39 protein-coding genes and 4 pseudogenes are annotated in these 44018 nt (G+C 55.8%); 23 read left to right on the top strand and 20 right to left on the bottom strand.

What is annotated here, in order from left to right; translation table 11 throughout:
• The 4 genes and pseudogenes from ENTHG_RS25675 to ENTHG_RS06140 form a co-directional block, all read left to right on the top strand.
• On the top strand, positions 1-411 hold a 411-nt coding region (locus ENTHG_RS25675), incomplete at its 5' end, for a hypothetical protein (RefSeq protein ID WP_044176191.1).
• 582 nt (positions 412-993) lie between these two features.
• Entirely contained in the window at positions 994-1296 is a 303-nt protein-coding gene (locus ENTHG_RS06150) for a hypothetical protein (protein ID WP_044176180.1), read from the top strand.
• Between the two features lie 244 nt (positions 1297-1540).
• Positions 1541-1792: pseudogene (locus tag ENTHG_RS06145) on the top strand (M3 family metallopeptidase); the annotation flags it as partial.
• Between the two features lie 96 nt (positions 1793-1888).
• On the top strand, positions 1889-2179 hold the full coding sequence (locus ENTHG_RS06140; RefSeq protein WP_044176160.1) for a hypothetical protein: 291 nt from the start codon (positions 1889-1891) through the stop codon (positions 2177-2179).
• A gap of 207 nt (positions 2180-2386) precedes the next feature.
• Here ENTHG_RS06140 and ENTHG_RS06135 read toward each other — a convergent pair whose 3' ends face one another.
• Positions 2387-2626, bottom strand: coding sequence for a DinI family protein (locus tag ENTHG_RS06135; RefSeq protein ID WP_044176151.1), 240 nt, complete (start codon positions 2624-2626; stop codon positions 2387-2389).
• Between the two features lie 268 nt (positions 2627-2894).
• Here ENTHG_RS06135 and ENTHG_RS06130 point away from each other — a divergent pair, with 268 nt between their 5' ends.
• Entirely contained in the window at positions 2895-3362 is a 468-nt protein-coding gene (locus ENTHG_RS06130) for an Hsp20 family protein (protein ID WP_044176143.1), read from the top strand.
• Positions 3363-3647: 285 nt separating this feature from the next.
• Here ENTHG_RS06130 and ftrA read toward each other — a convergent pair whose 3' ends face one another.
• The gene (ftrA, locus tag ENTHG_RS06125) at positions 3648-4652 is read right to left on the bottom strand and encodes a transcriptional regulator FtrA (protein WP_044176135.1); all 1005 of its coding nucleotides are present in this window, start codon (positions 4650-4652) and stop codon (positions 3648-3650) included.
• A gap of 67 nt (positions 4653-4719) precedes the next feature.
• On the opposite strand from ftrA, the gene ENTHG_RS06120 reads away from it, so the two are divergent.
• The 3 genes from ENTHG_RS06120 (at position 4720) to ENTHG_RS06110 (ending at position 7756) form a co-directional block, all read left to right on the top strand.
• Positions 4720-5115 carry a rhodanese-like domain-containing protein gene (locus ENTHG_RS06120; protein ID WP_044176128.1) on the top strand — a complete coding sequence of 132 codons (396 nt, stop codon included), beginning with the start codon at positions 4720-4722 and terminating at the stop codon, positions 5113-5115.
• A 151-nt stretch (positions 5116-5266) separates the two neighbouring features.
• Complete coding sequence (locus tag ENTHG_RS06115; RefSeq protein WP_044176120.1) at positions 5267-6370, top strand: cobalamin-independent methionine synthase II family protein; 1104 nt, start codon at positions 5267-5269, stop codon at positions 6368-6370.
• A 141-nt stretch (positions 6371-6511) separates the two neighbouring features.
• Positions 6512-7756: an MFS transporter gene (locus ENTHG_RS06110; protein ID WP_044176114.1), complete on the top strand. Its 1245-nt coding sequence runs from the start codon at positions 6512-6514 to the stop codon at positions 7754-7756.
• A gap of 6 nt (positions 7757-7762) precedes the next feature.
• On the opposite strand, the gene ydeE is transcribed toward ENTHG_RS06110, so the two are convergent.
• Positions 7763-8950 carry an efflux MFS transporter YdeE gene (gene ydeE / locus ENTHG_RS06105; protein ID WP_044179056.1) on the bottom strand — a complete coding sequence of 396 codons (1188 nt, stop codon included), beginning with the start codon at positions 8948-8950 and terminating at the stop codon, positions 7763-7765.
• A 186-nt stretch (positions 8951-9136) separates the two neighbouring features.
• Here ydeE and eamA point away from each other — a divergent pair, with 186 nt between their 5' ends.
• Complete coding sequence (gene eamA, locus ENTHG_RS06100; protein ID WP_044176108.1) at positions 9137-10033, top strand: O-acetylserine/cysteine exporter; 897 nt, start codon at positions 9137-9139, stop codon at positions 10031-10033.
• 30 nt (positions 10034-10063) lie between these two features.
• Here the strand turns inward: eamA and marB are convergent, their stop codons facing one another.
• From marB to marR, 3 genes and pseudogenes are all read right to left on the bottom strand, one after another.
• On the bottom strand, positions 10064-10276 hold the full coding sequence (marB, locus tag ENTHG_RS06095) for a multiple antibiotic resistance protein MarB (RefSeq protein WP_044176101.1): 213 nt from the start codon (positions 10274-10276) through the stop codon (positions 10064-10066).
• A gap of 31 nt (positions 10277-10307) precedes the next feature.
• A complete protein-coding gene (gene marA, locus ENTHG_RS06090; RefSeq protein WP_044176096.1) occupies positions 10308-10691 on the bottom strand; it encodes an MDR efflux pump AcrAB transcriptional activator MarA in 384 nt (127 codons plus the stop codon).
• Positions 10692-10708: 17 nt separating this feature from the next.
• Positions 10709-11142 (bottom strand): annotated as a pseudogene (marR, locus tag ENTHG_RS06085) (multiple antibiotic resistance transcriptional regulator MarR).
• A gap of 212 nt (positions 11143-11354) precedes the next feature.
• Here marR and ENTHG_RS06080 point away from each other — a divergent pair.
• The gene (locus ENTHG_RS06080) at positions 11355-12029 is read left to right on the top strand and encodes a MarC family NAAT transporter (RefSeq protein WP_044176086.1); all 675 of its coding nucleotides are present in this window, start codon (positions 11355-11357) and stop codon (positions 12027-12029) included.
• Positions 12030-12063: 34 nt separating this feature from the next.
• Here the strand turns inward: ENTHG_RS06080 and ENTHG_RS06075 are convergent, their stop codons facing one another.
• Positions 12064-13260, bottom strand: coding sequence for a sugar transporter (locus ENTHG_RS06075; protein ID WP_044176078.1), 1197 nt, complete (start codon positions 13258-13260; stop codon positions 12064-12066).
• A 180-nt stretch (positions 13261-13440) separates the two neighbouring features.
• On the opposite strand from ENTHG_RS06075, the gene ENTHG_RS06070 reads away from it, so the two are divergent.
• Complete coding sequence (locus tag ENTHG_RS06070) at positions 13441-14232, top strand: PhzF family phenazine biosynthesis protein (protein ID WP_044176068.1); 792 nt, start codon at positions 13441-13443, stop codon at positions 14230-14232.
• Positions 14233-14591: 359 nt separating this feature from the next.
• Positions 14592-15944, top strand: a complete 1353-nt coding sequence (locus ENTHG_RS25405) for a fimbrial protein (protein ID WP_145973638.1) — start codon at positions 14592-14594, stop codon at positions 15942-15944.
• Between the two features lie 59 nt (positions 15945-16003).
• Here ENTHG_RS25405 and ENTHG_RS06060 read toward each other — a convergent pair whose 3' ends face one another.
• The 4 genes from ENTHG_RS06060 to ENTHG_RS06045 form a co-directional block, all read right to left on the bottom strand.
• The gene (locus tag ENTHG_RS06060; protein WP_044179053.1) at positions 16004-17320 is read right to left on the bottom strand and encodes an MFS transporter; all 1317 of its coding nucleotides are present in this window, start codon (positions 17318-17320) and stop codon (positions 16004-16006) included.
• Positions 17321-17381: 61 nt separating this feature from the next.
• Complete coding sequence (locus ENTHG_RS06055) at positions 17382-18332, bottom strand: phosphoglycerate dehydrogenase (RefSeq protein WP_044176053.1); 951 nt, start codon at positions 18330-18332, stop codon at positions 17382-17384.
• A gap of 44 nt (positions 18333-18376) precedes the next feature.
• Entirely contained in the window at positions 18377-19261 is an 885-nt protein-coding gene (locus tag ENTHG_RS06050; RefSeq protein WP_044176045.1) for a dihydrodipicolinate synthase family protein, read from the bottom strand.
• A 12-nt stretch (positions 19262-19273) separates the two neighbouring features.
• Complete coding sequence (locus ENTHG_RS06045; RefSeq protein WP_044176038.1) at positions 19274-20419, bottom strand: iron-containing alcohol dehydrogenase; 1146 nt, start codon at positions 20417-20419, stop codon at positions 19274-19276.
• 171 nt (positions 20420-20590) lie between these two features.
• Between ENTHG_RS06045 and dtnK the strand changes: the two genes are divergently transcribed.
• From dtnK to ENTHG_RS06030, 3 genes are read left to right on the top strand one after another with little or no spacing between them, the layout of a single operon-like run.
• Entirely contained in the window at positions 20591-21826 is a 1236-nt protein-coding gene (dtnK, locus tag ENTHG_RS06040; protein ID WP_044176032.1) for a D-threonate kinase, read from the top strand.
• The gene (locus ENTHG_RS06035) at positions 21819-22805 is read left to right on the top strand and encodes a D-threonate 4-phosphate dehydrogenase (protein WP_044176026.1); all 987 of its coding nucleotides are present in this window, start codon (positions 21819-21821) and stop codon (positions 22803-22805) included. The genes dtnK and ENTHG_RS06035 overlap by 8 nt, the downstream gene beginning before the upstream one ends.
• Position 22806: 1 nt before the next feature.
• Positions 22807-23568 carry a DeoR/GlpR family DNA-binding transcription regulator gene (locus tag ENTHG_RS06030; protein ID WP_044176016.1) on the top strand — a complete coding sequence of 254 codons (762 nt, stop codon included), beginning with the start codon at positions 22807-22809 and terminating at the stop codon, positions 23566-23568.
• A gap of 11 nt (positions 23569-23579) precedes the next feature.
• Here ENTHG_RS06030 and ENTHG_RS06025 read toward each other — a convergent pair whose 3' ends face one another.
• On the bottom strand, positions 23580-24524 hold the full coding sequence (locus ENTHG_RS06025) for an L-lactate dehydrogenase (RefSeq protein WP_044176007.1): 945 nt from the start codon (positions 24522-24524) through the stop codon (positions 23580-23582).
• A 120-nt stretch (positions 24525-24644) separates the two neighbouring features.
• Positions 24645-25502 carry a putrescine utilization regulator PtrR gene (ptrR, locus tag ENTHG_RS06020; protein WP_044175997.1) on the bottom strand — a complete coding sequence of 286 codons (858 nt, stop codon included), beginning with the start codon at positions 25500-25502 and terminating at the stop codon, positions 24645-24647.
• A gap of 98 nt (positions 25503-25600) precedes the next feature.
• Here ptrR and sad point away from each other — a divergent pair, with 98 nt between their 5' ends.
• From sad to ENTHG_RS05980, 8 genes are all read left to right on the top strand, one after another.
• Positions 25601-26989, top strand: coding sequence for a succinate-semialdehyde dehydrogenase (gene sad / locus ENTHG_RS06015; RefSeq protein ID WP_044175988.1), 1389 nt, complete (start codon positions 25601-25603; stop codon positions 26987-26989).
• A gap of 115 nt (positions 26990-27104) precedes the next feature.
• Positions 27105-28694, top strand: a complete 1590-nt coding sequence (locus ENTHG_RS06010) for a methyl-accepting chemotaxis protein (protein WP_044175983.1) — start codon at positions 27105-27107, stop codon at positions 28692-28694.
• 42 nt (positions 28695-28736) lie between these two features.
• Entirely contained in the window at positions 28737-29129 is a 393-nt protein-coding gene (locus ENTHG_RS06005) for a DUF4186 domain-containing protein (protein WP_044175975.1), read from the top strand.
• Between the two features lie 76 nt (positions 29130-29205).
• Positions 29206-30639, top strand: a complete 1434-nt coding sequence (locus ENTHG_RS06000; RefSeq protein WP_044175969.1) for a GGDEF domain-containing protein — start codon at positions 29206-29208, stop codon at positions 30637-30639.
• 180 nt (positions 30640-30819) lie between these two features.
• Positions 30820-31812 carry a sensor domain-containing diguanylate cyclase gene (locus ENTHG_RS05995; protein WP_044179050.1) on the top strand — a complete coding sequence of 331 codons (993 nt, stop codon included), beginning with the start codon at positions 30820-30822 and terminating at the stop codon, positions 31810-31812.
• A gap of 92 nt (positions 31813-31904) precedes the next feature.
• Complete coding sequence (locus tag ENTHG_RS05990; protein ID WP_044175963.1) at positions 31905-32870, top strand: GGDEF domain-containing protein; 966 nt, start codon at positions 31905-31907, stop codon at positions 32868-32870.
• A 79-nt stretch (positions 32871-32949) separates the two neighbouring features.
• Positions 32950-33480, top strand: coding sequence for a GNAT family N-acetyltransferase (locus ENTHG_RS05985; protein ID WP_071825813.1), 531 nt, complete (start codon positions 32950-32952; stop codon positions 33478-33480).
• Positions 33481-33602: 122 nt separating this feature from the next.
• Positions 33603-35054 carry a tagaturonate reductase gene (locus ENTHG_RS05980; RefSeq protein WP_044175958.1) on the top strand — a complete coding sequence of 484 codons (1452 nt, stop codon included), beginning with the start codon at positions 33603-33605 and terminating at the stop codon, positions 35052-35054.
• 429 nt (positions 35055-35483) lie between these two features.
• Here the strand turns inward: ENTHG_RS05980 and ENTHG_RS05975 are convergent, their stop codons facing one another.
• The 7 genes and pseudogenes from ENTHG_RS05975 to ENTHG_RS05945 form a co-directional block, all read right to left on the bottom strand.
• Positions 35484-37061: a methyl-accepting chemotaxis protein gene (locus tag ENTHG_RS05975; protein ID WP_044179045.1), complete on the bottom strand. Its 1578-nt coding sequence runs from the start codon at positions 37059-37061 to the stop codon at positions 35484-35486.
• Positions 37062-37309: 248 nt separating this feature from the next.
• Positions 37310-38467, bottom strand: coding sequence for an EAL and HDOD domain-containing protein (locus tag ENTHG_RS05970; RefSeq protein ID WP_237567452.1), 1158 nt, complete (start codon positions 38465-38467; stop codon positions 37310-37312).
• A gap of 271 nt (positions 38468-38738) precedes the next feature.
• Complete coding sequence (locus ENTHG_RS05965; protein WP_044175955.1) at positions 38739-39299, bottom strand: hypothetical protein; 561 nt, start codon at positions 39297-39299, stop codon at positions 38739-38741.
• A gap of 15 nt (positions 39300-39314) precedes the next feature.
• Entirely contained in the window at positions 39315-40274 is a 960-nt protein-coding gene (gene ssp4 / locus ENTHG_RS05960; RefSeq protein ID WP_044175953.1) for an Ssp4 family T6SS effector, read from the bottom strand.
• Positions 40275-40469: 195 nt separating this feature from the next.
• Positions 40470-41438, bottom strand: coding sequence for a dicarboxylate transporter/tellurite-resistance protein TehA (gene tehA / locus ENTHG_RS05955; RefSeq protein ID WP_106403194.1), 969 nt, complete (start codon positions 41436-41438; stop codon positions 40470-40472).
• A 105-nt stretch (positions 41439-41543) separates the two neighbouring features.
• Positions 41544-43618 (bottom strand): annotated as a pseudogene (gene glgX / locus ENTHG_RS05950) (glycogen debranching protein GlgX).
• A gap of 40 nt (positions 43619-43658) precedes the next feature.
• Positions 43659-44018 (bottom strand): annotated as a pseudogene (locus tag ENTHG_RS05945) (malto-oligosyltrehalose synthase); the annotation flags it as partial.

The following is a 44018-nucleotide window of genomic DNA, read 5'->3' as shown; positions in this document are numbered from 1 at the left end:
CTGGACGGCAGGCAGTGGCTCCCGACGCACTGTACCGCTGCGAAACGCCACAGGCGGGTCGTTACCCTGACGTTTTATACCCCCGCAGCGCCGCTTGTCCTGGATACCGGTGCAGTGAGCGACCCGGGTCAGTATGGCCTGCGCTGGATCGACGACAACGCCAGCGCCACCATCATCAGCGCGGTCGTCAACAGCGATAATACCGTGACGGTAACGCTGGATACTGAGCCCACTGGCAACAACCCGATGATAGGTATCGCAGATACCGGCGTCAGCGGTGCGCACGGCGGCCCGTTTACAGGCGCGCGCTCAAACCTTCGCGACAGTGCATCCGGCACTGATATTACCGGCCAGCCGCTTTATAACTGGGCATGCCACCAACGCATTACAGTCACAGAGGAAGAACAATAATGGCAGGACAAATGATCGTTTTATCAGGCCTCAATGCAGGAGCAGCAGCGGGCGGCCCGGCTGTTCGTATGACCGCGGCAGACCAGATTGCAGCCAGGATCCCATCTCTGGCTTATGCCATCACCCCGTCAACCCTGAAAACAGGCGCAGACGGATTACTCACGGGGCGGGACCGTTCGCGGGGCGCTATGCTGAAAACAGCGGGCTCGTCAGCAAATTTGCTGCGTGTCTCTCCCATGGCGAACCGTCCGGCGCTTAATACAGGCAATATGCAGGTTGCCGCATCGCTTGATCTCCCGGCAGGCAGCGTCTCCCCGTCTTATTCTGTGGTCATGGCCGTTTACCTGACGCGACCAGCTACTGGTCTGTAGGCTATTCAAAATCGGCAGCAGGTCTGCAGGATTCCGGTATCGGCGATACTTACATCTTCAATGAATCTCTGCTGGTTACCGGTTACGGGCAGGACCGGCTGGCTGCACTTGTCAGCGCGCTTAAAACCCAATACGGCGTGGTGTAAAAAGCTTGATCGGCTCTTCGTTTCAAAACTGCTGTTTGTATATACAGTAAAACGGAGGGCCAACTATGCAAGCGCAAACATCACATGTAACACCAGATATCTTCTCTCTTTGTGGGCTGCCGCCTGCGGCTGAGTTTATAGAAACCAGTTGTTGTATCGCTGTTATGGACCGCAACGCGGTACCGGATGAACAATCTGTATTGCTCATCAGCTTTTGTGGTCTCACATTTTATGTCCGGCTGTGCGGCGAGGCCGGAATTACAGAAGATGGCGAAGCGATCGAAGGTGAGGCTGCGGAAGAAGTTGAGGTGCTGGGGCGTGTGTCGTTTTTCATCAACGGCACTGATGCTGATGATATTCCGTCGTAAAAGGCGGGCGCACTTTAAATCGTACAGGGGATCGATATCTGCCGTTTAAATAGAATTTTGATTGAAATGTGAGCTAAAGTGACCAAAGATAAACCGCTTTTCAGCAAAACTCTTCTCCAAAACGATATGCAACATACTGAATAACATGGAGTTGTATTGGTAGCTGAAATGGTGCAAATTAACACTCCGAATGCAACTTAACCCTTTGTTTATAATAAGTAAAGATGCCATTTGAATAGTATGCTTCGCCCATATTTTCGGTGGCGGTTACGCCGCGGGCTATTACGCTTATCTGTGGACCCAGATGCTGGCCGACGACGGCTATCAGTGGTTTGTGGAGCAGGGCGGATTAAGCCGGGAGAACGGGCAGAGATTCCGCGAGGCGATTTTGTCACGCGGTAATAGTACTGATTTAGCTGAACTTTATCGTCAGTGGCGCGGCCACGATCCGCAGATCGAGCCGATGCTGAAAAACCGGGGACTGAGCGAGGCGTAGCCCGGATGAGCCCACCCGGTAACCCCGGGTGGGGCGTAAACGGGTTATCCTGGCTATCATCATTTTGGCTGTATTAACAGGCGTAAGGAGCTGCTGATGAAATTTTTGAGCGCGCTGCGAGAGAGGTTATTCTTCCGGGGGAGAGGGAGCCACGGGAAAAAGGGGGCGGATGCGTCACATCAGCAGACCGTTTCCCGCACCTTTACCGGAAATGAGGCGACAGAGATAGTGCAGACGCTGAGCGCCGCCAGCCCGCTCATCGCCGCGACGCTGGCGCACCATCTCAATGAAAACGACTGCAGCACATCGCATCACACCAGCCACGACCACGGCAGTTTTGATAGTGGTTCCTGCGATAGCGGCGGCGATTCCGGAAGCAATGACTAGTCCGACGCGCGGCTAGTAATCACTGTTCGCATCATCAAGGCGCGAGTGAATCACTACGGCGGCGAAGACCAGCGTGGCGATAACAAGGGAGATAACCCACCAGAGCATATTCGGGCCTCGAAAAGACCTGCTGTGACTCTGTTGTACCGTGGGTAAAGGCAACGCGATATCGCGCGAAAAGGTGAGTTTCGCGCGTTTGACAGAAAGTTATTCCGCCGTCAGCCACATATCTGCTTCGTCGAACATCTCTTCGAGCATTCGGTTAAGCTTCTCGCGATCGCTTTTGCTGGCGTCGCTATTAAGACCGTTGGCCTGCATGGGTTTGACCCGCACATCCGCGTCGGGAAAGATGCGGTGCACGCGCTTAGTCAGTTCAGTCAGGATTATCTCCTTCGCGCCGGGTAAGCCCGCAACATTGCGCTTATCGTAAACAAGCTCCACAAACATAGTCACCTCGAGACAGAATTTTTGGCGCTATCATTACTGTAAAAGTATACAGTGTCAAGAGGGCGGGGCTTATGGCGATGGCGTGGCGTTTATCGAAGACGGGCTGCCGCTTATTTATCTGATTTCGAGTTCAATGCTGCCATAAAAAACAGGCGAAATTTTTTTATTTTCCCCTTGAAAAGGATTTGAACGTACCTATTTTTAGTAACGGACAAGCAATGCTTGCCTTAAAGATAAACTTTTGGATTAACTATTCAGGAGGTTAATTATGGCACTCAGAACCTTGTCAGCATTTCCGGGTATTGCTGATTCCGTTTTCTCCGATCGTTTTAATCGTATAGACCGTCTCTTTAGCCAGCTTACGGGCGACGCGCCGGTTTCTTCTCTGCCAGCTTATGATATTCAAAAAACAGACGAGCATAATTTCCTGCTTACGCTGAGCGTGCCCGGCTGGAAAGAAGATGAACTGGAAATCGAAACCGTGGGCGGCAGCCTGCACGTATCGGGCAAACAGGTAGAAAACAGCGAGCAGAAAGAGGAAAACTGGCTGTATCGCGGCATCCGGCGGGCGGATTTCCGCTTGAGCTTCTCGCTACCGGAGCACGCGCGGGTAAGTAATGCAAAACTGGAAAGCGGGCTGTTACATATTACGGTGTATCAGGAGATCCCGGAAAGTGAAAAACCCCGCAAAATTGCCATAGAAAACAAACAGCAGGCGATTGAGCATAAAGCTTAACGGGTAAGCGCGGTACAAATAACCTGAATGAGAATATTTGAAGGGCATCACAGTCGTAAACACCGCTTTGCTAAAAGGGCGATAACGCGCCCGTCGTTTAACCTTTATTGAAGTTGAGATGGGTAGATTAAAGGCGATCCGTTATCTTCCACCTGAGGTGGGGTATTGTGGATACCAAAACAAATCTATCCATGCAAGCATTTACCGCCAGCGAGTACCTGGCGGTTTTTTTTGGCCATTAATACTATTACAGGCGAAGGCATGATCCTTTTTACGGCGCAAATATTATTTTACCGCGCCGGAAAACTTTTTCCGGTACGCCGCTGGCGTCAGCGCAAACTGGCGCTGGAAATGGTAGCGCATGAGCGCGCTGGTGCTAAAACCTACTTCAGCGGCAATGACATCTATCGTCAGGCGCGACTGGGCTAACAGTGTCTGCGCCCGCTGTAGCCGCGCCTGCAAAATCCACTTAGCGGGCGTGGTGCCCGTCGACTCGGCAAAACGGCGTAAAAAGGTACGCGGACTCATGCCGACGCGCCGCGCCAGCGTCTCGACCGTATGGCTTTGCGTAAGCTGCTGGCGGATAAAGTCGAAAAGCTGACCAAGGGACTCGCTCTCCCTGGCGCGGGCTACCGGTTCGGCAACATTCTGCGTTTGCGAACCGGCGCGATGGGGCTGAACCACCAGCCGTTGCGCCACATTGTTAGCCACCTCGCGGTCGAAGTCCTTACGCACCACGTGCAAACAAAGGTCGATGCCCGCCGCGCTTCCCGCCGAAGACATCACATTACCCTCATCACAGTAAAGGGCATCTTCCACCACGTCGATGGCAGGATAAGCCTGGCGCAGCGTCGAAACGTAGCGCCAGTGGGTGGTCGCTTTGCGCCCGTTTAGCAGGCCTGCCGCCGCCAGCACAAACACCCCTGAACAGATGGATATCACCCGCGCGCCGCGCAGCGATGCCGCCCGCAACGCCTGGCATAGCGTAGCGGGAACCGGCGCGTTTGCGCCGCGCCAGCCCGGCACGACGATGGTGTCGGCCTGCGCCAGCAGTTCCAGACCTCCCTGCGCCACAACGCGAATACCGCCGGTGGCGTGCAGGTCGCCTTCCTCCACGGCAGCCACCGCGAAGCGATACCAGCGTTCGCCCATTTCCGGACGCGGCAGGCCGAAAATTTCCACCGCGACGCCAAATTCAAACGTACAAAGCCCGTCATAGGCCAGCGCCACGACGAAATGTTTACGCTCCGGGGAAGGTGAGATTGTCATCTTTTTGCTGTTATCTGGCATAAAGCTATGCAGCCGCTGCGTTCTGTTTTCGTTAGATTAGTGTTAACACAAACCCGGAGAAAGCACTATGAGCTACGTAACTGAATTTCCTGCCGCCTCGCCAGAAGAAGCTGTCAGCCACTTTACCCATCGGCTGAGCGTCGAGACCGACTGTGCCGATGTGCACCATGCGCTTAACCATAATGAACAGGATTTTGTGCTGCTACATGTGGTAGGCAGCCCGGAGACGTTCGCCCGTCGCCATATTCCGGGCGCGATCCATTTGCCCCACGCCATGATGACCCGTGAGCGGATGGCCGAGTGGCCGCAGGATACGCTCTTTGTGGTCTACTGCGCCGGGCCGCACTGTAACGGCGCGGATCGCGCAGCGCTGAAACTCGCCCGCCTGGGGCTGCCGGTGAAAATCATGCTCGGCGGAATTACCGGCTGGCAGGATGAAGGCTATACCTTTGCGACAAGTTGAAGAAAATTCATGTAGCGTGAAAATTTCTCGTTTGCCATCAAGCAGGGGCCTGTGTCATTTTGCCTGGGCATTTAGCCATCCAGAAGGCTAAAAAGTTCAAACAATACATTATCACGCCGGGCAACTATCGACCCGGCGGCAAGGAGACACCATGCAACGACATCAGGCCCCGTTCCGCGCAGACGTAGTCGGCAGTTTTTTACGTCCGGATGCCATTAAACAGGCCCGCCAGCAGTTCGCGCAGGGCGATATCACCGCGGAACAACTCCGCCTGGTGGAAAATGAGGCGATTCGTCAGGTGGTGCAGCAGCAGTGCGACTGCGGCCTGCATGTGGTGACCGACGGCGAATTCCGCCGCGCCTGGTGGCATTTCGACTTCTTTGACGGGCTGGAAGGGGTAGAGCGCTATGACGCCCAGGCCGGTATCCAGTTCAACGGCGTTCAGACCCGCGCGCATGGCGTGCGCGTTACCGGCAAACTTGGCTTTGGCGACCATCCGATGCTGGACGATTTCCGCTACCTGAAAAGCATCAGCGGCGATGCCCAGCCCAAAATGACCATTCCCAGCCCGAGCGTGCTGCACTTCCGCGGCGGGCGCAAAGATATTGACGCCACCGTCTACCCGGAGCTGGACGCCTACTTCGACGATCTGGCCACGACCTGGCGCGATGCTATCCACGCTTTTTATGCCGCTGGCTGCCGCTATCTGCAGCTGGATGATACCGTCTGGGCCTATCTGTGCTCTGATGAGCAGCGCCGCCAGATCCGCGAGCGTGGCGACGACCCGGATGAGCTGGCGCGCATTTACGCTCGCGTGCTGAACAAAGCGCTGGAAGGCAAGCCCGCCGATCTGACTGTCGGGCTGCATGTCTGCCGCGGCAATTTCCGCTCCACCTGGATCTCTGAAGGGGGATACGAGCCGGTGGCAGAGGTGCTGTTCGGCAGCGTCAATGTTGACGCCTTTTTCCTGGAGTACGACAACGATCGCTCCGGTGATTTCGCGCCGCTGCGTTTCGTACGCCCCGGTAGCCAGCAGGTGGTGTTAGGGTTGATTACCACCAAAAACGGCGAGCTTGAAAATCCTGATGGGGTAAAAGCGCGCCTGCAGGAAGCGGCAAAATATGTCGACCTCAGCCAGATCTGCCTGAGCCCGCAGTGTGGTTTCGCCTCTACCGAAGAGGGCAACACGCTGACAGAGGCGCAGCAATGGGATAAAGTGCGACTCGTCACCCGTATCGCGCAGCAGGTGTGGTAAGCCGCAGATAGCATCACCCCGATCAGACGGACATGCGGCCCTTTCCGCATGCCTGAAGGACCTTGCTGGCGGTCGGCCATCCACAACGGAGCCAGCAATGAGCAACCATCAAGGCGCCTTTTTTCTGAATGGAGAAAGAGCGTGAGTGCGCATACCTCTTATGCCCGCAGGCCGCGGGCATTTCATTTTTCCTCTTTTCGTTATCTCTTTTTTGGCCGCCTGCTCACCGTGCTGGGTAACGGTATTGCGCCGATAGCGCTGGCCTTCGCGGTGCTGGATATCGGCGGCTCGGCAACGGAGCTGGGGCTGGTGGTGGCCGCCCGCTCTGTTTTTAACGTCGCCTTTTTGTTGATTGGCGGCGTACTGGCGGATCGCTATTCCCGCAGCCGGGTGCTGGTCTGTTCATCGCTGGTGGCCGCGCTGGCGCAGGGTATTGTGGCCTGGCTGGTGCTTGACGGCAGCGCGACGGTGGCCCTGCTGGCCGTGCTCGGCGCGTTTAACGGGGCGGCGGCCGGAGTGGCGCTGCCGGCTTCGTCATCCATGGTGCCGCAAACGGTGCCGGTGAAATGCCTGCGGGAGGCGAACGCCTTTATTCAACTCGGCGTCTATGGCGGAACGGTGATTGGCGCATCCCTCGGCGGCGTGCTTACCAGCGCCATCGGGCCGGGCTGGGGGCTGGCGATTGATGCGCTGGGCTTTGCCGCCTCCGCGCCGCTCTATCTGCTGATCCGCATGGCCCCGGCAGCGACGAAAGAGCAGCAGTCGAACCTGCTACAGGACTTGCGCGACGGCTGGCGGGAGTTTATTTCCCGCAGCTGGGTGTGGGTGGTTGTCGCGCAGTTTACCCTGGTCAATGCTGCGCTAAGCGGCGTCATGATGGTGCTTGGGCCGGTCGTGGCCGATGCCTCTTTTGGCCGTACCGGATGGGGGCTGTCGGTTGCGTCGCAAAGCATCGGGCTGATACTGGGATCGTTGCTGGCGCTGCGCTGGCGTCCCCGGCGAGACTTTTTTATCGGCGTGTCGCTGGTGGCGCTCTGCGCGCTGCCGATGTTGTTTATGAGCCTGATACCCTACACCCCGGTATTGATGGCCGCCTTTTTGCTGGCGGGGCTCAGCGTCGGGCTGTTCGGCGTTGTCTGGGCGCAGGCGCTGCAGACCCATATCCCGCCGGAAAAACTGGCGCGGGTCTATGCCTACGACGCGATGGGCTCGTTCGTGGCGATCCCGGTAGGGGAAATCGCCGCCGGGCCGCTGGCACACCATTACGGCAGCGCTGGCGTCCTGCTGGCCTGCGCGGCGGTAGTGGTACTGGCCACCCTGGCCGCCAGCATGACGCCAGCGGTGCGCCATTTCAGCAACGGCCCGCAGCTTCGCTCGCGGGCGTAGATAACGCTACTGCGGCTGAAGCTGTACCAGCGGTCTGGCCTGCATGCCGCGCAGCAGCATCAGCCAGGCCAGCACAATGGCGAGCATCAGGATTGCAAACAGCGACCAGGGCGGCAGGGTGGTAAGAATGATCCCGGTCGCCATGGGGTTCATTGCCGCGCCCAGCCAGCCCAGCGCCTGGGCTGAAAAATAGCTCGCTTTCATTCCCGGCGGCGCGATGTTATCAATCAGCATATATTCCCCCGGCGCGTAAATCACTTCGCCCAGGGTAAAGACCGCCGCCGCCGCGCCCCAGAACCAGAGGTTGCTACCGGCAAAGATAAAGCCCCCAAGCCCAAGTAAAAAGCAGAGGGTGCCAAACGACATATACCCACGCAGGTTGCTGGCGGTGAGCCGGCGGCCAACGGCGTACTGTAGCGTAACCACCAGCGCCGCGTTGACCGGCAGCACCACGGCAACCACCTTTTCGGCAAAGGCGCTATCGGCAACCGACATCACGTACTGTGCGATGCAGGAGGCGAACGACCCGCCAGCAAATGACGCCAGTAAGCCTGAGAGCGTAAACCAGCGTAGGGCGCGGTCACGCAGCAGCACCGAAGGGGACCAGGCCACCGTCTCCGCGGTAGTCTGCGCCACGCTGACCCGGCGGACGTAGAGCTTAATCAACATCAGCGGTACCGCAGAGCAACCCACCGCCAGCCAGAACGGAAGATTAATGCTGTGCATGATAAGCAGCGTGCTGAGCGGCGGGCCGATAGTCCAGCCGATATTAAGCATGGTGTAGTTAAGCGAAAAGATTTTCGCTTTCGTCGCAGGCGCAAGGGTATCGGAAAAATAGGCTTTCAGTACCGTGGAAAAAACCGAGTAGGCGCAGTTAATCAGCGAAAACAATATCACGACCAGACCCGCGTGGTTAACCAGCGGAATAGCGGCAAAGCCTAACAGAAATATCCCTATTGCCAGCAGCATATAGCGTTTTTTATCGAACTTATCGGCGAGAATGCCAAAGCCGAGGCTAAAAATGACGCCGATAGTCATCGCCACCGTCAGGGCATAACCGATTTGATCCACCGCCATCGCGTACTGGCGATTGAGGTAAATCGTCATAAACGGCAGCGTTGCGCCCCGGCCAATAGTGAGCAGTAGAGAAGACGCCAGCAGCGCGACAATAGAACGGTTACGTTTGGTGAACATGTTTTTGCTCGAGCAGTGATATTTTTTTGTGATGTCTAAAGCAATATCATGCAAAAAGCGTGAAGTACACCCGTTGATTTATCGCCAGATGCGAAAACTGACCTGCCAAAAATAATGATCTGTCGCTGGACACTTTTTTAAGTTAACGTAAATTTTTTACAAATTTTTAAAAAACAGGGGAAGGGTATGACGCGTAAAGATGGGCTGCTGGCGCTGCTGGTAGTGGTAGCCTGGGGGCTGAATTTTGTGGTGATCAAAGTTGGCCTGCACAACATGCCGCCGCTGTTGCTGGCGGGTTTGCGCTTTGTGCTGGTGGCCTTTCCCGCGCTGCTGTTTGTCTCCCGCCCGAAGGTACCGGTGCGTTTGCTGCTGGGCTACGGCTTGACCATCAGCTTTGGTCAGTTCGCGTTTCTGTTTTGCGCGATCAAATTGGGCATGCCCGCCGGGCTGGCCTCGCTGGTTCTGCAGGCTCAGGCCTTTTTCACCATTATCCTCGGGGCGGGGGTTTTCGGCGAACGCCTGCAGGCTAAACAGCTGGTGGGGATTACGCTTGCGGTGCTGGGGATTCTGGTGCTGGTCGAAACCAGTCTCACCGGGCAACACATTCCGCTTATCGGCTTTCTGCTCACCCTGGCGGGCGCATTCTGCTGGGCCTGCGGCAACATCTTCAATAAAAAAATCATGTCGCACGCCTCCCGCCCGCCGGTAATGTCGCTGGTGGTCTGGAGTGCCTTAATCCCCATCATCCCGTTTATGGTCGCCTCAATAATTTTTGAAGGGCCGGCGCTGATGGCGCAGAGCCTGGTCAGCATCGATCTGATCACGATACTGTCGCTGGTGTATCTGGCTTTTGTCGCCACGATTATTGGCTACGGGATCTGGGGAACGCTGCTGGGGCGCTATGAAACCTGGCGTGTCGCGCCGCTGTCGCTGTTAGTGCCGGTAGTGGGGATGGCAAGCGCCGCACTGCTGCTGGATGAGTCGCTGAGCCTGCTGCAGCTGGTTGGCGCGGTGATGGTCATGGCCGGTCTGTATATCAACGTCTTTGGTTTTCGCATCCGGCGGGCCGTACAGGCAGGGTAAAAAAAGCCCCGCGTTGAGCGGGGCAAGCGATTAGCCGCGTTGGTTATAGTAAGCCACGCCTAATTCGTCGGATTTATCACTCCCCGCCGCCATGTGGTTAAAGTCAAAGGGTGACTGTTCATGGACGGTAGAGACAACAATGGCACTGTTTTGTTGATTCGCGTTATGGGCGAGCTGTTCCGCATAACTCTGGCCGGTAAAGAGCACCATCACGGTGAGGGCGGCGCAGGCGATACGTTTCATGATTTCCTCGATACGTCTTTAAAGCAGGCGATTAATAGTTACAGTTATTAATGGGATAGAGATAACGAGATTCTCCCGGTATATCCGTGACGCGGTACTTGTGCGGCGGCACGTCAAAATAGTTTTTGAAAGTGCGCGTCAGGGTCTGCTGCGATTCAAAGCCGTAACGCTCCGCCAGGTAAAGGATAGGCTCGTTACTCTCTTTCAGCTTCTGTGCGATCTCAGTCAGCTTGCGGCTGCGAATGTATTGACCCAGTGAATGGCCGGTTTCTTTTTTAAACATCCGTTGCAGGTGCCATTTGGAATAACCGGAGCGCTCTGACACTTTCTCCAGTGACAAAGGGGACTCCAGGTTATCTTCGATCCAGTCCAAAATGCTATGAATAGTGATGGCGTCAGTATTGCGTCTGGACATCGTCATACCTCTTTTGGTTACGGCAGAACTTTCTTGAGCAAGTGCTCAAGGGTTGCCACTTCTTCCGCCGTTAAGTTTTTTGTTAGTTCCTGATGCAGGTCTTGTCCTACTAATTGATGACATTGCTCACACAGCGCCGCGCCGTCTGCCGTTAACTGCACCAGCACGCCGCGCTTATCATGAGGATTGGGGTTTCGTTCGATCCAGCCTTTACAGACCAGCCTGTCCAGCATGCGCGTCAGTGCGCCGAGATCGACAGAAAGCACCTTTTTCAATTCGACCGGGGTGATACAGCCCTGACAACGGATAGAGCACAACACCTTAAACTGTGCTGCGGTGATATCCATTGGCGAGAGATAGTCGTTGAGTAAACGATCTTTTTTTGGTTCACCATATGGATCAAGCGGCCAAGCGGAATGATTTCGTTAAACAGATCGCTGGTACTTTTCACAATGGTTGCCCCGGCAAGTAGTTAGTCACGGCAGATATTATTGCTCAGGCAAGTATAAGTCAACTGAATGAATTGGCTGATGCCACATTTTGCTAAAAGGCACTTTTGGCACCAGGGGTGAAGGAAAAACCGCTGACAACGCGGCATGGGAAGAGGCGTCGCAAGCAGTTATACTGGCGGGCAGTCAAAAACGGCACGGAGTGTTTTGTAAAATGATGGATCTGTTTAAAGCGATTGGTCTGGGGTTGGTGGTGATATTGCCGCTGGCAAACCCGTTGACCACCGTGGCGCTCTTTTTAGGGCTGGCGGGGAATATGAACAGCGCCCAGCGCAACCAGCAGGCCCTGATGGCCTCGGTATATGTGTTCGCCATTATGATGGTGGCCTGGTATGCCGGGCAGGTGGTGATGAACACCTTTGGCATTTCTATTCCCGGGTTGCGCATTGCCGGGGGGCTGATTGTCGCCTTTATCGGCTTTCGGATGCTCTTTCCGCCGCAAAAAGCCCATGAGGCTCCGGAGGTCAAAAGCAAATCGGAGGAGCTGGAAGAGGAGCCCTCTGCCAATATCGCCTTCGTACCGCTGGCGATGCCCAGCACGGCGGGCCCCGGCACCATTGCGATGATCATCAGCTCTGCCTCTACCGTGCGCGACAGTTCGACCTTCGCGCAATGGGTGGTGTGGGCCGCGCCGCCGCTGGTGTTTGCCGCCGTGGCAATTATTCTTTGGGGCTGCCTGCGCAGTTCAGGGGCGATTATGCGGCTGGTGGGCAAAGGGGGGATTGAGGCTATCTCCCGCCTGATGGGCTTTTTACTGGTCTGTATGGGCGTGCAGTTTATCATCAACGGCGTGCTGGAGATTGTGACCACATTCCACGCCGGAGCCTGAGTTACCGGGGCGGCGCAGTGCCGCCCCGCCATTATCAGGAATGGTGCGGCTGCTCTTCAAGCGCCACCGGCCAGCGGCGGAAAATCACTACCGACCAGATGAGCGCCGCCACCGCCGGGATTGCCCCCGCATAGCCGATAGCCGACATGGACCACTGCAGGCTCACCTGATTTCCCACCAGCGCGCCCGCGCCGATACCAATATTAAAAATACCGGAGAACAGCGCCATTGCCACGTCGGTGGCGTCCGGTGCCAGCGCCAGCACCTTCACCTGCATGCCAAGGCCGATAATCATGATCGCCACGCCCCAGAAGATGCTCAGCACCGCAAGGTGCGTTTCGCTGCCGGAAGCAGGCAGCAACAGCAGCAAAGCGATAACCAGCATCGCGATGGCAATGCTAATCAGCCCGGAGGCGTGCCGGTTACCAAGCTTGCCAAACAGAATACTGCCGACGATGCCCGCACCGCCCAGCAGCAACAGCAGCAGCGTCGCAAAGTTGCCGCTCAGGCCTGCCACATTCTGCACAAAGGGTTCAATGTAGCTGTAGGCGGTGTAGTGGGCGGTGACCACCACGACGGTCAGAATATAGATTGAGAGTAGAGCCGGGCGACGAAACAGTTCGGGCAGGCTTTTCAGCGAGCCGGAGTGTTCGCTCGGCAGCGCGGGCAGCAGCTTGATCAGGCACACCAGGGTAATGAGCGCCCCAAAACCAATGGCGAAGAAGGTGGTGCGCCAGCCGAAATATTGCCCCACCACACGGCCGATAGGGATACCTAATACCATCGCCAGCGCCGTACCGGTGGCAATCAGGCTCAGCGCCTGCGCCCGCTTGCCCGCCGGGGCCAGTCGAATGGCCAGCGAGGCGGTAATCGACCAGAAAACCGCATGGGCGAAGGCGATGCCGATACGGCTTATCACCAGTACCTGGAAGTTCCACGCCAGAAACGACAGCACGTGGCTGGCGATAAACAGCACAAACAGCGCGATGAGCAGCTTGCGCCGTTCAATCTGGCTGGTGAGCAGCATAAACGGCAGGGACATCAGCGCCACCACCCATGCGTAGATGGTCAGCATGATGCCTACCTGCGGCGTCTCCATGTCGAAGCTGCGGGCGATATCGGACAATAGCCCCACCGGCACAAATTCAGTGGTATTAAAAATAAACGCGGCGACGGCCAGCGTCACCACGCGAAGCCATGCGACCCTGCGCGAAACAGTATTGGTTGTCATAACGTTTTCTGGCATTAATGGCAGGAAAATGATGGGGCGATCTTAAATCCGTTGCTGGCGAAAAGACAACCATTTTGTGATGTGGATCTCATTTTTTAGCGGGTGGTAAAAAAGCGATTGAATCCGCGGACAATACAAGAGAAAAACATAAGAAAACAAAGGAAAACAAAAGGAAAGGCTATGCACACAATCGACTTCTATATGGTGGATGCTTTCAGCGACCACACCTTTGGCGGCAACGCCGCCGCGGTTTGCCCCCTGACGGAGTGGCTGCCGGATGAACTGCTACTGAAAATGTCGCAGCAGCATAACCAGTCAGAAACCGCTTTTTTCGTCCGGAACGATACCGGATACGAACTGCGCTGGTTTACCACTCAGGGAGAGATTAACCTGTGCGGCCATGCCACTCTTGCCGCTGCCCATGTGATCTTTGAGTACCTGGATTTCCCGGATGCCACGATTCATTTTGCCACCCGCTTCGTCGGGCCGCTCACGGTTACCCGCAACGGCGACTGGCTGACGCTGGATTTCCCGGCCTGGCAAACGCAGGCAGTGGATAACCCGCCGCCACTTTTGCTGAAGGCGCTGGGGATTACCGGGGCCAGAGAGATCCGCGCCGCCCGCGATTACCTTGTGGTGCTGGAAAATCAGCAGCAGGTAGAAGCCGTCACGCCGGACATCGCCGCGATGATCCCGCTGGGCAAAATGGTCTGCATTACCGCGCCGGGGGATAACCATGATTTCGTCAGCCGCTTTTTCTGCCCGGGCGAAGCGGTAGCGGAAGACCCGGTTACCGGCTCCACCCACAGTATGCTTATCCCTTACTGGGGGGAGAAGTTAGGTAAGACGGTTATGCAGGCACGCCAGGTGTCCGCCCGCGGCGGCGAGTTGCGCTGTGAATGGCAGGGGGAGCGGGTGAAGATTGGTGGCCAGGCGACCCTCTATCTGATTGGCAAGGTCTACCTGCGCTAAGAGTCTGGTAATGAGCAGACCCTCTTCTCTATCGCCGGCAGGGAGAAGAGGGTAAGTGACAGCGTCACAAAAATTGAGCCAAAAGTTTTTGTCGGATAAAAAACCAGGAATCTATCCAGGCCAAAAACGGCCACACGGTACAAAACGCGTAGACCTGACCGCACACGCAGCGAGCCAGGGGAATTTCGGTTTCCAGAAATAACGCCCTCTGAAACATCTCTATCGAATGGCACAACCATCTTTCGTTTGCGCAATGTGTCCTTTAACATTTTGTGAAAATAATATTCTTAATATTGAGCTTTATAAAAACGACAGATTTGGTAGAGCATCATCACGGAAAGATACAAGGATATAATCATATGGAGTGTTTCATTACCCACATCCGCAGAGAGCATAACCACACTGATGCAGGTTTACCCTGGAAAAGCCTAAAAGTACTCTCTACCACTATTGTTTTGTCGTTATGCGTTGCTAATGAAGTTCGTGCCGCGACTCTAACCGAAACTATTTACTGGAAGAACGGTGCGCAAGCAGGAAAGGTGGCAGGAACCTGTATTTACACCATCCCTGATAATAAGCCTTTATCGGTTAACAGAACATTGGTCCTGGATAATAGCTTGCCTGTGGGTACCACTCTTTATACTATACCCTATGCTGCGTTTCTACATTTCACCATTCAGTGTGGAGGTTCAGGGCTGGGAAATGACGATCCCAAAATAACAACAACTGCGTCAGGAGGAACGTTCCTCAATCTTGGGGTAAGTTTTTCCGGGGATACAGGAGTAGCGCCTTATTATACCTATACGAATAATAGCGGTATCGCCATAAAATATACTTTCATGGTTAACACTGCCGCTAATCGAAACTATAAATTCGTCGCTTTTCCTGCCTCCGGAGACTCAAGTCAGGGGTTGTACTCCTCGCTGACTCGTTTTAATGGTAACGTTGTAGAGAGCCGTTATGAATCAGGGAAACAAAAATATCAGGACTTTATTAATAGTTATGCATTTGTAGGCGTGGATCATAGTGATGGTAAATACTACTTTACCGATCCGACCAATTACATGCAAACAATACAATCATTTTCAGCGATGGCTGATTTAATTAAAATTGGTGATATTAATTACAATGATATTCCACTGAAATTAAAGTATGGTAGCGGCATTCAGGTGTATGCCAACAATGCTTACAGCAATGCCAATTTTGACATCGGCGGCGGCGGTATAAAGATAGTGCGTCCAACCTGCAAACTGGATACTAAAAACTATACAATTCCCATGTCGTCCTGGGTGAGTATCGATCCCGTTGCAAAACCGGGGGCTTTCCCGGCCTATGGCAGCCAGGTGCCGGTAAATATCACGATGCAGTGTTCCGGCAAGGTGGACGATACTCAAATCAGCTTTGAAGATGCCAATAGCTTGACCACAAGGCAGGATGTTGGCCTGTATGATTCGGCTGGCGGCTCGCTTATTGACGGACTGGCTGTTCAGCTTTTATACAAAAACGCCGTGGTCCCGACGGATAATACCAAACTGACAATAAGCGGGCTTGGCTCGACAAAAAGCAGTCCTGACAGTACGCCACTCTTTAACTCGCTCAGCACAATCAACTTCAACGCGCGCTACGTACAGACGGCGGCGATTAAGAAGAACGGTGCCAATTATACCGGGCCGGTCGTTGGGAAAGTGAATATCTGGGTGACGTATAATTAGATTAATATGTCTGTTTAGCTACAAAATATTACCCCGGCATGGTTGCCGGGGTTTTTAGTTTAATGCTGTTTAACTGTGTCCAGTTGGGGCAGAGGATCGTTATCGACAATCGGCTCTATTTTACCCAGCAGGAACAGGTAATTGAGGATGCCAATTACTACCAGAATCGCTGAGAAAACTAGTGCCCAGGTAAAGGAACCCGTTGCTGCGACAATCGCCCCGGTAATGATTGGACCTACCGCACCGCCCATGTTTGATACTGTATTTTGCAAACCTGCTACAATCGACACGCTGTTCTTCGGTGCCACGTCACCAGGGAGTGCCCAGACCTGAGATGCGGCAACAGTAGTACCCGACTTCGCCACACAGAGCAGGAATACCGTCATAAACACTGAATCGGTGAAGGGAGCAAAACCGATGCACAGTGCCATCAGAAGACCAATGACCAGAAACAGCTTACGCGTCGCGGTTAATGACAACACTTTTTTATGCACCATGCGGTCAGAAGCCCAGCCTGCGAATACTTCTATAACCATTCCGCACAGAAGGGGGAGCGCAGCCACCATACCCATTTTAATAAAGTCCATGCCTTTATCTTTTACCAGATAGGTTGGCAGCCAGGTGATAAAGAAATAGGAAGTATAGTTAATGGTGAAAAAGCCTATGCACATTGCCCAAATATTACGATAGCGCAGCAGCTTATACCATTTCATCGGCAGGACGGATTTGTCACCGTGTTTCTGCACCTGGCCATCACGAATATGGCGTATCTCTTCCTGGCTGATTTTTTTATGTTCTTCCGGGTTTTCAGCATAAATAAAGTACCAGGCAATAACCCAGAACAGTCCTACACTACCAATAATCAGGAAGGTCAAACGCCAGTCAAAGGTATAAATCATCCACACGATAAGGGGCATCGCCACTGCGCCACCAAATTTTGAAGCGCTGTCAAATAAGCCGGAGACGGTGGCGCGCTCTTTATCCGGGAACCAGCGCGCGGCAATACCCGCATTACTCGGGTAGGCAGCTGCTTCCCCTACGCCAAGCGCCAGACGCAGCGCCAGCAGGGATTTGAAGCCGGTCGCCACTCCCATTAATGACGTAGCGATAGACCACCAGGCAACGGCAAAACCCAGCCCTTTTTTCTGACCAAAGCGATCGACAAACCAACCTGCCGGGATCTGCAACAGCGAGTAGGACCAGAAGAAGGCAGCCATAATAAAGCCCATCATCTCAGGGTCCAGACTCAGTTCATCAATAAGATGAGGAGCGGAGGCTGATAAAACAGTGCGGTCTATGTAGTTAATGGCTATCGCCAGCCACATTAAACCTGCTATCCACCAGCGAATACGTGTCTTAGCGGCAATATTATTCATATGTCGGCTCATATTCAGATGTTCTTGAAAAGTGGAAATGCCAGGCATTTCCACACAAATATTATAAATCGTTCATTATATTTCCGGGGCGCTGCTGATGAATCACACAGTCAATTATGTGTTTTACGCAGCGCTCGCCGATACCATTGATCGCACCATCGGTATAGCCAGCGATATGCGACGTTGGGAAGAAATTCTCAAGCGTAAATAGAGGGTGTTGATTACAGGGTTCGTTAGTAAAGACATCAGCAGCAGCGCCAGCGATAACATTATTTTTTAGTGCGTCATATAATGCTTCTTCATTAACTACACCGCCACGCGAAACGTTAATTAAATAGGCGCTCTTTTTCATTTTCTCCAGACGTGGCTTATCGAAAAGATCACGCGTTTGTGGGGTAAGCGGCGTATGAAGGGAAATAAAGTCACTCTCTTTTGTCAGCGTCTCCAGGGAGACATATTCAATATTATTGGCTGCGGCAAATTCCCGATCTTGCCAGTCGTCGTGAGCCAGGACACGCATATTAAAACCGCGTGCCCGAAGCGCAACCTGCTTACCGATATTGCCAAGACCCACAATACCGATTGTTTTTCCATATACATCTGTAGCAAAAATACGCGGCCAGTTGCCGCCTCTGGTTCCATTGATTGCCTGCGGCAGCTGGCGGGCGCAGCTCAGGATTAGGGAGAAGGCAAAATCGGCTACGGCGTGTTTATTCGCGTCCGGCACGTTAGTGACGAAAATATTTTTTGCCTTACAGGTGTCGAGATCAATGTTATCAACCCCCACGCCGTGCTTGCAGACGATTTTCAATTCAGGCGCTTTCGCCAGCAGCGCGGCATTAACCTCAGTAAAGGCGACAATCATCGCGACAGTGTCTGCAAGATGCGGCTCCAGATCACTCAACGGCGCGTCGGCGGGCAATGTAATCAATTCCAGACCTGCCTGCTGTAACTGCGTTACAGGGGTTGAATCATACTTAGCAAAAGAGGGGGAAGTACAAATTACTTTCATTTTGCGTTCCTTTAAATAGCGGCGCACTGCGCCGCTTATAAAAATCACTGCAGGTAGTTTTTGATAACGTTTTTGATCTGTTGAACCTGCTGCTCATCAAATTCCACCGCATAGCGGCTGTCGCCGACATCCTGTCCGAGGATTTGCAGCGCTTTTTTAACTGCAGCGGGAGAGAAGGCCACTTTATACAGATCGGTACGCAGGCCGGTGACGTTCTCCTGCGCCTGGCGGGAAGCCTCGATATCACCTGCTTTAAAGTGTGACCAGATCGCATTAATTTCTTTGGGCGCAACGTTCGCCAGCCCCGAAATACAGGCCGAGCAGCCGTCAACGAAACCCTGATGAATAAGTGAATCCGGCCCGTTCAGCACGTTAAAATTCGCCACCCCTTTTACGGCGTTAAGGAAACCGCTCAGGCTTTCATAGCTGCCCGCGCTGTCTTTAATGCCGATAATGTTGGGGTGATCCGCCAGGGTGCGGACCGTCTGCGGTTCAAGGGTGTTCCCGGTGCGGGCAGGGATGTTATATAAAAAAACCGGTACGCTGAGCGCGTCGGCAATGGCCGTATAATGGCTAATTAACTCTTGTTGTTTTAAAGGGACAAAATAGGGGGTGATGACCGAAACCGCATCCACGCCCAGCTTCTCAATCTGTTTGCCCAGACGGATGGTTTCGCGGGTGGAGATTTCGCCAATATGCGCCACCACGTTAGCGCGGCCCGCCACTTCATCCACGCAGGTCGCGGTGACCGCAACCTTTTCCTGCTCATTAAGCACAAAAAACTCACCGTTGGTGCCGCCGCAGAAGATGCCATTGCCGGCGGAAAGCTGGCGATTAATCTGCGTGCGCAAGGCGGCAGGGTTAAAAGCGCCATCGTTGTCAAACGGGGTAACAATGGCGGTTAAAACCCCTTCAATTTTCCTGGTCATATCATTTTCCTTTTATTTTACGGGAAACAACGTCTGATAAATCGCCTGCACATCGTTATGGTCGACGGTGCAGGGGGCGTTATTCATTAAGCGTTTTACGTTAAGGGCGGCATCGGCCAGCGCCGGGATATCCGCCCGCGGCACGCCAAGGCTCTCCAGGTTATCCGGCAGGTTGAGGCGTTTCACCAGCGCGGCGAAATAGTCCACCAGCGCATGCGACTTCGCTTCGTCGCTGAGGCTGAGGTCAGCGCCGGGCACCAAATCCCACACCTGAGCGAATTTTTCCACCGCGTGCGGGCGCACCACTTTCATACAGGGGGCCAGCAGGATGGCATTGGCGACGCCGTGCGGCAGGTGGTAGGTGCCGCCGAGCGGATAGGAGAGCGCGTGTACCAGATGCGTACCGGCATGGGTAATCGCCGCGCCGCCGTAATAGGAGGCCCAGAGCATTTCCAGCCGCGCCGCCAGGTTCTGCGGCTCGTTCACCGCCGTCTCGATATTGTTGAGCAGCTTGCGCAGGCCGGTCAGGGCCACGTTGTCGCTCACCGGGTTGGCGATGGTGGCGGTAAAACACTCAATCAGATGACACAGGGCATCAATGCCGGTAGAAGAGGCGATATGCGCGGGCATGCTGGTGGTCAGCTCCGGCAGCAGGGCAACATAATCCGGCAGCAGTACCGGGGAGATGATTCCGACCTTGGTATTCTGTTCCGGAATCGCCAGAATCGCGTTTGGCGTGGCCTCCGAGCCGGTACCGGCGGTGGCCGGGATCAGCAGCGAAGGAATGCGGTCGGTCGGTTTTTCCCCGGCGAGCAGCGCCTCAAGCCCCGGCGAACGCGGGTGATGCAGCACCGACAGCAGTTTAGCGACATCCAGCACGCTGCCGCCGCCAATGCCAACAACCATATCGAAAGCGGCATCCGGCGCGTCGCCGAGAATCCGGGTGACATCATGCTGGCTGGGCTCTGGCGGCACGTTATCGATAAGCTGAACCTGGCGGCCTTCGGCCTGCAGCAGCGTCACAATCTGCTGCGTCGCGGCGAGCCTGATGATGTTAGTGTCGCTGACCAGTAAAAGTCTCTTTTTCCCTGTAAGCAGTGGCGCGATCGCGGGAATGCAACCTGCGCCGCTGATCAATGTGCTGTTTATGGTTACCACAACCTTCTCCTGTTCTGGTTATGATTGAATTCACTCATTAAGCTTCAATCATGGTTACTGTGTGGCTGAAATTTATAATTTATCCGGCAATTAAATAAGTTGATCTTGCTCACATATAATCAATTATGATTGAATATAATCATTGGCAGAACTTAACGACCCGGAGCAGGGATGAACGAACAGACCGCAACCCCCCAGATAGTGATTCTGGCCGACGACTTTACCGGCGCGAACGACGCTGGCGTGAGCCTGGCGCAGGCGGGCATACGTACAGAAGTGACGCTGGAGGCCAGCTACCAGAGCGACGCTGAGGCCCTGATTTACAACAGCGACAGCCGCGCGCTGCCTGCCGACGCGGCAAATCGTGCCGTGGCGACGCTGACCGAAACCGTGCTGCGCCACTACAACCCGGCGTGGCTGGTGAAAAAGATGGATTCCACCCTGCGCGGCAACCCCGGCCCGGAAGTCGCGGCCATGCTGCAGGTGACCGGCGCGGCGGCGGCTATTGTCGCACCGGCCTTCCCGGCAGCAGGCCGCGTTACCGTGGAGGGGCGTTGCCTGGTGAACGGCGTGCTGATTACGGAAACGGAATTTGCCAGCGATCCGAAGACGCCGGTTCACAGCGCAGAGATCGGCGCGCTCTTTACGCTGCCTGCTCAGAACGTACAGCCCTGGCAGCTGCCCGCGGCGCTGGCGGCGGCCAGCCGGGAGAACCCGGTGGTGCTTGTTGTTGATGCCCGGACCGATGACGATCTGGATGCGATCGTGACCCACGCCTGGCAGGCGGGCGAGAGGCCGCTGCTGGTGGGCTCTGCGGGGCTGTGCGATGCCTTATCGCGCCGTCTGGCGCCAGAGAAAAAGGCCGTAGCGCTGGCGATCGTCGGCTCGATGAGTGAAATCGCTCAACAGCAAATTCATGCCGCCGCGGCGCATCCGCGCTGCGAGCAAATATTTATTGATATCAACGCCGTCTTTGCCCCGTCTGCGACCGACTATCGCACGGCGATCGTGAACGCGCTCGCTGGCGGGCGGCACTGCGTGGTGCATACCTGTCCTGATACCCACGCGCGGCATCAGGTGGCTGCGCTCTGTGAACGTTATGGCATCAGCCGCGCCGAGTGCGGCGAGCGCATCTGCGCCTTTTTAGGCGAACTGGTGCGGGATGTGCTGGCCCGGCGCGCGCCGGACGGCCTTTATCTTTCCGGCGGCGACGTGGCGATTGCGGTAGCACGCGCGCTCGGTGCCAGCAGCTTTCAAATTCAGGGGCGTGCGGCAGGCTGCGTGCCATGGGGTTATTTTTCAGGTTGCGAATGGCAACGACCAGTGATGACCAAAGCAGGCGGTTTCGGCGACGAGACCACGCTGCTTAAGGTTTTGCAATTTATCGAGGAGAAATCGAGTGACTAATGTTATTGCCGTAACGATGGGCGATCCGGCGGGGATTGGCCCGGAGATCATTATTAAATCGCTGGTCGAAGGTGAACTGTCCGGTGCGCCGGTGGTGGTTATCGGCTGCGCGCAGACCTTCCGCCGTATTCTGGCGCTCAACGTCACGCCGCAGATTGAGATGCGGGTAATTTCGCAGGTGGCGGAGGCGCAGTTCGCCCCGGGCGTGATGAACGTGCTGGACGAGCCGCTGGCCGATCCTGAGGCGCTGGTGCCGGGAGAAGTACAGGCGCAGGCGGGCGATCTGGCCTATCGCTGCGTGCGCAGGGCAACCGCGCTGGCGATGGCGGGTGAGGTGAAAGCTATCGCTACCGCGCCGCTCAATAAAGAGGCGTTACATCTGGGCGGGCACAATTATCCGGGGCATACCGAACTGCTGGCGAAACTGACCAATACCAGCGACTACGCGATGGTGCTCTATACCGACAAGCTTAAAGTGATTCATGTCACCACCCATATTGCGCTGCGTAAATTCCTTGATACCCTCAACCAGGAGCGGGTAAAAACGGTGATCCGCGTCGCCGACCATTTCCTCAAGCGCGTTGGTTTCGCCAGTCCGCGTATTGCGGTCGCGGGGGTTAACCCTCACGCGGGGGAAAACGGTCTTTTTGGCGATGAAGAGATAACCATCGTCGGCCCGGCTATTGAGGCGATGAAAGCCGAAGGGCTGAATGTCTACGGCCCGTGCCCGCCGGATACGGTGTTTATGCAGTGCCATGAAGGCATGTATGACATCGTGGTAGCGATGTATCACGACCAGGGGCATATTCCGTTAAAATTGCTGGGTTTTTATGATGGCGTTAATATCACGGCGGGCCTGCCGTTTATCCGCACCTCTGCGGACCACGGCACCGCGTTTAATATCGCCTGGACCGGCAAAGCAAATCCGGAAAGCATGGCGGTGTCGATTAAGTTAGCGATGCAAATCACACGAGAATAATATGAAGGGATATAACCGGTTAGAACAGATTATGGACTACCTCAAAGGGCATAATCTGGTAACGGTGGATCAGCTGGTGGCGGCGACCAACGCCTCCCCGGCAACCATCCGCCGCGATCTGATTAAGCTCGATCAGGAAGGGGTGATCAGCCGCTCTCACGGCGGCGTAACCCTGAACCGGTTTATTCCTTCCCAGCCGACCACCCATGAAAAGATGCAGCGCAACCTGGCGGAAAAACACGCCATTGCCAGCGCCGCCGCCGCGCTGGTAAAGCCGGGAGACGCCATTGTGCTGGATGCGGGCACCACCATGATTGAGCTCGCGCGGCAGTTGACCCATCTGCCGCTGCGGGTGATCACCAGCGACCTGCACATTGCCTTGTTTCTCTCAGAATTTAGGCAGATTGAAGTGACCATCATTGGCGGGCGTATCGATGATTCCAGCCAGTCCTGCGTGGGGGAGCACGGACGCAGGCTGCTGCGAAATATCTGGCCGGACGTGGCGTTCGTCAGCTGCAACGGCTGGGATCTGGAGAAGGGCATTACCTCGCCCACCGAGGAGAAAGCGGCCCTGAAACGGGCGCTGATCGATAATGCTCAGCGCCGGGTGCTGCTGGCGGACAGCAGTAAATATGGCGCATGGTCGCTGTTTAATATTGCCCGTCTCGACTCGCTGACCGATATCATCACCGACGCACAGTTGAGCGATGATATCCGCCAGCAGCTTGCCGGGTTACCGGGCCGCTTAACCATCGCCCAGTAACCGCCTCGCCGTCAGGGCAGGCGAGCAATATTGGCTTTAATCACCGAGACGGAGTGGTTGAATTTCGCCACTTCGTCTTCCCGCAGTTGCAGTTCGATAATCTGCTGCACGCCGCTTTGGGTCAACACCGCCGGTACGCCGATGGCGACATCGTTAACGCCATATTCCCCGTCAAGCACACAGGAGATAGCCAGCGCGCGATGGCTGCCGGTAAAGATATTGCGGCAGATTTCAGCGATGGTCCCGGCAATGCCATATTCGGTGCAGCCCTTGCGGTTGTAGATTTCAAAACCGTGCTTGCGCACCCGCTCCGCCAGGGCGTCGTAATCAATCTCCTGCCCGGTGCGCCGCCGCCAGACGTCGGCGATGGGCGAGCCGTAAACCGAGGAGTGCGACCACACCGGGAACTGGGTATCGCCGTGTTCGCCAAGGATAAAGGCGTCGATGCTCTGGGCACCGATATCCAGCGTCTGGGCCAGCGCCCGCCGCAGGCGGGTGGTATCCAGCCAGACGCCGGTGCCGATAACCTGGCTGCGGGGCAGGCCGGAGAGTTTCCACACCTGCCAGGTGATGATATCGCAGGGATTGGTGGCAACCAGGAAAATGCCGTTGAAGCCGCCTGCCATCATACCTGGCACAATATTCTTCACGATTTTCGCCGTGCTTTGCAGCTCATCAAGGCGGGTCTGGCCCGGCTTGAGCGCGCCGCCGGAGACGGTAATGACGGCGATGTCCACATCCGCACAGTCAGACGCCTCGCGGGTGCTAATGTTCATCATTCCCGGCATGTAGGCAGCGGCATCCGCCAGATCCTGCGCGTGGCCTTCCACGCGTTCGCGGTTAAGGTCAACCAGAATCAGCTCTTCGGCAATATTCTGGTTGAGCAGGGCATAGGCGGCGGACGCGCCGACATTTCCGGTACCAATGATCATCACTTTGCGGGCTTTGGTATTCATCTGAGTTCCATTATCAGCATTAAGCGTGAGCGTAAGTTACCGCCACCGCGACATTATGCGCAACGTCCTGGAAGATATATAAGTTAATGCTATGGCGGAACGTGCGGGAATGTAGCGTAATTAACGTTCGTTCAGCAGTTCAATAAAAGCCGTCAGGTGAGGGGTTTTCGCGCCGCGACGCCATACCAGCCAGGTGGTCAGCCAGCGCCACTTTTCCGTTAGCGGCCAGGCATCCACCTGCTGGTGGCCGGGCATACTTTCCAGCATGCTGCGGGGGATCAGCGCCAGCCCGGCACCGGCAATCACGCAGGCCAGCATCCCGTGGTAGGACTCCATTTCATGGATCCTGCCGGGCGTCGCCTTATCGGCCTGGAACCAGCTCTCAAAATGGCGTCGGTAAGAGCAGTTGGCGCGAAAGGCATAGATGCTGGCGCCGTTAACCTGTTGCGCGCGGCTGATGGGCGTGTGGCCGCGGGGCGCTACAATCATCATCTCCTCCTGATAAACAGGAATACCCTCCAGCCCCGGATGCATCACCGGGCCATCAACGAAGGCCGCGCTTAAGGTTCCCTCCAGCACGCCGTCGATCATCGTCCCGGAGGGGCCGGTAGCGAGGTCAAACTGAATACGGGGGTAACGCCGGTTATAGGCGGCGAGGGTGGCGGGAATGCGTACCGCGGCGGTGCTCTCCAGCGCGCCCAGCGAAAACAGCCCCTGGGGTTCGTCACCCGCCACGACCATCCGCGCCTCATCAACCAGCGCGAGGATCTGCTGGCTGTAGCGCAGGAAACTGTGCCCGGCCGGAGAGAGCCGCAGGCGCTGGTTTTCACGAATAAACAGCTCGACGCCGAGATCGGCTTCCAGCTGGCGGATACGGGTGGTGAGATTCGACGGCACGCGGTGCACCTTCTGCGCCGCCTGGGTGATGCTGCCCGTTTGCGCGACGGCGTTGAACATCTCCAGCTGCGTGAGATCCATGACTTTCTCCATTCGTGAACAAGTCGGTTAATATTATTCATTTTTCATAAAGAATAAAAGCGGTGAAAATAGCGTCATATTTTTACAGGAGCCGACATATGACCCTTTCACCTGCGAGCCACGCTATTTCCGTTAACCCCGCCAGCGGCGAGACGCTTTCCGCCATTCCTTGGGCCAGCCAGCAGGTGGTGGATGCCGCGCTGGCGCTTGCCGACAGCGGCTATCGTCTGTGGCGGCAGACCCCTGTTGCAGAGCGTGCGCAACGGCTGCGCGAACTTGGCGCGGCGCTGCGTCGTCGCGGTGAGGAGATGGCGCAGACCATAACCCGCGAGATGGGTAAACCCATTGTTCAGGCGCGGGCCGAGGTAGCGAAATCCGCCGGTCTTTGCGACTGGTATGCCGAATACGGCCCGGCGATGCTGGCCCCGGAACCGACGCTGGTGGAAGGCGGAAACGCGGTCATTGAGCGCCGTCCGCTGGGGCCGGTGCTGGCGGTGATGCCGTGGAATTTTCCGCTCTGGCAGGTGATGCGCGGCGCGGTGCCCATTCTGCTGGCAGGCAACAGCTACCTGCTTAAACACGCTCCGAATGTGACCGGCTGCGCGGCGCTGCTGGCGACGCTGTTCACCGAAGCGGGCTTCCTGCCGGGAACATTTGGCTGGGTTAATGCCACCAACGAGGGGGTAAGCCAGGCCATTAACGATCCGCGCATTGCGGCCGTTACGGTGACGGGTAGCGTGCGGGCGGGCGCCGCGATTGGCGCGCAGGCCGGCGCGGCGCTGAAAAAGTGCGTGCTGGAGCTTGGCGGCGCCGATCCCTTTATTGTGCTCAACGATGCCGATCTGGACATGGCGGTGAAAGCGGCGGTCGCCGGGCGCTATCAGAATACCGGGCAGGTCTGCGCGGCGGCGAAACGCTTTATCGTCGAGGCGGGGATCGCTGAGCGTTTCACCGAACGCTTCGTCGCCGCCGCCGCCGAACTGAAACAGGGCGCGCCGGATGATGAAAGCACCTTCCTTGGACCGATGGCCCGTTTCGATCTGCGCGATGAACTGCATGCCCAGGTAGAGGCGACCCTGCGTGAAGGGGCGACGCTGCTCTTAGGCGGCAGTAAAACGCCGGGCGCGGGCAACTACTATCCGGCAACGGTGCTGGGCAACGTCACGCCGGAAATGACAGCGTTTCGTCAGGAACTGTTCGGCCCGGTAGCCGCCATTACGGTAGCGAAGGATGCGCAGCACGCGCTGACGCTGGCTAATGACAGTGAATTCGGTCTCTCCGCCACCGTCTTTACCGCTGATGAAGCGCTGGCTGCGGATTTTGCCGCTCGCCTGGAGTGCGGCGGCGTCTTTATCAACGGCTACAGCGCCAGCGACGCCCGGGTGGCGTTTGGCGGCGTGAAGAAGAGCGGCTTTGGCCGGGAGCTCTCCCATTTCGGTCTGCATGAGTTTTGTAATGTGCAGACGGTGTGGAAAAACCGGGTATAGGTTTTATCCCGGATGCGGCGTTGCGCCGTATCCGGGCTTCGAATCCTTTTCTGTCATGGTTTCGTCATACAGCTTACGTAGACTCGACGCCATCGTGAGCTTGTAGAAGAATATCATGAACTTAACGCAAATTTTTCGCCGGTTATTCCGGCGTTTCACACCACGGCATTTTGGTTTACTGGCAGGTATCTTCTGGATAATAGGCCTGTTTTCCGCCTTGCAAATTGCCTCCTCTCTTTTTCTCTCCGCTTCACTGAGCGACGCGCAACGTAACGAACAGCTCAATCAGCAAAGCCACCTCCAGCAGGTGAAAATCGACGAGGCCCGCGTCTCGCTGCTGGCGGCGAGCGATCTGCTTAACCGCGCGGGCGTCTACTTTATGCAGGATAAAGAGACCGGCTCTGACGGGAGCTGGCATAGCCTGATGGATGAAGCGCAGCAGGCGCTTGTTACTTCCCAAAAGGCCTGGCAGGGGTGGCTGGCGCTCAACCCGCCCAAAGATGAGGCGCTGACCAACAGCTATCGGCTCTTCTATGACGCCATAAAAGAGCAGGCGGACGGGCTGGTGAAAACCGACTCCATCGACGCCTTCTTCGCCGTGCCCGCCCAGGCGTTTCAGGCCGACTTTAATGAGAACTACGCCCGCTTTCAGCAGGCCAGCAGTCAACGGGCTGAGCAGGGGCGGCAGGCGCTGACCGGTAATCTGGCGCAGCTTCAGCGCCTGTTTCTGACCCTGCCCGTGCTACTGGTGGTGATTGCCCTGGTGGTGTGGTTTTCCATGTCCCGATGGGTTATTACCCCGCTGCGTCTGCTGATTAACCATATCAACACGCTGGCGGCAGGGGATCTCTCGACGCCGCTGCCCGCGGTAACCTGCTTTAACCGTGAGATTTCCCAGATAAGCGACAGCATTAATACCATGCAGCAGGGGCTGCAACAGCTGGTGGCGCAGGTGAGCCACGCCACGCGTTCGATGGCGGAAACTATTGAGCGGCTGGGGGAGGGAAATCAGACGCTGTATCAGCAATCGACGCGTCAGGCGCAGGAGCTGGCGGAGGTTACTGCCCATATCGCTACGCTGGAGTCCCACGTCGAGGGCAATACCGGCTATGCGAAGCTTGCCAGCGAGCAGGCGGATGAGGCGCGAAAAGTGGCGGCAGGAGGCGATACGATGATGGCGACGGTGAATGAGTCAATGCGGGCGATAGTCGATCGCGCCTCTGAGATGCGTGGCATCGTTGAACTGATTGACGGCGTCGCGTTTCAGACCAATATCCTCGCCCTGAACGCGGCGATAGAAGCGGCGCACGCGGGCAATCACGGGCGCGGCTTTGCCGTCGTGGCGAAAGAGGTGGGGCTGCTGGCGCGCAAAAGCAGTCACTCCACCCAGACCATTCAGGCGCTTATTAACCACTCTTTGCAGGGGATTTCGGCAGGATCGCAGGCGGTAAGCAGGCTGGAAGACAACCTGCAACAGGTGACCGGGTTGGTGGCGCATCTCAGCGGTTTACTTAATGATATCTCGACGGCCACCCTCAGCCAGGGGGAGAGCATTCACCATATGACGCGCCAGCTTCACTCGCTCAACACGGTGGCACGGCGCACTGGCGAACTGGTTAATCACGCCGCGCAGGCTTCCGGGCAGCTGCATGATGATTCGCACCGGCTGATGCAGGCGGTCTCCCGTTTTCGTTTGCCCGCCTGATTTTTGTTATACTCGCTGCCCTTCACGCTAAAGGGAGCGAGTATGACTATCCCCGGTGACAATGGCGCAGCGGACCCGCGTCTGGAGCGGCTCTTCGCCCGGCTTGCCCGTTCGGCCTTTCGTTCACGATTTCGCCTTGGCGTCAAAGAGCGCCAGTACTGCCTCGATAAAGGGGCAGAGGTGGTGCGCGCTCATGCCGCCGATTTCATCGCGCAGCGGCTTGCCCCTGCCATGCCGCGTAACGACGGTAAACAGACCCCGATGCGCGGCCATCCTGTTTTTATTGCCCAGCACGCGACGGCAACCTGCTGTCGCGGCTGTCTGGCGAAGTGGCATGAGATTCCGCAGGGGGTCGCGCTGACCGAAGCACAACAGTGTTACGTCGTGGAGGTTATCTTCCACTGGCTGGTGCAGCAAATGAACGCCCCGCGGTAGTGTGTTAAAAGCCTGTTATCTGCTTATTACATGTTAAGCTATGCGCCATTCATATCGCGTCACTATGGGTTGGTACATGCGCGCTCTTTTTTCGCCCGTGCGGTTGTTTCATCACAACCAGCCGCTGATGAACGCGGCAGCGATCTTTTTTATTACCACGCTGTTCTATTTTATCGGCGCTCAGCTGCGGCTGGTGGAGGAGCTTTCGCTCTTCTGGCCGCTTAACGCGGTGATGGCCGGGGTCTTCGCCCGTTACGCCTTTCTGAATCACTGGCGCTATTACATGGTGAGCTACGTGGCGATGATCCTGTATGACGGCGTCACTACCAGCTGGGGCGTCGCCTCCCTGGTCATCAACTTTTCCAATATGGTGTTTATCGTCACGCTGGCGTGGCTGGTACAGCGCGAACAGCGGGCGAGCCGCACCGCGCCGTTGCCCATTAACGCGTTGAACCTGTTTGGCTATTGCCTGATCGCCGCGCTGCTGTGCGCGCTGTGTGGCGCGAGCGGATCGATGGGGATTGTCCTTAACCAGGATTTTCTGCTGCTGTTCGGCGACTGGTTCAGCGAGCAGTTTTCTACCGGCGTGCTGATCGTGCCCTGTGTGCTGACGGTAGCCTGGCCGCGCGTTGCCGTCTTAACCCTGCGGGATCTGCTGCCGGTGCTTGCGCTGGCGGTGTCGGTGATGGGATCGGTGGTCATCGGCGGGGCGGGCAGTCTGGCCTTTCCGCTCCCGGCGCTGATCTGGTGCGCGGTGCGCTTTCCGCTGCCGGTCATCTGCCTGCTGACGCTAGTCACCGGCGGCGTGGAGATCATTCTGGTAGCGAACAGTATCATCAATATCTTTGTCGCCTCGCCGCAGGAGATGCCAAGGATGTTCTCCGCCCGGCTGGGCATCGCCACGATGGCTATCTGCCCGGTGATTGTGTCGGTAAGCGTGCAGACCATCAACAGGCTGATTCAGCAGGTGGCGCTGCGGGCAGATTTTGATTTTCTGACCCAGGTCTATTCCCGTTCCGGCCTGTATGAGGCGCTTAACCACGACAGTAAACATTTCTCCCGCAAGCACCTGTCGGTGATGCTGCTGGATGTCGATTACTTTAAGCGCGTTAATGATAGCTACGGGCACGAATGCGGCGACAGCGTGCTAAAAACCTTTGCCCGGCAGGTGCGGAATGTTGTCGGTGACGACGGCGTTGTGGCGCGCATGGGGGGAGAGGAGTTTGCAGTCGTGGCCGCCACCTCCGGCCCGGAGGAGGGGTACCGGCTTGCCGAACGTATCCGTGCAACCATTGCGGAACACCCTTTTGTCTGGCAGGCGCAGACGCTGCGCTTAACGGTGAGTATTGGCGTCAGTCATGGTCAGGCGCAGCCGCGCCAGCTCACTGAGGTGTTTAATAAATTGCTCGCCGGGGCGGATGAGTTTCTCTATCAGGCGAAGAAGGCAGGGCGTAACTGTACCCGTATGGGCGTCGATGTTGAACGCAGCGCGGCACCGGTCGTTTTTTAAGCGGCGAAATGTGACGGCTGTCGGGGGAATTGATAGCCTTAACTTATTAAATTGCTTGCGACTTATTTTTAACGTCAATACTATAGCCCCGTATCTCTTTCGGGACCAAACCGCGTCATGAACGATTCTGGCACTGTAAAAAAAGGCGAGCGCGTCAGCGGCCAAAAGTTTGTCAGACGCATGTTTCTGATGCGGGTTCTTGGCACCTTCCTCTGCTTTTTTCCCATCCTTTCTGTCCTGCTTGAACTGCAGCGTCCGCTGTGGCTTATGCTGATGCTCGCCGCTAACGCTTTTATCTGGCCTGCCATCGCGTTTTTACGCGCCCGAAATGCGGCCACGCCGCTTACCCATGAGCATCACAACCTGGTGATTGACGCGGCGGCGGGTGGCTTCTGGATTGCGATGATGGCGGTGAATCCACTGCCGTCGGTGGTTATCGCCACTATCCTGCTTTCTGACCGACTGGCGGCGGGCGGTTATGAACTGTTGCGTAAAGCGGGAATGGTGATGCTGGGCACCTTCGCCGCCGCCTGGCTTGCCGAGGGATTGAGCGTTGATATCACGGTAACGCAGCGAACTCTGTTCGCCACGCTGCCGCTGATCGCTATCTATACCCTTGCGCTGAGCGTGCTGACGAACGGCATTGCCGTCAAGCTTAAGGTAAAAAGCCGCGAGCTGGAACGTATCGCGATGATGGATCCGCTGCTTGATATTGCTAACCGTCGGCTGCTGGAAAAACGCATCCTGAGCGAGCTGAACCACCTCCATGATGCGGCGCGGCGCTCCTCGCTGATGTTTATCGACATCGATAATTTCAAAGAGGTTAACGACCGCTTCGGGCACGAGGCGGGGGATGCGCTCCTGGTGAAAGTGTCTCATATTCTGCATGCCGCTACCCGTAAGAGCGATACGCCAGCCCGTCTGGGCGGGGATGAGTTCGTGATTCTGCTGCCGGATACCACGCCACAAGAGGCGCTGGAGGTCGCAAAGCGTATAGTGGACGCCGCTTCAACGCTGAATGTCGCGCCGATGAAAACTTTTCGCTGCACCCTCAGCATTGGCATTGCCGAAGCGACGCCGGGGATGCGCACCGTAACGGACTGGCTGAAAGCAGCGGATGACGCGCTGTACAAAGCCAAGCGCCGTGGTAAAAACCAGATCTACGCCCGCTGACAAACCCGCTGAATACGCTAAGCTTTATCTCGAAACCCGTCAATTACGGACTGGCGGACATCCGCCCGCCAGACTTGCGTATAAGGCCTATTATGAAAACACCTGATCTCCCTATTGATGAGGAACAACGGCTGGCGTCGCTGCACGACTCCGGTTTGCTCGACACGGGCACCAGCGAACGCTTCGAACGGCTTACCCGGCTGGCGAAGCGGCTTTTTAATGTGCCCATTGCGCTGGTTACGCTGGTGGATGGACAGTATCTGCGTTTTAAAACCAGCGACGGCCAGGCTCACGATCCCTTCCCGCGGGATATCTCCTTTTGCGGCCACACTATTCTGAGCCCGCAGCCCCTTATCGTTAACGATGCCGGAAGCGATGAACGTTTTGCCGATAATCCACTGGTGACGGGGGAGGCGCATCTGCGTTTTTATGCCGGGCACCCGCTGCGCCTGCCTGATGGCGCGGTGGCGGGATCGTTCTGCCTGCTGGACCGCGCGCCACGCGATTTCAGCCCTGCTGAGCTGGATATTCTGCGCGATTTTGCGCTCATTGTTGAAAATGAGTTTGCGGTAATGAGCGCGGCCACCACCGACGAACTGACCGGGTTGTTCAACCGGCGCGCCTTCGAAAGCCTCGTTAAGTTTACTATCTCCAGCGCCCGTCGTCGGGCTGAACCGTTGACGCTTGGCTGGCTGGATCTCAATGGCTTCAAGCAGATTAACGATACGCTGGGGCATAACGAGGGGGATGAGGCGCTGCGGGCAATGGCCAGCATTATGCGTAGCAATTTCCGTGACGCCGATATTCTGGTGCGCTATGGCGGCGATGAGTTTGCGATTCTCTTTTCCGATACCAGCGAAGATGGCGCATGGATTGCGATGCAGCATCTGGCGGAGCAGACCGAAGCATGGAACGCCAGTTCAGGCAAACCCTGGAAGCTGGCCTTCTCCTGGGGCGTCAGCGAGTTTAATCATGATGGCGACGGCGACGTGAAAGCATGGATTAAAGATGCCGATAAAAAGATGTATGACATGAAGACATCTGGCCGCCCCCGTTAGTCATCGGAAAAGCCTCTGGTCAGGTCTGTTGTGTTGCAATAATGTTAACCGCATAGTGGTCATTTTTAAGGAGCTAAAAATGACCCTGGTTTTACCCCGCATCGCCATGCTTGACGCCGACACCCTGACCACCCGCCTTGATGAACTCTGCGAGGTGCTTGAAAACTGTGTGCAGGGCGGCGCTTCCGTCAGCTTCATGCTTCCCTTCGACCGTGATAAATCCCGCGCTTTCTGGCAGAACGTCGCCCGCAGCGTTGCGCGTAACGAACGCATCGTGCTGGTGGAAGAGGACGCCAGCGGCGCCATTATCGGCACGGTACAGCTCATTACCGACCAGCCGGAAAACCAGCCCCACCGCGCGGATGTTTCCAAACTGCTCGTTCACGACAGCGCCCGCCGGCAGGGCGTGGCGGGGCGTCTGATGACGCAGCTGGAGACGGTTGCCCGAAACTGCGGGAAAACGGTGCTGGTACTGGATACCAGTACCGGAAGCGGGGCAGAAACCTTTTACAGCCGCATGGGCTGGCAGAAAGTGGGAGAGATCCCGCGTTATGCGCTGATGCCTGACGGCGAGATGACGGCCACGTCCGTTTTTTATAAGTTTTTGTGATGTACCTCTGATTTATTTGTCATCTCACTTTGATCAAAACAGGGGTTCCTGGTCGTAAAGTCTGGTAAGTTATTGGACCAATCTTCCGAGGTTGTATGACTAATCAAAAAAGGAACTCCATTGTGAACACAGTGAACCGTCGCGATTTTCCCGGTGCCTCTTATCCCGAACGCGTTATTCAGTTTGGCGAAGGCAACTTCCTGCGTGCCTTCGTTGACTGGCAAATCGATCTGTTAAACGAACATACCGATCTCGACGCCGGCGTGGTTATCGTGCGTCCTATCGATAGCAGCTTTCCGCCATCGCTGAGCACCCAGGACGGTTTGTATACCACCATCATTCGTGGCCTCAATGAGCAGGGCGAGGCGGTCAGCGACTCGCGCCTGATTCGCTCTGTGAACCGCGAAATCAGCGTGTATGCGCAATACGACGAGTTCCTTAAGCTGGCGCACAACCCGGAAATGCGCTTTGTCTTCTCTAACACCACCGAAGCGGGCATCAGCTACCACGCCGGTGATAAGTTCGATGACGCCCCGGCGGTAAGCTACCCGGCAAAACTGACCCGTCTGCTGTTTGAACGCTTTAGCCATTTCAACGGCGCGGCGGACAAAGGCTGGGTGATCATTCCCTGTGAATTAATCGACTATAACGGCGACGCGCTGCGTGAACTGGTGCTGCGCTATGCGCAGGAGTGGGCGCTACCCGCGGCGTTTACGACCTGGCTGAATGACGCTAACACCTTCTGCTCGACGCTGGTAGACCGCATCGTGACCGGCTATCCGCGCGACGAAGTGGCAAAAATCGAAGCGGAGCTGGGCTATCACGACAACTTCCTCGACACGGCTGAGCATTTCTATCTGTTTGTGATTCAGGGGCCAAAATCGCTGGCGGCGGAACTGCGGCTGGACAAATATCCCCTGAATGTCCTGATCGTCGACGATATCAAACCGTACAAAGAGCGTAAGGTCGCTATCCTCAATGGCGCGCATACCGCGCTGGTGCCGGTGGCGTTCCAGGCGGGGCTGGACACCGTAGGGGAGGCCATGAATGACGCAGAGGTTTGCGCCTTTGTTGAAAAAGCCATTTATGACGAGATTATCCCGGTACTTGATCTGCCGCGTGATGAGCTGGAATCCTTCGCCAGCGCGGTTACCGGGCGTTTCCGCAACCCGTACATCAAACACCAGCTGCTGTCGATTGCGCTGAACGGGATGACAAAATTCCGCACCCGTATTCTGCCGCAGCTGCTGAAAGGGCAGCAGGCCACCGGCCAGTTACCGGCGCGCCTGACGTTTGCCCTTGCGGCGCTGATCGCCTTCTATCGCGGCGAACGCAATGGTGAGACCTACCCGGTACAGGACGATGCGTACTGGATTGAACGTTACCAGCAGCTGTGGAGCCAGCACCGCGACCAGCAAATCAGCACCAGCGACCTCGTGAAAGCGGTGCTGTCAGTGAGCGAGCACTGGGAACAGGACCTGACCCAGGTGCCAGGATTGGTAGAACAGGTTTCGCTGGATCTGGATGCGATTCTGCTGCGGGGCATGCGTGCAGCGGTAAAACCGCTTTGCTAATGTTCTGATCGATACCTTATTACCCGGCTGCGATGGCCGGGTTTTTTATCACCCTTATTTAGTTACAACATACTATTTAAAACTAATAAACAACAAACACATTAGCACCGTGCACAACAAAGTCGGGCAGGGAGCGCATTCTTTTCTATACTTTAAGGTGCTACATCTCTGCCGACAGCGTTGGTAAGAGGTTAACACCGTGTTTTGCCTTACTGGCGAGACACACGAAAGAGAGGGACAAGCAATGGAAAAGCTGGAAAGAACGGTACCGCTGGTTATGGGGCTGGTCGTTAGTATCTCGCTTATCGCCACGGCATGGGATATCTCATTCGTCAGCACCTTGCCCTGAACAGGGCATCGACACCCGGATAAGGCGCATCCGCGCCGTATCCGGGCAACCGGGCGCGCAAGCTACCCGGTTGACCGCTATCAATGGGCGTTATGCATTCTCAGTTGAAAAAAGCGCACCGAATCACGCAACATATCGCTCTGCTCGGTCATCGAGTGGGCCGCGACCGCTGCCTGCTCTACAAGCGTGGCGTTCTGCTGGGTGACCTGGTCCATCTGATCGATAGCAACGCTAATTTCCCGGATACCCTGATGTTGCTCCGTTGAGGCGGCTGAAATCTCCGCCACGATATCGGTGACTTTATTGACCGAAGCGACAATCTGCTCCATAGCGCGGCTGGCGGTATCGGCATAGTGTGAACCATCGGTAATTTTATCGACGGTACCCTCAATCAGTTGTTTGATCTCTTTTGCCGCCTCGGCGCTTTTCTGCGCCAGATTGCGCACCTCGCCCGCCACCACGGCGAAGCCTTTACCCTGTTCGCCCGCGCGGGCGGCCTCCACGGCGGCGTTAAGCGCCAGGATATTGGTCTGGAACGCAATCCCTTCTATGACCGAAATAATGTTCACGATTTTCTGCGAGCTGTCGGCGATTTCATGCATACGCTTAAGCATGTCGTTAACTTCTTTGCCGCCTTTGACCGCGGTTTGCGATGTTTCTCGCGCCAGTTCGCTGGCTTTACGGGCATTTTCGGCGTTGCTTTTCACGTTTTCGGTGATCTGCTGCATATTGGAAGAGGTCTGGACCAGCGAGGCGGCCTGTTCCTCGGTTCGCTGAGACAGATCGCTATTGCCCTGAGAGATTTCCGTGGCCGCCTGGGAAATGGACTCGCTGCCATCAATAATGCCGTCAATGATATTCGCCAGTTTGCCGTTCATAAATTTGATGGTTGCCAGCAGGCTGGTCGTGTCGTTACTGCGCAACTTCACCTCTGCTTTAAGGTTACCGGATGCAATCTCGTTCATGATTGCCACGGCATAGGCAGGTTCGCCGCCCAGCTGGCGCGACAGATTGCGTGAGATAAACAGGGCGATAACCCCGGTCGCTATCAGCGCCAGCAGTAATAGCCCGCAGAAGGTGTAGAGCGCTTTATCGTAACCGGACTGCGAATCTTCGCCTGCGGCTTCACCCGTGGCGACTTCCATATCAACCAGCGTCGCCAGGTCTTTCATTAACTGGGTACGATATTTGGCGGAAACCGCGCCGCTGATGCTCGATGCCTCAGACAGATTGCCCGCGTTGACGGCGGCAATGACTTTACTGTTCGCTTCAACAAAGTGGCTAAAGTTTTCTACGACGGTGGCAAAGAGGGTGCGGCTCTCTTCAGGCGCGCCGGCAGAGAGCTTTGCGTACTGTTGCTGCGCATTAAGGAAAATCGCCTGATTTTGCAGAAGCTCCAGACGGTGTTTTTCCTGCTCCTGAGGCGTAGCGGAAGCGATGTACTGAATTTGTTGTAAGCGCATCTCAGAAAGCACGCCGCGCATCTCAAGGGTATAGCGGATGCCCGGCATGCGGTTTTCGCGGAATTTATCAATGTGCTGTTTGCTGGCGTTGAGTTGATAAATGGACACAATCCCCAAAATCAACATCATGCCAATCAGAACGGAAAAGCCGATAAGTAATTTAGCTAAAACAGATGCCTGCGAGAATTTTTTCATAATGGTCATCTTAGAAATAAAAGGTACAAGTAATAACGGCGGAATCAGGGAAATATTGATTGTTTTTAATTGATCGCAGTCACATATTTAAGCGACTGTCCGGCAAAAGGAAATTACGCGCAGCCATTAATCAGAAATATGTTGCAGATGTAAATAAAATGAATTAGAAGTGTTATTTTTTAAATGTGAAATATTGTTCCAAACCTGTCAGGATTTGACGTAAATAACGGCAGCTGCAATGCCGCTATTTACTTATCGCCGCCCACGGGCAGTTCATCCGCCCATTTTGTCGCCTGCTGCATCATCTCCGTCACCAGCGCATCAGAGAGCCCGAGAAGGCTGGCCATTTCGCTGGCCTCTTCCCAGCGGCGGGTCTCGTACAGCCTGGCAAGGCAGACATACTGCCAGAGCACGCCGCTCTGATGCTGCAGGGCGGAAATCACTTCCGGCGAGACGGCGATTTGCGCTATCAGCTCATCCAGCGGCATCTCAAGGATAACGTCGAGCAGCGAGAAGAGGCCCACCATAAACGCCTCATTGGATAACAGATGCGCAGCGGTACGGCTGGCGATAAGCTCACAGAATTTGGCGCGAATAAGGCTCAGGTAGTAAATCTCGGTGGTCTTCACCGTTTCAAATGACGTAAGGCACGCCACCAGTACGAAACGGCGCAGCTCATTAATGCCCAGATAGACCACAATATCCCTGAGCGACTGGTTACGAAAACCGGTTATTCCGCGGGTGTTATAAAGAATATTTTGCGCATAGCGCATAATTTTGAATGACAGCGAAACATCCCGTTTCAGCAACTCTTCGATCCGGTTCAAATTCGGCGATTCGACATTCACCTCCTGCATTAATTTCAGCGCGAAGACGCGGTTATGCATTAATTTGTTTCTTTTCTGCACAACCGGCTTGCTAAAAAAATAGCCCTGAAAGAGCTGAAAGTTCATTTTCTTGTAAATTTCGAATTCGGCGAAGGTTTCTACTTTCTCAGCAAGAAATACGGTATGTTTAAGCAACATCTGATGTCTGCTGATATAGTCGCCAATCTCTTCTGGGGAATTTTTCTGAACGTCGAATTTAATAATATTGACCCACGGCAGGAAGGGGTCCCAGGCATCATTGAGCGAAAAATCATCCAGCGCCAGCCGGAAGCCCATTGTCTGCAGCCGTTTGACGGTTTCCAGAAGCGCGCGATTCGGCTCGGCGGTTTCGAGGATCTCAATCACGGCGCGGTTTTTAGGTAACGTCTCCGCAAGGCCAGCAACCAGCAAAGGGTGAGGAAAATTAACGTATACCGAGGTCTGTTCGTCTTTACGGCCCAGCGGCGCGCCAAAAAACTGTTCTTCAATAAGCTGGCTGGTCGCCTGTTCCGGCGAGATATCCGGAAAACGGTTTGTCATGCTGTTCCTGAAAAGCAATTCATAACCGACAGTGTTGAGTGCCTTATCAAAAATCGCCTGTCTGGCCACAAAAGAGTACATTCGTTACCTCGCCAATCCGCTGCTTTCCATGACTTGCTGCTTTACACGTTACAATAACGAAGCGGTTTTAAGAACCGATCGCTGTAGCAAAATTAATGTTTAATGATTGTTAAAATATAGGCTAATGGCAGGGCATTTCGCAATCAAGAAAGGCAGGAGAGTATCCTGCCTTGGGGTAAGAGCGGGGAATTTACAATAACTTACGCCAGGCGCGGTTATGCAATGCGTAAAGCAGCATGCGATAGAATGAAAAAGAGGTGGCGATAGCCGCGCCGCCCAGCGCCAGCGCCACGCTTATCAGCGCCCCGGAGAGACTGACGCCGCGTATCGCCTCGCCGCTAATCAGCGAGAAAAGCGCCGCAAGCAAAAACAGTAGCGAAACCGCCAGCGTCAGGGCCGAGAGCGTGAGGTGCGCCCGCACGGCAAGCATATAACCTTTGCCGGTAAAAAAGGCCGTCAGACAATTAAAGATGGCGAATCCCAGCCCCGTGGCAAACACGCCCACCAGGACCGCATGCTGAGGCAAATTGAACCCGGCATAAATGGCTGACCAGATCCAGAACTGGGGCAGGGCGAAGCTCAGAACCGCGCACAGCAGGCTTATCGCCAGCGGGAAACCCAGCGTGTGCAGCCCGAGCGGCACGCCCATTTTATCAAGAATCTCTTCTTTCACCTGCTGCGGATGATGGCGAAGTCGTGACTCCAGATCGCCACAGTACTGCATTCGCTCCCTGAATTGACGTAACTTCATCTCCAACCTTATCTGCTAGAACGGTGAAAAAGACTGAATCAAACCAAACGCATATTTTGCGGTGGTAGGGATGTTTTGCGGGTTACGGATAGTCCCGCCTGCGGCACTGCCCGCAAACGCCGAGGCGTTAACCGCCGCGTCAATCAGCGCGCGCTGCAGCGTCCTTTGCAGATCTTCACTCGGGAATCGTTTGGGGTAACTTCCGGAGCGAATCGCGGCTTTCACCCCGGCGTTAGAGATACCAGGATTGCGGGCGCGAATAATGTCTTCCGTGATGCGTTTGCGCTCTTCACGGGGCAGTGATTTCAGCCAGTCAATGGCTTTTAGCTGCGTGGCGCCCCGCATGGTTTTGTAAATCTTTAACGTTTTCGCCAGCGCCGTGCCCGCCGCCGCCATGGAGATAACATCGAGCGCGGTAGTGGTGGCAATATACCAGTCCTGGCTATCCAGCCACACCACGTCTGAACCATGACCTTCATGAATGGCGTACAGTCGCGCGGCACCAATAAAGCACTGCGCCCCGGTAGCCACCGTTCCCGCCGCGCTAATGCCGACAAAAATGCCGGTGCCGCCAGCGGTAAACGGTACGGTCATACCGGCACCGATGGTCATTAACAGGGTGACGACCATCGCGCCGCAGGAGAGGGCGGTGGTGCCGATTTCAGTGGCGAGAGAAGGGGCGCTTACCGTTTCCAGCATCGCTTTCTCCGCCGGTTGGCGGGTAGTGCTCTCTACTTTGGTCACGACGACGTGAGAGACGCTGGTCAAATCCGAACCGATCCGCCGTGAAGGACGAACCAGCCAGCGCTGTTTGCCTTCTGCGTAAATAATGCCGACCCCGTACAGATCGCGTTGGCAGTCCAGCCTGTCGGCAAATGCTTTAAAATCAATATCGTTGTTGTAAAGCTGGCCCATTTGCCGTGCAAAATCATAGCTTGGCAGGGTTCTGTCCAGGGATTGACCAGGTAATGGCATCTCATCTCTCCATCTGTATAAATAACGAACAAATCCATAAATTGTTGTCATTAGAGTAGTATGGGTTATAGATGAATTGTTCTGTTTCGCCAGCGAACTACCAGAACTAATAGGGCAGCGGGACGAGCTGCCCATTATGACGCTTTTTAGCTGAGCTCGGTTAATTCCAGTATCGCTTTAAGCCGCACCCTCCCGTCACCTGCGCGGGTACTCTTCCCGCACGATAAGTTTGCCGCTGAATAACAGCCCCAGTGATTTAATGATCAGCAGTGCGATAATAAAGTTACACGCAATAAATAGCGGTAATGCCAGCCACGCCAACGCGCCGCCTGGAGAACCGTGACCCAGCTTGATTGCCGTGGTTGCCAGTGATGCCACGCCGAATGAAAAACTCCAGAAAGAAGGATTAAAAGGCTGGGCGCTGTACCAGGGAATCAGGCGCAGCATAAATAACATTTGCAAAAGGCCATACCCGAACAACAGTTTGGCAAAGACGTCCGCCTCTCCGCCGTTGAGGCTCAGCCAGGCGCTACAGGCGACAAAGGCGGGTGCCATCTGGATACCGAGCGACGTTCGCACCGCGGCAGGCATTTCATCAAGGTTACGCAGACGGCTCAGAATCGCGGGCTCAAGACTAAGCCATGAGAAAATTCCCGCCCCTAAAAACAGCAGCCCGACGTCGGTAAAGCCCAGCGCGCTGCATGCCATCGCACTGATGAAATTATTAGCGACCGTAGGCAGATAAAGCCCCGGCGTTGTCGCTTCGCGGGGATGTTTCCCGCGCCAGAGTCCGGCCGTTTGCCACGCGGCATAGGCCAGTTGTCCGCTCACCGCAATCAGAAAAAGAGCCAGCGCGATGGGGTAACACCACGGTGTGAGGCCGATTGCCACCAGCATACTGGTTGCGGGGATCAGGCTGACAAAACTGCTTTTAAGGGGATGCGCGATCTCCTCCAGTACCGTCGCGCGGTGATGCCATAGCCGAAGCGAAAATGCCGCCATCAGTAATGCCCAGATAACGATCGCCACAATAATTAACACCGTAGCCGGAAGGGTAGTGACGGGCCAGATAGTCGCGGCGAAGCGCCAGGCTAATCCCAGCCCGATGATGCCGAGCACCATACCGAAATAGCCTGCCGGAAGGTTAATGCGTGAGTTTTTCATCACTGTCTCAAAAAAAGGCGAGGAAGAAGAAGTGTATAGCGTTGGTGGCAGGGCGTAAATGCGGGAAATAATCCGGGCGACGCGCGCCGCCCGGATTCCGTGGTACTACGGACGTCTGAACAGCACGAGGCTGCGTCCTTCCAGTTCGAAGTCCATCTCTTTGGTGATGAGCTGACCGGTTTTTGCGTTATCCGCCGTGGAGAGCTCCAGCACCCAGCCACCGTCACCAAACTGCGGGATACGGAACGGCACGTTGCCCTCGAACGGGTTAAACAGCATTAGCACATCGTGCCAGATGCCATCGTGCGGCTCCAGGTCCGTGCGACCGATATGCACGCCGAGCGTGGAGCCTTCATCCCACTGTTCCGGCTGCTGAAAACCGCCGCCTGCGTTAAACCACTCAATGATCATCCCGTCGCGCCAGTTCTCGCGGCGCAGCAACGGCTGTTCAGCGCGTAGTTTGATCAACTGACGGGTAAAATCGCGCAGGGCTTCGCTACTGGCCGGGAGATTATCCCAGTGCACCCACGAAATTTCGCTGTCCTGACAGTAGCCGTTATTGTTACCCATCTGGCTACGGCCAAACTCATCGCCTGCCAGCAGCATCGGCGTGCCGTGCGAAAAGAAGATCGTCGCCAGGAAGTTACGCTTCTGTCGTTCGCGTACCGCGTTGATACCTTCATCATCCGTCGGCCCTTCGGCGCCGTAGTTGTATGACCGGTTATCATTATGGCCGTCGTTGTTGTCCTCGCCGTTATCGTCGTTGTGCTTCTCGTTGTATGACACCAGGTCATTCAGGGTGAAGCCATCATGCGCGGTAATAAAGTTCACGCTCGCCCAGGGGCGGCGGCCACGCTGATCGTAAAGGTCGCCGGAACCGAGCAGGCGGGCGGCGAAATCGGTGGAGACGTTGTCGCCTTTCCAGTATTCACGCACCGTATCGCGGTATTTATCGTTCCATTCGGCCCAGCCTGGCGGGAAGCCGCCGACCTGGTAGCCGCCGGGGCCGATGTCCCATGGCTCGCCAATCAGTTTCAGGCGGGAGAGCACCGGGTCCTGGGTAATGGCGTCGAAAAAGCCGCCGCGCTGATCAAAGCCCTGCGGCTCGCGGCCCAGAATGGTTCCCAGGTCGAAGCGGAAACCATCAATGTGCATCGACTGCGCCCAGTAGCGAAGCGAGTCCATAACCATCTGCAACACGCGCGGATGCGAGGTGTTAACCGTGTTGCCCGTCCCGGTGTCATTAATGTAATAACGATGCTGATTGGGCATCGTGCGGTAGTAGGAGAAGTTATCAATGCCTTTGAAAGAGAGCGTCGGGCCCAGTTCGTTACCTTCCGCCGTGTGGTTATAGACCACGTCCAGGATCACCTCGATACCGGCGTCATGAAATGCGCGCACCATGTCGCGGAATCCCTGAATGCCCTTCGGTCCGTAATAGCGGGACGCCGGGGCGAAGAAACCCAGGGTGTTATAGCCCCAGAAGTTTTTCAGCCCTCTATCCAGCAGGTGCTGATCGTCCGGAAACCAGTGAACCGGCAGCAGCTCTACGGAGGTGATGCCCAGGCTTTTGATGTAATCCACCGTGGCTTTGTGCCCCATCCCTTCAAAGTTACCGCGCAGGTTTTCAGGCAGCGCGGAGTTCAGCTGGGTAAAGCCTTTGACATGCGTTTCATAGATAACGGCATTCGGCCAGGGGATATCCGGACGGTTGGCGTCCTGCCAGTCAAATTCATCAGGATCGATCACCCGGCACTTCGGCATAAACGGCCCGCTATCGCGGGTGTCGAAAGTCAGGTCTTTATCTTCATGCAGCAGTTCGTAGGCAAAATGGGCTTCGTTCCATTCAACGTCACCCACCAGTTCCCGGGCATAGGGGTCAATCAGCAGTTTATTCGGGTTAAAGCGGTGGCCGTTTTCCGGGTCGTAAGGGCCATGAACGCGAAAACCGTACAGCGCGCCGGGCTTGAGGCCTGGCACATAGCCGTGCCAGATTTCATGGGTGTATTCAGGCAGATCCAGACGGGCGATTTCGTTTTTCCCTCCTGGTCATACAGGCAAAGCTCAACGCGTTCCGCATGGGCGGAGAAGAGGGCGAAGTTCACCCCCTCGCCGTCGTAGTTTGCGCCGAGCTGATGGCAGTTCCCTGCCACGATCGTATAAGGCTTTCCGTTAGACATTTTCCATCTCCAGCGATTTATTCTATTGCGAACTCATTTGTCAGTGGCTTCTGACCAGCACCGCCGCGCTACCCGCAAGGGAGGCGAGATCAAGCCGGTCGGTCAGGTCAAAAGTGTTTCCGCTGAGGATGTCGAGATATTGTCCGCCCGCAAGCGCTGCCGGCAGGGCGATATCCGTGTGCGCCAGCCACCCGGCGGGGGGCAGCGCGGTATTGTCATCAAGCGCCTCCAGCACCAGCCGGGGCACAATGACGATTGCTGCTTCGTTACCAAGCGCGCGTGCAAACGCGACAACATGTCCGGCCTGCGGCCCGCTGGCGGTCAGCGGCTGATAGTCTCCTTCACGAAAGAGCGCGGCATGTTGTTGGCGATAGCGCAAAAATGCGGGCGATCGCCTGCT

This window comes from Phytobacter massiliensis JC163, assembly GCF_000321045.1.
GTDB lineage: Bacteria > Pseudomonadota > Gammaproteobacteria > Enterobacterales > Enterobacteriaceae > Phytobacter_A > Phytobacter_A massiliensis.
This window is presented reverse-complemented; position numbering and strand designations above follow the sequence as displayed.

What these genes read in the sequence shown, in the direction of transcription:
- ENTHG_RS06150 (WP_044176180.1), top strand. Translation starts at nt 994, where the DNA reads ATGCAAGCGCAAACATCACATGTAACACCAGATATCTTCTCTCTTTGT.
- ENTHG_RS06140 (WP_044176160.1), top strand. Translation starts at nt 1,889, where the DNA reads ATGAAATTTTTGAGCGCGCTGCGAGAGAGGTTATTCTTCCGGGGGAGA.
- ENTHG_RS06135 (WP_044176151.1), bottom strand. Translation starts at nt 2,626, where the DNA reads ATGTTTGTGGAGCTTGTTTACGATAAGCGCAATGTTGCGGGCTTACCC.
- ENTHG_RS06130 (WP_044176143.1), top strand. Translation starts at nt 2,895, where the DNA reads ATGGCACTCAGAACCTTGTCAGCATTTCCGGGTATTGCTGATTCCGTT.
- ftrA (WP_044176135.1), bottom strand. Translation starts at nt 4,652, where the DNA reads ATGCCAGATAACAGCAAAAAGATGACAATCTCACCTTCCCCGGAGCGT.
- ENTHG_RS06120 (WP_044176128.1), top strand. Translation starts at nt 4,720, where the DNA reads ATGAGCTACGTAACTGAATTTCCTGCCGCCTCGCCAGAAGAAGCTGTC.
- ENTHG_RS06115 (WP_044176120.1), top strand. Translation starts at nt 5,267, where the DNA reads ATGCAACGACATCAGGCCCCGTTCCGCGCAGACGTAGTCGGCAGTTTT.
- ydeE (WP_044179056.1), bottom strand. Translation starts at nt 8,950, where the DNA reads ATGTTCACCAAACGTAACCGTTCTATTGTCGCGCTGCTGGCGTCTTCT.
- eamA (WP_044176108.1), top strand. Translation starts at nt 9,137, where the DNA reads ATGACGCGTAAAGATGGGCTGCTGGCGCTGCTGGTAGTGGTAGCCTGG.
- marB (WP_044176101.1), bottom strand. Translation starts at nt 10,276, where the DNA reads ATGAAACGTATCGCCTGCGCCGCCCTCACCGTGATGGTGCTCTTTACC.
- marA (WP_044176096.1), bottom strand. Translation starts at nt 10,691, where the DNA reads ATGTCCAGACGCAATACTGACGCCATCACTATTCATAGCATTTTGGAC.
- ENTHG_RS06080 (WP_044176086.1), top strand. Translation starts at nt 11,355, where the DNA reads ATGATGGATCTGTTTAAAGCGATTGGTCTGGGGTTGGTGGTGATATTG.
- ENTHG_RS06075 (WP_044176078.1), bottom strand. Translation starts at nt 13,260, where the DNA reads ATGACAACCAATACTGTTTCGCGCAGGGTCGCATGGCTTCGCGTGGTG.
- ENTHG_RS06070 (WP_044176068.1), top strand. Translation starts at nt 13,441, where the DNA reads ATGCACACAATCGACTTCTATATGGTGGATGCTTTCAGCGACCACACC.
- ENTHG_RS25405 (WP_145973638.1), top strand. Translation starts at nt 14,592, where the DNA reads ATGGAGTGTTTCATTACCCACATCCGCAGAGAGCATAACCACACTGAT.
- ENTHG_RS06060 (WP_044179053.1), bottom strand. Translation starts at nt 17,320, where the DNA reads ATGAATAATATTGCCGCTAAGACACGTATTCGCTGGTGGATAGCAGGT.
- ENTHG_RS06055 (WP_044176053.1), bottom strand. Translation starts at nt 18,332, where the DNA reads ATGAAAGTAATTTGTACTTCCCCCTCTTTTGCTAAGTATGATTCAACC.
- ENTHG_RS06050 (WP_044176045.1), bottom strand. Translation starts at nt 19,261, where the DNA reads ATGACCAGGAAAATTGAAGGGGTTTTAACCGCCATTGTTACCCCGTTT.
- dtnK (WP_044176032.1), top strand. Translation starts at nt 20,591, where the DNA reads ATGAACGAACAGACCGCAACCCCCCAGATAGTGATTCTGGCCGACGAC.
- ENTHG_RS06030 (WP_044176016.1), top strand. Translation starts at nt 22,807, where the DNA reads ATGAAGGGATATAACCGGTTAGAACAGATTATGGACTACCTCAAAGGG.
- ENTHG_RS06025 (WP_044176007.1), bottom strand. Translation starts at nt 24,524, where the DNA reads ATGAATACCAAAGCCCGCAAAGTGATGATCATTGGTACCGGAAATGTC.
- ptrR (WP_044175997.1), bottom strand. Translation starts at nt 25,502, where the DNA reads ATGGATCTCACGCAGCTGGAGATGTTCAACGCCGTCGCGCAAACGGGC.
- sad (WP_044175988.1), top strand. Translation starts at nt 25,601, where the DNA reads ATGACCCTTTCACCTGCGAGCCACGCTATTTCCGTTAACCCCGCCAGC.
- ENTHG_RS06010 (WP_044175983.1), top strand. Translation starts at nt 27,105, where the DNA reads ATGAACTTAACGCAAATTTTTCGCCGGTTATTCCGGCGTTTCACACCA.
- ENTHG_RS06005 (WP_044175975.1), top strand. Translation starts at nt 28,737, where the DNA reads ATGACTATCCCCGGTGACAATGGCGCAGCGGACCCGCGTCTGGAGCGG.
- ENTHG_RS06000 (WP_044175969.1), top strand. Translation starts at nt 29,206, where the DNA reads ATGCGCGCTCTTTTTTCGCCCGTGCGGTTGTTTCATCACAACCAGCCG.
- ENTHG_RS05995 (WP_044179050.1), top strand. Translation starts at nt 30,820, where the DNA reads ATGTTTCTGATGCGGGTTCTTGGCACCTTCCTCTGCTTTTTTCCCATC.
- ENTHG_RS05990 (WP_044175963.1), top strand. Translation starts at nt 31,905, where the DNA reads ATGAAAACACCTGATCTCCCTATTGATGAGGAACAACGGCTGGCGTCG.
- ENTHG_RS05985 (WP_071825813.1), top strand. Translation starts at nt 32,950, where the DNA reads ATGACCCTGGTTTTACCCCGCATCGCCATGCTTGACGCCGACACCCTG.
- ENTHG_RS05975 (WP_044179045.1), bottom strand. Translation starts at nt 37,061, where the DNA reads ATGAAAAAATTCTCGCAGGCATCTGTTTTAGCTAAATTACTTATCGGC.
- ENTHG_RS05970 (WP_237567452.1), bottom strand. Translation starts at nt 38,467, where the DNA reads ATGACAAACCGTTTTCCGGATATCTCGCCGGAACAGGCGACCAGCCAG.
- ENTHG_RS05965 (WP_044175955.1), bottom strand. Translation starts at nt 39,299, where the DNA reads ATGAAGTTACGTCAATTCAGGGAGCGAATGCAGTACTGTGGCGATCTG.
- ssp4 (WP_044175953.1), bottom strand. Translation starts at nt 40,274, where the DNA reads ATGCCATTACCTGGTCAATCCCTGGACAGAACCCTGCCAAGCTATGAT.
- tehA (WP_106403194.1), bottom strand. Translation starts at nt 41,438, where the DNA reads ATGAAAAACTCACGCATTAACCTTCCGGCAGGCTATTTCGGTATGGTG.